Below are 57,671 nucleotides of genomic sequence, written 5' to 3'. Positions count from 1 at the left end.
GCTCTTCCGCAATTGCAAAGAGGATTCCCCCTTTCGCTGTTCCATCGAGTTTGGTAAATGTCATGCCGGTAATCGGTACAGTCTCATTAAATTGGCGTGCTTGATTAAGCGCATTTTGACCCGTAGAGGCATCAACCACTAACATTACCTCGTGAGGAGCGCTATCATCATGTCGTTTAATCACTCGATTAATTTTGGCAAGCTCCTGCATTAAGCCTGAGTCCGTATGGAGTCTGCCGGCAGTATCGGCAATTAAGATATCAATTTTCCGCGCTTTTGCTGATTCCATCGCATCAAAGATAACAGAAGCCGGATCAGCGCCCTCTTTTTGTGAGATGACAGGGATCTTATTTCTTTCACCCCAAACTTGTAATTGTTCTACAGCAGCAGCTCTAAAGGTATCGCCGGCTGCTAACATTACAGAGCGACCTTCTGCTTGGAATTTTTTCGCTAATTTACCAATAGTTGTCGTCTTACCCACGCCATTTACACCAATCATCAAGATCACATAAGGTGTATGCTCTTTATCGATCACTAATGGTTTTGATACGGGCTCTAAAATCTCCTTCATCTCTACCTTTAATGCCGCAAAGAGTTCATCCACATTAGAGAGTGATTTACGGGAAACAGAGTCGCGGATTGAGGTGAGAAGTTGCTCAGTAACATTGATGCCCACATCGGCCATTAAAAGGCGCGTTTCTAGCTCTTCTAAGATCTCTTCATTAATCTCTTTTTTACCAAGGAAAAGATCTGCAATTCCTTCAGTAATATTATTACGCGTCTTACTTAAGCGACTTGTTAGGCGGGCAAAGAATCCTTTCTTCTGTTTTGGCTTCTCTTGAGTGACCTCGACATATTCTTCAGCTTGCTCATTAATCTGTCCATTAGCAATCTGCTTATCGGCTTCTTCGTCGATAGAAGTTGATTGTGAGTCGCTGATTGTCGGTTGCTTAACTTCAATCTTTTCAACTTCAGTTTCTTCAATTTCAGTAACTACTTCAGTCGCTTCCTCTTTGGAGTCCTCAATAGGGGAGGGATCAAGCGGCATCTCACTCTCTGTAACATGCTCTTCTGAGACTTTCTCATCTTGAAGATGACTCTGTTCATTAGATGCTTCAAGAATTGCCTCTTTGGCATCAGAGGCAATCTCTTCTAAAAACTGATGTTGTGCCGGTAATTCTTCTGCAGAATCGGATTGACTCTGAGGTTTAACATTCTCTTTAATCTCATCTGCAATATCGTGAGCAATCTCCTCAACAATATGCTCTACAATGGAAAGAGGGGAACTCTCTTTTTGAGAGGGGATCTCTTTATCATCTTCAGCAGGGGATTTAACTGCTTGAACGGAAGATTTTTCCTCAAGCGGAGTCTCTTGAGAGACAGCCTTATCCTCTTTTTTGCCACCAAATAATCTACTAAACCAACCTTTTTTCTTTTCAGCCATAATCTCTACTTCTTATTCTTTATTCTGTTTTAGAATTTATAAATAGGGGGTTAAATTTTAAGGGTTATTCTATCAGTTAATCACTGAGTTTGCTCTTTTCTCTACTTGTGGTATTATTCTAGATCTTAATTAGGCTCTGTTAGCAAATTGCGGTATAGAGATAGGTTTGACTAATTATTAGCTAATCAAGAAATAAGGCTTGTCAAACTCTAAAATATATTGCATTATATGCATCTTGCTTCAGGCGTATAGCTCAGTTGGTTAGAGCGCCACCTTGACATGGTGGAGGTCGTTGGTTCGAATCCAATTACGCCTACCAAATTTATAAGGGCCTTTAGCTCAGTTGGTTAGAGCTCTCGACTCATAATCGAGCGGTCGCTGGTTCGAGCCCAGCAAGGCCCACCAACTAAAGAGTAAGGCAGTAATTATAAGTTATAAAGCCCAACAAATTACATCTGTTGGGCTTTTTTGTGAGTAACAGTCAAAAGATGCATGCATATTGCACGAGTAAAATCTTGATGATTCATCATTTTGAAAAAATAATTATTAGAGAAGTTATCATTAATTAGTCATTAGGGAATACCTTTACCATGCATTTTATTAATGGTTTTGGTGGGGCAGAATAATAGAGTTATCGTTATCAATAATAATGGTTGTCAGTTAGTTGACTATTGAATTATGAATCGAGTGCTTTAAGTCGTTATCAACTATTAAAATAAATGTGGCACTTCTATTGCGGATATTTAAATATGAAAAAAATTTTTTTCAATCAAAAAATTAAAGACCTTTTTAGAAAGGTAGGCCTGTTGCTTGGGTTATTGCTTTTAGTTTCTACTCCTGCATTTTCGGCTTGTAAAATTACCAGTCTTCGTACAAATATGTTTGGGCAATCATCTCACTTGCCAAATTCTATGGATAATGTTATCAGTTTTGATCAAAATGCACTTCCTATTAGTTTTACTCTTGAGGCAACGGCTTATTGCAGTAAAGTCGCAACTATCACTTTTTTCCCTATGGATAGCGCTACGGGGTATAATGCTACTTTTACGCAATTGACGGAAACTATTCTCCGGGATTTAAAGCCCTCACGTGTTGAAGGAACGATCACAACAACAATCACCCCGCTTCGTGAAAATAAAACGGTTCAGTCAGTTTCAAATTTCTTTACAAGGCATACAAGCCATGCAGGTAGTACAACTTTTTATGGTGATCAGAGTTTTCGTATTCAAGCTCATATACCTGCATTAATGCTCTATTCGGCTATTTCAGGTAATGGAAAAGAGTATGAAACGGGGGGGATTATTTTTTCTTTGAGTGATGAAGATAGCATAGCTAATTCGATAAGATTAACCGTCACTCTTCTGTTACAGTCTATGCGAGAGAACGTTTGTTTACGGGGCGCTTTTAAAGCTACTGTTGATAGACCTGCGGTAAATTTTGGTAGCATTAGTAAAAGTGAGGTGGAGGCCGGTAAGATTTATCGAGAACCATTTGCTATTAATGTTGTAAAAACGAATAACAATTGTAAAGCGCCTATAATGCCTAGAGTTGTATTTAATTCAGGCACTCTCTATAGCGATACGATGGTGGATTTACAAAATGGATTAGTTTTAAAACTGAAAGATGAAAAGAATCGAGAAGTTAAATTTGGGCAAGCAAGTGGAGACGGCACTATATCAGGTTATAATAGTCAGCCTCTAAACATGAAGTTTAATGCAGAAATTCAACAATCTCCAAGTAAAGGTCCTATAAAGTCTGGTGATTTTTCTAGCGTTATTATTTATACGATGGAATATTATTAACTAAGAGTTTTGTGTGGTAGGTCTTGATTTTGAACGCCCCAAAGGTTATGAAAGCTTTTGGGGTGTTTTTTATGGACGAGATATGCATGCAACTCAATTATTTTTTAGTATCTTTAATGGTTAAATTTCAATGGCTAAATTTAAGTGGATAACAACCTACCGATAATCATTATATGTTCCTATCCCAAAGTCATAATATTTTTCAATAAGTTGAAATATCATTGCTCCCTCTTTAAGAGGAATTGTATGAGGTTTGAGTAGGGCGCCATATTGATCGAGCGTTTGTAGGTATTCATCGAGCATCTCTTTCGATTCTTGATCTGCGAGAAATAGTAGTAGCGAGTGTTCTGCTTTCTGGTATTTGGCTACATCTTTCATTTCGCTAGGATAATCAATAAGGGAGATTTGGTAGGGTATTTTAATCTCTTGTTCTTCTGAAAACTCCTCTATTGTAATCGTGTGATCTAAATAGCTTGCTCGATGCTCTTGATTGAGGTTTTGAAATTGCTCGTTAAGAAGAGTTGTAATCATTTCTGTTAGCTGTTCGGTTGAGCGACTGCTCTCAGTGAATCTCTCAGTTAATTTATCAGCCATCATTTTACTGCGAATAAGATAAGAGAGAAGCGGCTGAAAAGAGGTGTTTTGCATAATATCCTTGTTGGTTGATAAAAAGGAGTGCTTTCCTCGACACTCCCTTGAGTGAGTAGTGTTATGAAGTTATCGATTTTTCTAGAGGTTGTTTATAAGCAAAAGCTTGCTGAAGCGTATTAATCTCGCGCTGAATACTATCAAAGCCCTCAATTTTTGGAATTGGCTTAATCTCTTCTACTTCTGAGTATTGAGCAGCATTTGCTAGCGTCTCAAAGAGAAAGAGGAGCGAGGCTAAATCTTGCTCCTTAAGTATTGGGCGTGATGATCTCTCTGTGGCGCGCTCAAGAAGAAAGGCTAACTTTTCCATCGAGTAGATAATAGGCCAGTAGTACTCGAGTAATTCTCTCTTTTTGGGAATCTCTCCGATAGCAGCATTATAGAGTGCCATAAGATTATTTAAGTTAGTTTTCATCTTTATTAGTCGAGCTTGAATCTGCTTTTCGGTACTCGCTTTCTCTCGAGAGAAGAGTAGAAGAATCATCTGAGATTGATTGCGTAATGTGCGCATTAAAATTCGTGGGATACGTACTGAAGCAGATCGTTTACCCATTAGAAGAACACCGATAATACCGATTGCACTTCCGATAACGACATCGATCATTCTTGCGCTAGAGAAGTGGAAGAATGAAAATTCTCCGCCGGTGATTGTTTCGGCTAAGAGAAGGGCATTGGGGGTAATAAAGATTACTGCCAAACCGTAGTTACGGATAATGAAAAGCTCGATTGTCGCTGTAAAGAAGAGGATAAAGAGTGCGATGGGATAGCCAGAAGGTTTAAAGTAGAGAATTGAGCTGGCAATGATAATTCCGATAAAAGTACCAATTGAGCGTTGAATGGCGCGATGTAGTGTTGCGATCATCGATTCGCCAGACATTACAGCAACACAGGAGAGTGGTATCCAGTAAGAGCGAGTAAAGTCGAAGCTATAGGCGATAAGAGCAGCCATTGTAGTGATAACACTAAAACGGATAGCCGTTAAAAAGACAAGCGAGTTACGATCGAAGGCATTCACTAGGAGATCTTTAACAGATGTTTTGCTCTCTAATGTAACGGGTTCCAATTCTGCAAGAGGTGCATGTAAGGCTTGCTCCATTTTTTTGAGCTGTTGCGTAATAATCGCCATTGATGGAGAGAGTGCTGGCAATTTCGGGGTATCGATATCTGCGGTAGTACTACTATTATTCTTTTTAGAGTGATTATGGAGAAGGATATCCCTATTTTTTCTATTGAGAAATTGATGATCAATATCAGATTCGATTTTTTGTAAGGAACGTTGCAGATAGAGCGCTAGTTCGGGGTCAATAGCTGTATTATCATCGGAGCAATTATTGAGGATTGTTAAAAAGTACTCATTTCCTTCAATGGCAAGATGCAGGAGGCGACGATATGTTTCGGAGGGTTGCCAAGGGAGTTCACCGGCAATTAAGGTGTCAAAGCTCTCTTTAAATACGCCCATCGTCTTATATTTTTCTTCTTGAAATTGAGTAGCCCCAATACTTTCGCTAAGCATTATTAATTGTTGATATGCTCTACGAATAGCTCTAATTTCGGGGCGATGAGGATTGAGAAGAAAACCGCTCATAGCGATAATCCAAGAGAGAAGCGCTCCTAAAGAGACCAGTCCTGCACGTGTTAAATCGCCGGCAAAATCTGTTTCTGACATATCCGCCGTCAGGGCAAAGATGAGGACAAAAAAGATGGCAGAAGGACCAATAAAGCGCAATGCATTGAAGATAAAGAGGCTAACGCCGGCTATAAGACCCATGACGATAGCCACGGCAAGAGGGTAGGGTGATAGCAGAGATCCTAGAAAAGAGCAGGTAACAATGGTAAGGGCAACAAAGAGGAGACGCTTTGAGAGCTGTGCATAAGGAATAGGAAAAGCATAAAGATAGGTAAACCCACCTAGCCCGGCAATCAGTCCATATTGCAATTGATCTAACCAGATTCCAATTAAGATCGGAAGAGTCATCGCAACTCCTGCCCCAATAGCTCGCTCCCATGGCCAGGGGCGATTGTTTACGGCGATAGCTTCTTTAAGAAAGTTTGTTACTTTTTTTATCATATGCTCTTAAAATTTTTAAAGTTTTTTAAAGTTAAAGCGATCAAGGAAGGTCGATATGTTTGTTGATAGATCTTTTTAGATGCTTTTAGAGGACTCATTATACTTTAAAGAGGGGAGTTGAGCGGTAAAGTATTGTGGTTTTAAGGTAGATCACATCTACTATGGGGAATAAAGTAGGGCAGTTTTTCTCGATTTAGGCTACAATATTGCACAAATTTTTTTGATCTCTCTTTCCTATTACTCTCCGATATTAATATATTTTCTCATCCATTTTTTGATGGGGTATATTGATCAATTATGTGATCAATGATGATGACTGAATGGTTTAATCTGAATGGACTAATCACCTGTTTTGATCAATGAGATTGGCGAATATTAGATCGATGATTCCAAGTTGATAAGACCGGTGTTGGATGATGGCTGATAGCTAATCAGTTTTTAGATATTGTGATATTGCCATTGTCAGGGGATGGAATTTTAGTGAGAGGGGATTATTTAATCTATTCACCGCTGGTGCTCTGTTAGAAACAAAAGGTATTTATGAAACTGCTTCACGAAAGAATTATCCAAGATGGTTTGGCATTTGATGATGGAACCTTGAAGGTTGATAGCTTTATTAACCATCAAATGGATCCAATCTTGATGAAATCAATTGCGGTAGAGTTTGTTCGCCGTTTTGCAACGCTTCCGATTAATAAGATTATTACGATTGAGGCAAGCGGTATTGCACCAGCGATTATGTTAGGCTATCTACTTGAGCTTCCTGTTGTATTTGTGAAGAAGAAAACTCCAAAAACAATGGAGAAGATGTATCTCTCGACAGTCTACTCTTTTACCAAGGATCGCACCTACAATGTTTGTGTGAGCGAAGAGTATCTCTCTAAAGAGGATAATGTTCTCTTCATCGATGACTTCTTGGCAAATGGTAATGCGGCATTGGGCGTTAAATCATTAATTGATCAAGCTGGAGCAACGCTTTCTGGTATGGGCTTTATTATTGAGAAGAGCTTCCAAGAAGGACGTGCAAGGTTAGAAAAAGAGGGGATTAATGTTCAATCTCTCGCGCGTGTTGCTTCTCTTGCCGGTGGACAGGTTTCATTTATTGAAGAGTAGTTTCTATGCGTCATTTGAAGCGTCATTTGAAACATCATTTGAAGCGTAATTTGGAAGCACGAATCGTAGGAGTATTTAGAGAAGGATTCTAATAAAAAGAGAATCTCGACAAGGACAGATGGATATTTTATTAATTACATTAAATGCGCGTTATTCTCATGCATCACTGGGTCTTCGTTACTTAAAGGCGAATCTTTATGAGTTAGAAGAGCGGGCAGAGATCCTTGAATTTACGATTCAGCAGAATAGGGAAGCGATGTTAGAAGAGATCTATCATCGCCAACCTAAAATAGTCTCTTTTGGAATTTATATTTGGAATTTTAGGGAGACGACGCTTCTTATTCGAGATCTTCGCGCCTTAATGCCGGAGTTGATTATTACGATCGGCGGACCTGAAGTCTCCTATGAGTATGAAGAAATCGAGATCTTTCCTCTTATCGATTACCTTATTACCGGTTGGGGGGATGTCAGTTTTTATCAGTTAGCAAAATCTCTGCTGATTGAAGGAAAACCTTGGGAAAGTAAGGTGGTTAAGGGGATTGAGCCGCCTCTCTCGGAGATCAAACTACCCTATTACCTCTATACAGAAGAGGATATTAAACATCGAACGGTCTATATAGAGGCTTCTCGAGGATGTCCCTTTAAGTGTGAATTTTGTCTCTCAAGTCTTGATAAGACGGCGTGGCGTTTTCCTCTAGAGCCCTTTTTAGCGGCGATGGATGATCTTTACCATCGAGGATTACGACAATATAAGTTTGTTGATCGAACTTTTAACTTAAAGAAAGATTTCACGCTTGCAATTTTAGATTTTTTTCTACAAAAAATTGCCGAGAATCCAGATGAGCCGCTCTTTCTTCACTTTGAGTTAGTTCCTGATTATCTCTCAGATGAGCTGAAGGAGAAGATTTTAGAGTTCCCAGATGGCTCATTGCAGTTTGAGATCGGAATTCAGACGCTCAATAGTACAACACAACATCTTATCTCTCGACGCACAAATCTACCGGTGGCAAAAGAGAATATCTCTTGGCTTTCTAAAAATACAGATGTACATCTTCACGTGGATCTGATTGTCGGTCTGCCAGATGAGGATCTAGAGAGCTTTGCAGTAGGTTTTAATGAGCTTTGGTCGTGGGAGCCCCAAGAGATCCAGGTGGGGATTTTAAAGCGTCTCAAAGGTGTGCCTATTATTCGCCATACCAATGAGTTTCAATATCGATTTAGTCAAGAGCCCCCTTATTCAATCTTACAAAATCGTGAATTACCATTTCCAGAGGTGATGGAGATGGAGCGATTTGCGAAGTTTTGGGATCTTATCGCAAACTCAGGCCGTTATCGTGAAACGTTACCGCTTATTCTTGCTGATAAGCCTTTTGAGGAGTTTAGGGCGTTAGCTCGCGCACTCTATCAAAGCTTCGGTCGAGCATATGCTATTGCTTTAGATCGACTCTTTAAAGCGATCTATCTCTATCTAGTGGATGAGAGAGGATATAGCGTTGAGAGGGTTCGAGAAGTGATGCGGCAGGACTTTTTACGCACAGGAATTAAAGGATGGCCGAAGTATCTCGGTGAAAGACCTGATGAGTTACTCTTTGAAAGAGATCGAAAAGCAGGTAAAGATGAGCGACTCCATGAAGCATTGCCTCAACGACAACGGCAACATAGAGTCTAAAGTATGTGCCTAAAGAGAGTTTAAAGAGTCCTAGCGACTGTGATCACTAATCAGGCATGAGTTGCGGCGCAACACTATAAAGTGGAGAGAGATTGCGGCTTTGGAAGGGAAGTAGTTGCCATGCAGATTGAGTGGCAAGTTCTTTAAGTTTCTGATACTTTTCTGTGTCCGCTTCACCACCCATTGGCGCTTTAATATAGAGGCATGACCCGGTTCCGGTAATATAAGGGTCAAGATCGAGAGCTGTTAGTTGCTCAACGATTTGCTCCATTTTGGGATAATGGTGATATATTGCCGGCAAGCAATCATTAATTGCGCGAGATTGATCGAAGTAATACTCACTCATAAGTGTTGAATCTCTAGGGAGAAAAGGGCTTTCAAAGATCACTTTTGTACTGATGTGTATGCCGGGATTGATCATTAAAAAATGCTCTTCAGGTAGTGAGAGCGGAGTTAGTTTTTCACCTATTCCCTCTCCCCATGCGCTTTTTCCATAGATAAAGATAGGCACATCTGCCCCTAACTGACTCCCAATCTCAATCAATTTTGCCATTGAGAGGTTAAGCTCCCAGAGTCTGTTTAAGACAATGAGTGTTGTTGCAGCATTGGAGCTTCCTCCGCCGATGCCGGCACCCATCGGGAGATTCTTGATCAGATCAACAACGACTCCTTTTTGACAGTGAGTTGCTTTCTTGAGTGCCATAATTGCGCGATAGATTAGATCTTCCTCTTTGGGAAAGCTCGAGTGTGAATAGAGAAAGGTGATCTCAGGCTGCTCGGTTATTTGATAGCCGATCTCATCATGGAGGTCGGTAAATTGAAAGATAGTCTGTAAATAGTGGTAACCATTAGCTTCGCGACGAATAACGCGAAGCATCCGGTTAATTTTGGCCGGAGAAGGGTAGTAGTGCATTATCGAATAATCCAGTTATCAATAAGAAAACGTAAGCGAATATCATCACCTCGAGTGATCGTCATTTTTAAAGGAAGCTCTAAACCGCTCTTAGTGGTCCACTCTTGGTAGCTAATGCTCCAGCCATCTTCATTAAAACGCTCCACTTTTCCATTTTTATCATAAGTAACGGAGGTTGTAGGATGGTAAGGCTTTCCTTTAATCCAGTTTTGCGTTCCGGAAACGGGCCATTCAATTCCTGTTAAGTTATAAAATAGCTGATCAGGTCCACGATCTTTAAAGGTTTGTTCATCGATTGTGATCGTTGATTCGTGATCGTTGATCTGAATATCAGCCCGACCTTGAGCAAATGGCCCCTGAATAATGATATTGATAGCATCATTTTTGGCTTTTTCAATGGCAAAGCTAACCTGGCCGCTCTGTGTCGGATGCTTGATTGCGGTTCTGCCAAAAACTTTATAGTAGTCAGATTCCTCTAATGACTCATAATTAGGGGTTGTACAGGCGGTGACTGCTAAAGTGAAAAAAATAAAAGGGATAATTTTTGATCTTTTCATGGTTTTTTAAAAAAAGTTTGATAGAATTGTTTCCGTCGTTACACAGCGCAGAAAGAAATCTCTTAAATAGAGAATGACATTCTACACTTTGAAGCGACTTATAAACAGAAGTTAAGTTGGTCGAAAATGAGACATAAATAAAACTAGACTTCAAAATATAAATGTTTATAATAGTTGTTCTTCTGATGGGCTATAGCCAAGCGGTAAGGCAGCGGGTTTTGATCCCGCCATCCCCAGGTTCGAATCCTGGTAGCCCAGCCATATTATGAAAGGTATTGCACTGTAATTGAGTTGATTATGTCAAGAGGTAAATTACAAATAGTTGCAATACCTTTTTTCTATTTTAATTTTCGAAAATTTTCTTTATTGATAGAGGATTCTTTGTAATGAGTAGCAAAGACCAGATGATGGTGTTTACCGGCAACGCCAATCCAGAGTTAGCTAAAAAGGTAGTTGAACATTTAGGGCTTGAATTAGGAGATGCGACAGTAGGGCGCTTCTCAGATGGGGAAGTGATGATCTCTATCAATGAAAATGTTCGTGGTAAAGATGTCTTTTTTATTCAGCCAACTTGTTATCCAACTAATGATAACTTAATGGAACTTCTGGTAGCATGTGATGCGCTTCGTAGAGCGTCAGCAGGTAGAATTACAGCAGTCATTCCTTACTATGGCTACTCAAGACAGGATCGTCGTCCTCGTTCAGCTCGTGTACCTATCTCTGCAAAAGTTGTTGCAAATATGATTACAAGTGTAGGTTGTGATCGTGTATTGACTATCGATCTCCATGCTGATCAAATTCAAGGGTTCTTCGAAATTCCTGTGGATAATATCTATGCATCATCAGTTATCCAAAATGATATCATTGCTCAGGGTGCTGAAGATATCACTGTCGTCTCTCCTGATGTCGGTGGCGTACTTCGTGCTCGTTCTGTTGCAAAACAGATTCCAGGTGCAGATTTAGTGATTATTGATAAACGTCGTCCAGCGCCGAATGTTGCTGAAGTAATGAACATTATTGGTGAGGTTGAGGGTCGTAACTGTATCATTGTTGATGATATTGTTGATACAGCGGGTACATTAGCGTCAGCTGCGAAAGTTTTAAAATCTCGTGGTGCGAAGACTGTTAGAGCATATTGTACGCATCCGATCTTCTCTGGAAAAGCAATTGAAAATATTGAGGGTTCAGGGCTTGACGAAATGATTGTAACTGATACAATACCCCTCCGTGAAGAAGCAAGAAGATGTAATAAGATTCGAGTTCTCTCAATTGCTGATGTGATTGCTAATACAATCAGTCGCATTCATGAAGAAGAATCAGTGAGTACACTCTTCTCAATGGAATAAAAGTTATTGGGCTATAGCCAAGCGGTAAGGCAGCGGGTTTTGATCCCGCCATTCCCAGGTTCGAATCCTGGTAGCCCAGCCATATAAAAAGATGAAAAGGTATTACTCGTTAGAGTGATACCTTTTTTCTTGTCTGATCTTCTAGCGATAAGGAGATTCTTCAGCAATCTATCGGGGCATTCTATATAATGGAGAATCGAAATTAGAGATCAAATCAATTGAGATCAGTTTAACTGAGATCAGATGAATTAACTTGAGGAGAAGTTTATGTCACGTAAAGTTTTTTGTGTCAAATTGCAAAAAGAAGCAGAAGGTATGCCAAGACAGATGTATCCTGGGGAGCTAGGAAAGCAAATTTTTGAAAATGTCTCTAATGAAGCATGGCAACAATGGTTAAGAGCGCAAACAATTTTAATCAATGAGTATCGTATTAACCCACTTGATCCTAAATCGAGAGAGTTTTTAGAAAAACAGATGCATGATTTCTTTTTTGGTGATGGTGCGGATATGCCGGATGCATTTAAGCCTCAATAGTTGCTTAATAATGAATGTAGAGATGGTGGTGAGGAGAATAACTGGAAATTACAAATTACCTTACCATTAAGAGGATGTGCGCTTTAGAGCCACATCCTTTTTTTGTGATGACCTATTGTTTTAAATGGCTTTCTAAAGCGTGATACTATCGTTTTATGTTATCTCTTTGCTGCTTCTCTTCTCCGCTTCTTCTCTTTTACTCACTTGCTCTTGAGCTCTATTCATCAAGAGAGTTACTGAATAGTGATTGATTGAAAATCATTCATTTAAAATAAAGCTTGAACTCTTTTTTAAAAGAGGGTAAGGTTTTTCTTATGAAAACTAAAAATATCACACTTCTACCACTACGACTTATTCTGCTGTAACCGCAATGGTTGCAGCCTAAATCTGCTTATTTTAAAGATTTTAGAAGTCCGTAGTTCTCTTTGGTGTGATTATGAATCCCTTAGTTTCTTTCTCAGATAAAAATACCTTAATCAATATCACAACACGAAATGATCATTTCGTCCGTTGGCATGTCTTAACCTATAGTTTACAACTACTCTTTAGCTCTTTTGATTGGGAAGAGTAGAATCTTGTCGGTCATCTATCTCTCTTGTGATTGATGATTGAGGTACTCACTTTCGGCAATTGCTACCTTTCCTTTTTGTTACCGCCCCCTTTTTTTGATTCATCGATTTATTGATAATAAGCGCATATTGAGTGCGCAGAAATAGCATACTAATAAAAGTAGAGGAGAATTTAATTATGGTCCCTAATCCTGAACAGAAATATCAACGCTTTGAAGTTCCTAACTATACAAACCGTACTTGGCCTAATAAAGAGATTACTAAAGTGCCACGTTGGTTAAGTTCAGATTTACGTGATGGTAACCAATCACTGATTGAACCAATGAGTGTTGAGAAGAAGATTCGGATGTTTGATCTTTTGATTGAGTGTGGCTTTAAAGAGATTGAGGTAGGATTCCCATCAGCTTCCGATACAGAATTTAGTTTTGTACGTAAATTGATTGAGGAGAATCGTATCCCAGATGATGTGACGATTCAGGTATTAACACAATCGCGCCAAGATCTTATCACAAAGACATTTGAAGCATTAAAAGGGGTTAAGAAAGCAATTATTCATTACTATAATGCTGTCTCTCCCACTTTTAGACGTGTTGTCTTTAAGATGGAGAAGCCGGAGATTAAAGCATTAGCCGTAAAAGGTGGTGAGATGATTTTAGCTGAATCATTAAAGTATCCTGAAACGGAATGGCATTTTGAATACTCTCCTGAAATCTTCTCCGATGCAGAATTGCCATTTTCACTCGAGGTTTGTGAAGCTGTCTGTGAGGTCTTTAAGCCAACACCAGAGAATAAGTTAATTTTAAACTTACCGGCAACTGTTGAGATGTCAACACCTAATGTCTATGCGGATCAGATTGAGTGGTTCTGTGATCATATTAGTTGTCGTGATTCTGTTGTCATCAGTGCTCACGTCCATAATGACCGCGGTTGTGCTGTTGCGGCGACAGAGCTTGCTTTAATGGCCGGCGCTGATCGTGTAGAGGGGTGTCTTTTTGGGCATGGTGAGCGAACAGGGAATGTGGATTTAGTCACAGTTGCGCTCAACATGTATTCTCAAGGACTCCATCCTGGTTTAGATTTTAGTAAGATCAACACGGTTGTTAGAGAGGTGGAGTATTGTACTGATTTACCAGTCCATCCTCGACATCCTTATGCCGGTGAGCTTGTCTTTACCGCTTTCTCAGGATCACATCAAGATGCGATTAGAAAAGGATTATCTGATATGAAAGAGAATCCTGAGCAACATTGGAGAGTGCCTTACTTGCCGATTGATCCATTTGATTTAGGCCGCTCTTATGAGGCTGTGATCCGAGTGAATAGTCAATCAGGTAAAGGGGGAGTTACTTATCTTCTTGAAGAAGATCATGGTATTGAGCTTCCTAGACGATTACAGATCGAATTTAGTAAAGTTGCACAAGAGGTTGCTGATGGTGAAGGGGTAGAGCTTACTTCAAATCATCTTTATGAGATCTTTGAAAGAGAGTACTTCAATATTAATCCTCTATTAGAGATCAAGACACCAATCGATATTGAAGAGGATGCGGAAGGTAATACTTCTATGATGTTAACCTTGAAGACTCCGACGGGAGAGAAAGTATTAAAAGCAACGGGGAATGGACCTATAGCGGCTTTAGTGAATGGGGTCAATGAGCTTTTTTCCTGGGATGTAGATGTCGTAGATTATAGCGAACACGCCAGAAGTAAAGGTTCATCAGCACATGCTGTCTCCTATGTGGAGATGCAGATCGGTAACCGTACGCTCTTTGGTGCAGCAACACATGCTAATACATCACGATCTTCATTGAAGGCTGTTATCTCGGCATTAAATAGAGCATTAGCAAAAGATTATCTTTCCTTTTAAGTAGATTCTTTAGAGGGGCTTTTAGGGATCTTTTAAGGGTGGTATCAATAATATTAATACTATTAATTTTATATGGAATCTTGATCAGCAGCGGTGATCAGTAGCAGCAATCAGCTACGGAGACTATTAATAGAGTATATGTGGTACCATCCTTTTTTATTGTCTTCTATCACTCCTCTTCTTTATCAGCCTCATCATTCTTATTAGACTTGTCAGTTTTGCCAGTTTTTTATGAAATTGATTCTATCTTGTATCATTATCCTGGTGGGGCCTATTCTCTTTGGTAACTGATTGAATTATATTTTAGTTGTTTGGAGAGAGTGGTGATATGGGGAGGCGAGAGGGAGGGAGCGTGAAAGAAATAGCTCAAACTCCATTTTGTTGAAAGATATTTTATTCGGCACATAATGGGAGAAAATGGTAGAATTACCGGAACTAATTGAATCCTTTTTAAACTTTTTCAAGCTGATATAAGCCCCTCATACAGATCTAAAGCGTAGGTCTAATGAGTAAGACTGAAGGGTAAAATTAAAGAGCTTGGGAGCAGTTTTTTTACTATTGAACATTAAAAGAAGAGAAGTATGACATATTTATTTACCTCTGAATCAGTATCGGAAGGCCATCCAGATAAGGTGGCAGATCAGATCTCTGATGCTGTCCTTGATGCTCTTATTAAGGAAGACAAGGGTGCGCGAGTCGCGTGTGAGACGCTTGTTAAAACAGGTGTTGCGATCGTCGCTGGTGAAGTAACTACAAATGCTTGGGTAGATCTTGAAGATCTCGTCAGACGTGTAATTACAGATATTGGTTATGATTCTTCAAAAGTAGGCTTTGATGGTAAAACTTGTGGTGTCTTAAATATCATCGGTAAACAGAGTAGCGAGATCGCTCAAGGTGTAGACCGTAAATTGCCAGAAGAGCAAGGAGCGGGGGATCAAGGCTTGATGTTTGGTTATGCATCGAATGAGACCGATGTCTTAATGCCGGCACCTATTACATTTGCGCACCGATTAATGGAGTGTCAGTCAGAAGCACGTAAAAGTCGTCAGCTTTCATGGCTTCGTCCTGATGCTAAGAGTCAGGTGACTTTTGCCTACAATAATGATGGTTCCATTTCTCACGTTGATGCTGTTGTTCTTTCAACGCAACATGATGAGGAAGTCAAAGCGAAAGATTTGGAAGAAGCTGTGATGGAGCTGATCATTAAAAAGACACTTCCTGCAGAGTGGTTAACAAAAGAGACAAAATATCATATCAACCCGACAGGTAGCTTCACAATTGGTGGGCCAGTGGGAGATTGTGGCTTAACAGGACGTAAGATTATTGTTGATACATATGGTGGTATGGCGCGCCATGGTGGGGGTGCTTTCTCTGGAAAAGATCCTTCTAAAGTGGATCGATCAGCTGCATATGCAGGACGTTATGTTGCAAAGAATATTGTAGCTGCCGGATTAGCCGATAAGTGTGAGATTCAGGTCTCTTATGCTATTGGTGTTGCAGAGCCAACCTCTATTTCGATCACTACGTTTGGAACGAATAAGGTTCCTGAAGCAGAGATTGAAGCATTAGTACGTAAACATTTTGATCTTCGCCCTTATGGCATTATTACGATGTTAGATCTCTTGCATCCTATCTATCTTCCAACTGCTAGTTATGGTCACTTTGGTCGCCATCCTTATGAGATCGAATATGAAGCTGCAGATGGAACTACAACTACGGCAACAGCTTTCAGTTGGGAGAAGACAGATAAGGCTGATATCCTCAGAGAAGAAGCGGGTCTTAAAGAGTCTTAATTGGCAAAGATAAATGGTTATTCTCTCTCCATCTTGATGCAATTATTCTTGACATTGCAGTGGAAAAAGCTAGAATATTCCGTTGTCTTAGTATGAATTTGATACTCGTAGTGCTAACAGTAACCGCTACGAGTATTGTCACTTATATAAATAAAGGGATTTAGGTATGAAACGTACATTTCAACCAAGCTTAATCAAAAGAAAACGTAACCACGGTTTCCGTGCGCGTATGGCTACAAAAAATGGTCGTAAAGTGATCAATCGTCGCCGTGCTCGTGGACGTGCTCGTTTATCAGCATAATTAAATAGAATCAATTTCTAAAGATTCAAGGCGCTTGTTATCGTTGAATAATAGGCGCCTTTTTGTTTTGCAATGTGCTCTATTGCGTTAGTATCTATTGAGATCAGATATATCGATATGAATAATTTTCAATTTGGAAGAGAGAAGAGGTTATTAACCGCACAAGATTATAGTGCGGTGTTTAAAGATAACCGTAGTTTTAAAGATCGCTCTTTCCTTATATTAGTTAAACTAGTAAAGCGATCTGACTCAAAAGAGCAGGGGAATACTTTAGATTTGAGAGTGCCGAGATTAGGTCTGGCGATTTCAAAAAAGAACTTTAAAAGAGCAGTAGATCGAAATCTTGTAAAGCGAGTGGTTCGAGAGTCATTTCGAAGACATCAAGCACTTTTAAAGGGGCTTGATATTGTTGTGATGAGTCGAGCAACGACAGATGTGCATAATTCATTAGCATTACACGCTTCACTTGAAAAACATTGGGAACAGATCAATAAAATATGCGTACAATCTTGATATGGCTTATTAAGTTTTATAAATATTTTTTGAGCCCACTAGTGGGGAATCAATGTCGCTTTGAGCCGACTTGTTCAACTTATGCTTTAGAAGCAATTACGCGATATGGTGCAATCAAAGGAAGTTGGTTGACAATTAAACGGCTTGTTCGTTGTCAGCCACTTTGTAAAGGTGGGGAAGATCCTGTACCTTAGGAGCTTCTCAATTTGTTTTAACATTTATTAAAGAAATTATTTATGCAGAATAATCAGCAGCGTCTTTTTCTCTTATTGATTTTAGCTGTCATCATCTATTTTCTCTACACGAAGTGGGTGGATTACAACGATCCTAAGCCACTTACGCCGGTAGAGCAGGTTGTGCCAGGCGCAACTGGAAGTCTAAATAGTGATGGACAGGTCCCGATGATTGGTTCCTCAGATCAAGGAGTACAAACTGCGGTTGCTCTTGATGAGTATATTACTGTTGTTACAGATGTGTACTCGGTCAATATTGCAAAGCAGGGTGGTGATATTATTGAGGTAGGGCTTCTTAAATATCCTGAAAGCTTAGAGGAGAAGGATAAACCCTTTAAGGTGATGGATAATAGTAGCGAGCGTTACCAAGTCACTCGTTCTGGATTATCGAGCCAGACTCATGAAGGGACGCCCAATCATACGAACGCTATCTTTAGCAGTCAAAAAGATCATTATGAGTTACAACCTGGTGATGAGAGCATCATTGTTCCTCTAACCTATGTTGATCCTGAGAGCGGATTAACTGTTAATAAGATTTATGAGTTTAAGCGTGGGCTCTACACTATTGGTTATACTCAAGAGTTGCAGAACAATTCTGACCAAGTTTGGGTCGGTGGAGAGTATCGTGAGATTGCCACTAAGAAACCGCAGACCCCTAAAGGGAGTGCTATTGGCGCATCAAGTTTCGATGGTAGCGTCTTCTCTCTTCCTAACAATGATTATAAGTATGAGAAATTAGCTTATAGCAAAATGACAACTACTGAGCGAGGCTTCAATGCTGAAGGGCATGAGGTTGTGCAGCATCGTCCTAAAGAGTTTAGAGGTGAAGGTGGTTGGGTTGCAATGATTGAGCAATACTTTGTCGCTGCTTCTGTTCCTGGTAAAGATAAAGAAGCCACAAAGCAGACTCAAAATGTCATTCAGACGTTGCAGTATGGTAACTTTAAAGATGAATCACAAAATACTTATGTGATTCGGATGATGGACCAAGCTCCTGTTACTGTAAAGCCAGGTGAAGCTCATAGTTTTGAAGGTCGTTATTTTATCGGTCCTAAACTTAAAGAGCAGCTAGAAGAGACAGCAGAATATCTTGATTTAACACTCGACTTTGGTTGGTTTAGTCCTATCTCTGAATTGATGTTATGGATCTTGAAGTTCTATCATTCATTCTTAGGCAATTGGGGTTGGTCGATCATTCTTTTAACAGTTACTGTTAAGATTGCGCTCTTCTATTTTGCGAATAAGGGTTATACCTCAATGGCAAGAATGCGTAAGGTTGGACCGAAGCTTGCTCTGATTCGTGAAGAGTATGCGGATAACCGTCAGAAGCAATCTGAAGAGATGATGAAGCTCTATCGTAAAGAGAAGATTAATCCTTTAGGAGGTTGCTGGCCAATTATTATCCAGATCCCTGTCTTTATTGCGCTCTTCTGGATGTTGATGGAGAGTGTTGAGTTACGTCAAGCACCATGGATCTTATGGATTAAAGACTTATCGAAGATGGATCCTTACTTTATCCTGCCGATTATTATGGGAATCACGATGTTCTTCCAACAACGTTTAAACCCAGCGCCAACAGATCCAATGCAGGCGAAGATTATGAAGTGGATTCCAGTGGTCTTTACCTTTATGTTTATGTGGTTTGCAGCAGGTATTGTTCTCTACTGGATTACAAACAACCTCTTAACAATCCTTCAACAGACTATTATTATGAAGCGTGTTGAGCGGGACTCTAAGAAGCATAGTTAATGGTGTGGTCAACTCACCGGTAAGTTAGTCTTAAGAGGTAATTATTGATGATAACTTACGTTAGCTATCGACAGTAACAACTTACAATCCCCTTTATGGGGATTGTTTTTTTATGAGGAACTATAAGAGTGTTAAAAGATCAAACAATTGCAGCTATTGCAACAAGTACCGCGATAGGTGGTATTGGTATTGTGAGAATCTCGGGAAGTGAAGCATTAGAGATTGCTCAAAAGATGACAACACTGAAAGATCTCAAGCCAAGGCATGCCTATTTCTCCCCTTTTCTAGATCGTGATGGGACAACGATTGATGAAGGGGTGGTTCTCTACTATAAAGGCCCCAACTCCTTTACAGGAGAAGATGTTATTGAGCTTCAGGGGCATGGTGGCGTGATTGTGCTTAATCGTGTCTTAAATCGAGTATTGGAGCTAGGTGCAACGATGGCGCGAAGAGGAGAGTTTTCTGAACGAGCCTTTTTGAATGGAAAACTCGATCTGGTACAAGCTGAAGCGATTCATGATCTTATTGTGAGCCAGAGTGAGGCGCAAGCAAAAGCGGCGATGAGCTCTTTAACGGGGAATTTCTCAAAAAGAGTGAATAAGCTATTGGAAGCACTTATCATGATGCGTGTTTATATTGAGGCAGCGATCGATTTTAGTGAAGAAGATATCGACTTTATTTCAGATGGAAATGTAGTTAAAGGACTTACTGAGTTAAATAGTCAGGTCTCTGAACTTCTAAAATCAGCCGGCAATGGTAAAGTTTTAACGGATGGTATTCGAGTTGTTATTGCGGGAAGACCTAATGCCGGAAAATCGAGTCTTCTAAATGCTTTATCGGGGGAAGAGACCGCAATTGTCACTGATATTGAGGGAACCACACGAGATGTATTGCGTGAACAGATTATTTTAGATGGTATGCCTCTCTATGTTATCGATACAGCAGGGTTGCGCGAAACGACCGATCAGATCGAAGCGGAGGGTATTAAGCGTGCAAAACAGGAAGCGGCAACTGCAGATTTAGTGCTCTGGATGCATGATGATCGCACTCCTTTTGAGGGTATTGATGCCGATATAGCAGCACTCAATATTCCTACAATTATTATTCATAATAAGGCGGATCTATCGGGGAGAACAATTGGTGCACATGAGAAATATATTGCAATTAGTGCTAAAGATGGTCAAGGGTTAGAGGCACTGAAGAATGCGATCTTAAAGCAGGTCGGCTTTGAGGCTCAGGAGGGGCTCTTTAGCGCAAGAGAGCGACATCTTCAAGCGCTTCGTTCTGTTCTAGAGCATTTCGCAACGGCATTATCATTGATTGAAGATGAAGTTGCGATTGAACTTGTAGCGGAGGAGTTGCGACTGGCTCAGATTGCTTTAGGAGAGATTACAGGGGAGTTTAGTTCTGATGCCCTTTTAGGGGAGATCTTTTCTAACTTCTGTATCGGTAAGTAGTATCGGTAATTAGTATTAGAAAGAGATAATAGGAAAGAAGTATTAGGAAGAAGTAGTTAAGTGCTAACTTAGTGATCATCTATCAAGGATGAGGAGTTTAATCGTATGGAGAGCTTTCTAACGGAAGAAAATCTATTAAAACTGGCGACAATCAAGATGCCTTTTGGTCGTTATGCCGGAAGGATCTTGATAGATCTCCCTGAGGAGTATCTTTTATGGTTTAATCGTGCTGATAAGGGCTTTCCAAAAGGTGAGTTAGGGCAGTTGATGCAATTGGCTTTAATGTTAAAGATCGACGGGACAGATGGATTAGTCAGGCGATTAAAGGTCTAAAGTTTGAAAGCTCCTTTGAGGAAGGTTCTCCCATTCTCCGTTCCCATCTCTTTTTCTTTGTGCGATATATTCTTCAGAGATGGTGAAAGTATCTTTTAGGTCCTTTGGGGTATATTGGTGGGTATATTTGTAAGATATCTTAAAATACTTCAAAAAATCAAAACTCTTAAAAGATCAAAAATTCTTAAAGAGGTCATCTTAAAATAGTAAAAGCCATCACTCTTAATGGGGCTCACTTCAAAAGTTGTGTCGAACTTTTGGGGTGGAGTTCATTAAGAGGATGGCTTTTTATTGTTTTTTTGTTCTCTAGTTCTCTAGTTTTATTTAGAATCCTTGTGGATTCTTTAAAGAGATCTAAGTTTTAGAGCTAAGCTCTATCTATTTTACAAGATCACCTACAGACTTTTTAGTCTCTTCAACGGTCTTGTTCATAGCATCTTCAGCTGCTTTTTTCATCTCTTCTGCAATTTCAGCAGCTGCTTCTTCAGCGGCCTTTTTAGCTTCTTCGATCTTATCCATATTGTCGCCAGCTTTTTTCGCAGCATCTGCAGCGGCTTTCTCTGTTGTTTCAACGGACTTTTCTACCGCTTTTGCTGCAGCTTCTTCTGCTTTTTCAGCTTGTTCTGCGACTTTATCAGTTGCTTCGCGCTTTAACTCAGCTGCTTTATCAACTGCTTTTTCACTCTCTTTCGCAGCTTTTTCTGCAACTTCTTCAGCTTTTTTTGCTGCTTTCTCTTCAGCTTCAGCTAACTTCTCTTTTGCTTCATCAACTTTCTCTTCAGCACTATTTGTTGCTGTTTTTTTAGCTTCTTCAGCAGCCTTTTTCTCAGCTGCAGCTTTCTCAATAGCCGCTTTTTCTACTTTTTTAGCCTCTTCTTCAGCCGCTTTTCTTGTCTCTTCAGCCTGCTCTATGGTCTTTTTCTCAGTCTCTTTTGCAGCCTTTTCAGTTGCTTCTTTCTCTTTTTTAGCTTGTTCAACAACTTCTTTCTCTGCTTTTTTCACCTCTTTCTCCGCTTTTTTAGCAATCTCTTCAGTCTGTTTGACTGCAGCCGCTTTGGGATCTTTTGCTTCATCTGAGCATGCAACAAGACCTGCAAAAGCGATTGAGCTGATTAAGAGTAATTTTGTAATATTTTTCATATAGTCAAATATCCTTATTGTAGAGTGAATATATTATTTAAAAAACAAGTAAATAATAAGTGATTATTTGTGATTAAGTAATATCGAAATGAATGCCGAAATGAATATTGAAATGATATTCAATACTTAAATAGTTTATCTCTCCGATTATACGGTATTTACCTTATAAAAAAAACTATAGAGAGCAATGATTAGCTAATTTTTCTAAATTTGTTTAATTTTATTTGATTTCATTTGATTTTATTTAAATTTTCACCATCTTAATTCGTTATTTTAGCGTAGAAGTCGCAGTAAAAAGCAATAAAATCACAAAAAAGAGCTATTTGTTCATCAAATAGCTCTAGGTTAGAGCCTCTATTGAAAGAGGGTAAGGCAACTTTAGAGAGAGATTACCAATGATTGCTAAAATGATTGCTAAAGATCATTTTCTTCCATTGTTAAGATATCATCGACCTTTTCTAGAAAAGGTTGATCTTGTAGCGAGATGATCTTGAGGATATTGAATAGACTCTCAACGATCTGTGTGGAGTAGTTCAAATCATTTAAGATAGAACTGGTGGTAAATCCATCAATTGAGCCGCTCTTGAGTGCTGAGTAGACATCTGAGCGAAATTGACTCTCAAATTTACGTGAGTACTCTATCAATTCCGCAAGGGGAATCTCTTGTAGTTGTGGGTAGAGAAGAGATGCTTGATTCTTTAATTCTTCCTTCATCTCTGCGCTAGAGAGATGAGAAGTGGATTCATCTTCATTGTAGACATGTAGTGAGTAGACCGTCCGTAAATTACTGACAATATACTCTCTCAAACGGATATAGAAGTTTTGGGCCACATTTGGATCTCGTGAGAGGTAATATTTGAGATTTTTTTGCAGATGATGACTATTTTTAACGGCAGAGACCAACTTAAAGGCGATAATTTGGCAAGTTGAAAGAACGCTCTGATACTTCTCCTCATTCTTGTTATATTCAATCTTACTGATAAAGGTAAGGAGCTCACTATAGAGATTTTTAATATGCTTTCGATAGAGTAGATCTGCATCAACAGGATCAAAATCATCATATTGGGTAATAGATTCTGGAGTTACCTCTTTAGCCGATAGCACCTCTCTTTTTAAAAAGAGGATATGGCAGATCACCTCTAGGCTTACTTTAGAGAGATAGGTGAGCTCTTGGAGCACAGCTTGGGTGGCTGTTTGTGTTGAGGAGAGCGCTGTATCGAGAAGATATTTAGGCGGAGTATATTGAACCTCTACCTCTGTCTCACTATAGTCGCCACTAAAATCGACAATCTGTTTTGGCTCGGGAATGTTAGGAATCATTTTTTCTAAAAAGAGCGCTAATCTCCCTTTCAGCGGCCAAAAAAGCAGAAGACCTACAATATTAAAGAGGGTATAGAAAGCTGCAATTTGGATAAGGGGATCTAATGCTAATTTTATTGCGAAGAGATCGAGTAGTGTAATGATCGGTTTGAGTAGGATTAGAATGACAATTGCTGTTCCTGTATTGTAGATAACATGCGATCCGGCAACTCTCATGCCGGCACGATCTCCGCCTAAAAAGCCTAAAATACCTGTAGCTAAGGCACTTCCTACGATTGCTCCAACCGTTAAAGCATAGCCTTGAGGTGCATCTATCTGGGCAAGAGCAAGCATTGTCAAGATCAACATTATTGTTGCATGGCTTGATTGAAGCACTATGGTTAATGCGGTTCCTACAAAGACAAGAATTAAGATCCCCATCCATCCTTCTAGTTGATAGCTTAAGATATCAAAATCTTCTGTAAAACTAGAGAAGCCACTCTTAATGAGATCAATCGCCAATAGAATAAATGCGACACCAATTAAGACACGTCCGGCAGCTTTAGCTGTTTTCCCGGCAAAGGAGGCGAGGATTCCCATCACAACCATCGGATAAGCAAAAGGACCTAAGCTTACATTTTGTCCTGCAAGCGCTAAAAGCCAGATACCACCACTTGAACCAATGTTGGCCCCAATAATAATACCAATACCGGCAGTTAAAGTGATAAGACCGGTACTGATAAAGGCAATAATAAGCAAGGCAACAACAGTGGTAGATTGTAAAATTAAGGTTGAGCTTATTCCAAAGAGAAGGCTTTTAAAGGGCGTTTCCGTTCTCTTCGCTAAAATTCGTTCTAATCTACCACCGGCAAGTTTTTCTAGTCCATCTTGCATGCTCTGCATTCCAAAGAGGAAGAAGGCAAGACCAGCACACAACTCAAGCCAATCACCATTGAGGTAGAATGAGTAGAGAAGAAGGAGAGTAATGACAATGATGCCGATATTTTTAAGTAGTTTTTTGACCACATTGCCTCGCTTAAATTATTAAATTATCTAGATCAATTAAATTAGATAGCGTAAATTTATATAGTTACGGATAATTGATCGCATCTAATAGCTACATCTACTTGCTGCAGACATTAGATGCAGAAAGAATTGAGTGAAAGAGGTTATTATAGGTAGTGTTGACCTATTGCTCAAATTATTAGAGCGCTTTGAGCAAGTATCGGGTCGGTATGCTCAAAAGAGAGAGTGGGAAGAGAGTGACACTGAGTCATAACGTTTAATCATAACTTAGAGTAAAGATAGGTAGAGTAAAGATAGGAGCATTAAAGCAAAAAATGGAGTGGTTAGATGATGCAGTTGCGATCGAGCGATTTCGTGACTCATTAATATTTGAGAAGGGTGCGAGTGATCAAACAGATGATTCTTACATTAGAGATCTTGGTAAATTGAGTCGTTATCTACAAGAGCGTGAGCTCAATTTGGTCTCAATTACTGCAGAAGATCTTAATAATTTTTTTCAAGATCTGATTGAGGCAGATGCAAATCCGCGAAGTCTTGCACGTTATCTCTCTTGCTATAAGCATTTTTATACCTTTTTACAGCTTGAGAAGGTCAATGAGGGGAATCCTGCAGAGAAAATTAAGCTGCCTAAGTTTCATAAACCGCTTCCGGTATCTATTTCGCAAGAGGAGGTTGTTGCGCTTCTCAACGCACCGGATCGATCAACGCCAATAGGTTTAAGAGATTATGCAATGTTGGAGATTCTCTATTCATGTGGTTTCCGTGTGACAGAATTAATCTCTTTGCAATATAGTCAAATTAATTTTGAAGTGGGGTATGTGCGTGTTGTTGGGAAAGGGGATAAAGAGCGTTTAGTTCCTATTGGTGAGGTCGCTTTAGAGGCTGTAAAAAGCTATATCGATCGATCAAGACCGCTGCTTCTTAAGGATCGCGCGAGTAATACCCTCTTTGTGAGTAATCGGGGGACGGCAATGTCTCGGCAGGCTTTCTGGTATGTCATAAAGAAATATGTCCAAGAAGTCGGTATTCAAGGAGAGGTTTCGCCCCACACCTTACGCCATGCATTTGCAACTCACTTAGTTAACAATGGTGCAGATCTGCGGGTAGTGCAACTCTTATTAGGTCATAGTAGTCTCTCTACCACACAAATTTATACTCATGTTGCTAAAGAGCGACTAAAACAGTTACATGCTTTAAATCACCCAAGAGGGTAGTGACAGGTGCGTTTACTGGAAAAGAGCGCTGATAAAAAGTGTTTGATCTTTACGATATTCTATTTACATTGTAAGTGAATACGATACACTCTCTACATTATTGTGAAAAAGTGTCCTGTAAAAGTGAACGAGCAGGTAAGCGAGAAATTGAGCAGACACTGATCATAAAAGAAGACAATTATTAAAATATCCACAGAGGCAATTCATGAAAAAATTACTCCTGGTTTCGGCCACTCTATTAGGCTTATCGGCAGTTGCAAATGCAGATGCAAACTTGAAGCACTTTAATAACTTAATTCAAGGGGTCACTGTTGAAGAGGTCCAACCATCAGTAATTGATGGTTTGTATGAGGTCTTTGTAAAAGAGAGCCCTTATCCTATCTTTCTCTCTAAGGATGGAAAGTATATGTTAGAGGGAAATGCGATTGATCTCGTCAAAGGGGTCAATATGAGTGAAAACTATGCCAATCGACAAAATAAAGAGAAGATTGCTAAATTAGATCCTGCTGATATGGTGGTCTATCAATCACCGAAAGAGGAGCATGTTGTTACTGTATTTACAACAACAGATTGTCCATTTTGTCGTATGCTTCATTCACAGATTGATGATTATTTAGCAGAAGGAATCACGGTCCGCTATGTAGGATTCCCTTACCGTGGCCTCAATTCAGAAGGGTATCAAGAGATGGTGTCTGTTTGGTGTGCTGATGATCGCAATAAAGCACTAGATGAGGCTATTGCTTTTGCTGATAATCGAGGTGGAGCAAAACCTAAGCCCGCGAGTTGCAAAAATCCTATAGCGGAGCAGTATCAGCTTGCTTTAGAGATGGGGGTGCAGGGAACGCCGGCAATTATTTTAGAAGATGGTGCTATTTTACCAGGATATCTTCCTCCTAAAGAGTTACGTAAACGTATCGATGCAAGGGAATTATAGGTTTATAGCACTTGTTGGGTTTTTATCTCTTGAATAGATAAAAGAAAGGTCATCTTAAAAGATAAGATGACCTTTTGTTCTCTTCTAATTTAAATTTTTAGCTTATTAATGATCGATCAAAGACCGAATTACCGAATTAAAGATCGACTAATTTGATTAATTTGTTAACTTATTTGAAGTTGAAGAAGATTTTAGGTGCTTCGTGATTACGTCTAAAGAGAATAATCATTGCGCCTATTTTCTGGATGAGAGTTGCATTGAGTGCAGTAACGATCTCTTCTGTGATAGACTCTCTCTCTTCACGATCACGACCTGCGAGTTTAATCTTAATAAGCTCGTGATGTGCAAGCGCTTTGTCAGCCTCTTTGATGAAGCTTTCTGTAACGCCTTTATCACCTAAAATAAGCACCGGATCAAGATGATGGGCTTTACCTTTAAGAAATTTGATATGTTCAATTGTGAGTTTAATTTGTGTCATGAGTAATGAAAATAGTTCTCGAAATAAAGAGATTAGCGTATCACATCAAGCGCAGCTTCGTCATCTTTTTAAAAATTTGAAGGTGTTAGCGGTGAGCCTACTACTTGCCGGTATTATTTTGTTAGTTGCAATTCAATTTATGAATTTCACTCCAGCAGTAGAACTAGGATTGTTATTCTTCTTTGGTCTTTGTGGCGCGCTCTATCTTGTAGGGCGAGGGCGATCTTTTCTCCTTCAGTATCATGCTATAGAGGCGAAGATTGAAGCAGAAAATGAGGATAAAAAGAAGAAGGCTAAGAGATCGACACAAATAGGAGAGACACCAGATCAAGATTCATAGTGCATATACCTAATAGGATATCTTAAGGATGCATAGAGATGGAGAGCTCAGTAGTTAATTAGCTAATCAACTATTAATCAATTAAATAGTAGCATTGAATATGGATTGTTCTCTTTGAGTAGTGCTATTAGATGATGAAAAAATGGTAAAAACAGCACTATAACAATAGTAATGTAACAGCTTAAAAATAAAAGCAAAAAGCAAAAAGCAAAAAGCAAAAATTAAAAGTAATAAAAGAGTAAAAATTATGGCAAAAAAGAGAAGCGCAAGTAGTACAAGATGGCTTAAAGAGCATATGGACGATGAGTATGTATTGCGATCAAAGCGAGAAGGGTGGCGTTCTCGGGCAATCTATAAACTTCAAGAGATTGATGAGAAAGATCGTCTGTTTCGATCAGGAATGACTGTGGTAGATCTCGGTGCAGCCCCAGGTAGTTGGTCTCAATATGCGATGCATCGCGTAGGGGATCATGGTGTTGTCATTGGTCTAGATCTGCTACCTATAGATCCACTTGCTGGCGTTCACTTTATTCAGGGGGATTTCCGGGAAGATGAGGTGCTCGATGAGTTGCTGGAAGTATTAGATGGACGTTTAGTGGATGTTGTTCTTTCTGATATGGCGCCTAATATGAGTGGTATTAAAGGGGTTGATCAACCTAAAACGATGTATCTGCTCGAATTAGCATTAGATTTTGTAAAGGGTAATCTTAAGCCGGGAGGCGATTTTCTTTTGAAGATCTTCCAAGGGGAGGGGTTTCAGGAGTATTACAAGGATTTACAGAAGAACTTTACAAAAGTGGTGACAAGAAAACCGAAGGCTTCTCGTGCGAGAAGTGCTGAGATCTATCTTTTAGCAAAAGGTTTTAAGGGAAGAGATGAGGATTGAAAGTATTGATTTCATCCCCATCATCTTGGGATAAGGGCGGGGATGTGTAAATCAATCTCGCTATTAATCGTAAATGATATTTCAAAAAGCATTTAGAGGTCGCTTGAAATGAGAAAAAAAGGCCTCAGATTATGAGGAATTACTCTCAAAGCGTGATAGACTTCTATATTGCTTTTTGGTAAAAATGAGTAGGCAAATCTAAGTGCAATCATCGAATCTGACGTAGTAAAGTAGAATTGTTTACATATTATCAATTGATTTCAACTATAAAATCGAGGTTAGTCTTTTGAAGTACAAGGGAAGAGATATAGCTTTATGGCTTGGAATAGGTATTTTTGTATTTATGCTATTTCAAGGCTTTGGCGGCAGTGGGGGGCGAGAAATCCCCTATTCAGAATTTTTAAAGCAGGTAGAAAATGGACAAGTGCGAGAAGTTAGCATGAGCGGTCCTGCGAGCGCGAATATTGAAGGGGTAACCTCAGATAACGTTCGATTTTCAACCTACAATCCTGAAACAAATAATGGCCCTCTGATTCAGAGTTTAATTGATCATGGTGTTCGCTTTACAGGTAAATCATTAAGAACTCAAGGATTGTTTCTCTCAATCTTCTTGAATCTGTTACCGATACTCCTACTCTTAGGATTCTTCCTCTTTATGATGCGCCAATCGGGTGGTGGCGGTAAAGGTGGACCGATGAGTTTTGGTAAGTCGAAAGCGAAGATGTTAACGCAAGATCAGATTAAGACGACCTTTGCGGATGTAGCGGGTGCTGATGAGGCGAAACAGGAAGTGGGTGAAATTGTTGATTTCTTAAGAAACCCAGGACGATTCCAAAAATTGGGCGGAAAGATTCCCCGTGGTATTTTGATGGTGGGCTCTCCAGGTACAGGTAAAACATTATTGGCAAAAGCGATTGCCGGTGAGGCAAAAGTACCATTCTTTACCATCTCCGGTTCTGACTTTATGGAGATGTTTGTAGGGGTTGGAGCTTCGCGTGTTCGAGATATGTTTGAGCAGGCAAAAAAACATGCACCCTGCATTATCTTTATTGATGAGATCGATGCGGTTGGTCGTCATCGTGGATCAGGAATGGGCGGTGGACATGATGAGCGTGAGCAGACCTTGAATCAGCTTCTTGTTGAGATGGATGGATTTGCAGATAACCAAGGGGTTATCATTATTGCCGCAACAAACCGACCTGATGTTTTAGACCCAGCGTTATTACGTCCGGGTCGTTTCGATCGACAAGTTGTTGTCCCGCTTCCTGATGTGAAGGGTCGTATAGCGATTCTTAAAGTACATCTTCGTAATGTTCCTGCAAGTAGTGATGTGGATATTGAGCAGATTGCACGCGGTACGCCAGGCTTCTCAGGAGCAGATCTTGCTAACTTAGTCAATGAGGCGGCACTCTTTGCTGCGCGTAAAAATCAGGATCAAGTTACACTTTATGATCTTGAAGAAGCAAAAGATAAGATCATGATGGGAGCAGCAAGAAGCTCGATGCAGATGACTGATGATGATAAAAAGCTCACTGCCTATCATGAAGCAGGGCATGCTATTATTGGTTATCGTTTAAAGTCAGATCCTGTCTATAAAGTAACGATTATTCCAAGAGGTCGAGCTTTAGGGGTCACAATGACACTTCCCGAGCGTGATCATGTAAGTGTTCCGAGAATGTGGTTAGAAAATAAATTAGCAATGGTCTTTGGTGGTCGCATAGCAGAAGAGTTGATCTTTGGTTATGATGCCGTAACAACCGGGGCAGCAAGTGATATTCAACATGCTACAAATCTTGCGAAAAAGATGGTAACAGAGTGGGGCTTATCTGAAAAAATGGGCTTTATCTCTTACTCTGAAGGAAATGAATCCTACTTAGGAGGACATTCAGGTCATGCATCCGGCGTTTCTGATGAGACAGCGCGTCAAATTGATCTTGAGGTCAGAGCGATTATTGATCGAAACTATGCTCGAGCAGTAGAAGTCTTAGAGACTGATATTGATAAACTTCATAAGATGGCGGAAGTGTTGTTAGAGATTGAGACAATCGATGCTGATCAAGTTGAAGATATCATGGAAGGACGCCCTGTTCGTGGTTTAGATAAGAAGCATGATGAGGATCCGGCTTCCTTAGATATCAGTGGACCACCTAAAGTAGACATTGTCTCCTAATAGTCACTCTGACTTTAAGTTTAAAGGAGATTTGAAGAGAGCTATCCTCGAAAGAGGGTAGCTCTTTTTTGGGTTGATACTTTTGGTAACTGCTCTATTTTCATTAGATCGCTTTTCCTTTAGAATAGGCATCTATTTATTAGATCTGAATTTAGGGTCTAAAATTTGGGATCTAATCTTGAACATGTTATGGGGTAGTGGAAAGCGATGAGTCAGCAGTTTAAAAATATTGGGATTATTACAGAGTTAGTATCAAAAGAGCCTCCGGTAGTACAACAACATTCAGAAGCTAAACAAGCTGAAAAACTCTCATTTTCTCAATTGCAAAAACGTCTGCGTCATCAGGTAGGAAGAGCTGTGATGGATTATAAGATGATTGAGGAAGGGGATCGTATCATGGTTTGTCTCTCGGGTGGGAAGGATTCTTACACGCTGTTAGATCTTCTTATGATTCTGCAGAGACATGCGCCGATCTCATTTGAGATTTTAGCGGTTAATCTTGATCAAAAACAACCCGGTTTTCCTGAAGAGATACTTCCTCAATATCTAGAGAGTATTGGTGTGCCATATCATATTCTTGAACAAGATACCTATTCAATTGTGACAGAGAAAATTGCACCCGGTAAGACGATGTGTAGCCTCTGTTCTCGGTTACGTCGAGGTTCTCTCTACTCATTTGCTAAAGAGCATGGCTATAATAAGATTGCTTTAGGACATCATCGTGACGATATTGTTGAGACTCTCTTTATGAATATGTTTTTTGGGGGAACAATGAAAGCGATGCCACCAAAGTTGCGGAGTGATGATGCTGATAATATTGTTATTCGCCCTCTCAGTTACTGTAGTGAAGCAGATATTGCCGCTTATGCTCAATTACGTGAGTTTCCAATTATTCCTTGTAATCTATGTGGCTCTCAAGAGGGGCTACAGCGACAAGAGGTGAAGAAGCTATTGCAGCAATGGGAGCGAGAGTCACCCGGAAGAATCGATAATATTTTTAGAGCAACAAAGAATATTCGTCTTTCCCAGCTATGTGACAGCGACCTCTTCGATTTTGAAGCATTTTCAACAAATAGTGAATATGTGAAATCTTAAAAATTTCTGTCTCGAATTACACCCCAAGGTTTTTTTATTGAACCTTGGGGTTTTTTGATCAGTTTATTATTGAGATATTAGATGACGAGATAGTAGAAGAGTGGGACTGTTAAAAATGAGATGGGGATACCGATAGCGGTCATAATGGAGGCGAGTTCTCCATCGAGTCCGCGCTCAAGCGCAATAATAACAGCAATCACCATCGGTGCCATGCCCGCTTGCATCAAGACAATCTGATTGATGTAGATATTAGAGGATGCATAGATAAAGAGAAGGGTGGCAAGAATAAAGAGTGGTAGGATAATGAGTTTAATAGTAAGACCGATCGTTAGATAACCGATGAGTTTTCTATTACGAGGTATCGTTAAGTTTGCTCCAACAGAGATCATGGTCAGCGGGGTAATGAGGCTACTGAGAGACTCTAAAGTGAAAGTTATAAAGGCTGGGTAGGCAAAGGGTTTGAGGAGGAAGGCAAAGATCAGAGCAATAATTGGAGGATATTTAATTAAAGCATGTAAGTTTTTACGAATAGAGATCTTTTCACCACTATAGAAGTCAGCGATAAAAGCACCGAGTGTAAAGAGAAGAATAAAGTTTGATTGATCAACCCACAATGCGATTCCAAGATACTCTTCTGTTCCCATCATTGCCTGTATCAAGGGGACACCGACAAATGAGGTATTTGCAGTTCCTGCAAGTAAAATGAGTGTCCCGGTAGTGATGCGAGACATCGGAATAAATATTTTGATGATATAGATGAGGATGATTGTTACTAAGAAAAGCACCCAGGGCGAGAGAAGAGGGAAGAGGGCATCTAAAGAGAAGGTTTGTGAATGAACTTTATCGAGTATTAACGCCGGCAGTGCAACTGTGATCGCAACACGATTGAGAGAGTAGATAAATTCGCTTTTGCAGCTGATTGTACGTGTGACAAGTTTACCTATTACAAGGCATGTCAATATTAAGATAATTCCATTCATAAAGGCTGATCCATCCAATATACCCTCTTTTGCACTAAGGTGTTTTAGAGCAAGAAGAGAAAGAGAGTGAGTATTTTTAATCCGGTAGGGGCGAGCGCAATGAGGAGATTGATGAAGGAGCTGATGACTCAGCTAATGAGAAAATCATCTCCTTTTTTGCTCTCTACCACTTTAATATAGATCACTCTATTATCCTATCTCAAAGTCTGAGTTTGCTTGAGCAGAGGGGCATGATTCGAAATTAAGGGGAGTAATCACTCCCTCTTTTAATAGATTGATATAGGCAGGCGCCCCTTTTTGGAGAAAACCGTAATTTCTAGAGCTTTTCTGCTCTTTCTGCTCTTTCTGATAAATGAGAGTTGCCGGGATCGATGTCCCCAAAGCGAGTGCTTCTTCTAGAGGGATATCGAGAAGATCGATTGCATTGAGAATAGAGCAAGCCATATCGATATGGGCACCGGCAAGCGTTCCTTGATTATTTGTTAAGCGCCCTTGATCGACATAAATTTGCTGATCATCTAAGTAAAATGATTTTTGATCACTGCCGATAGAACTCATGGCATCACTGACAATAAAGAGTTTTCCTTTAGGCTTACTTTGATAAGCCAGCTTCACCATTAAAGGATCAACATGAAAAGTATCATTGATAATAGAAACGTAACTCTCTTTCGATTGAATGGCATAACCTGTCGTTGCCGGATTGCGGGAGCTCATTTGTGGCATCGCATTATAGAGATGGGTAAATCCTTTAACGCCGGCCGCTATAGCTCTATGAAGGAGATCAGGAGGGCATTCGGTATGTCCGGCAAAGATAATTGCACCTGATTGAGTAAGCTTTTCAATAATGAGGAGCGGCACCATTTCAGGGGCTAGGGTTATGAGGCGAGGGATTTCTGTATAAGAGGCGATCAGATCGATCATCTCATCACTCAGAAGTCGGATATTATCTGCTTTATGGATCCCTTTACGTTCAGGATTGATCATCGGTCCCTCAATATGGATCCCAAGTAACCCTGGAAGCTTTTTCTCCATCCCCTCTGAAACGGCCTCCAATCCTCTTTTGATCACCTCATCTGTAGCAGTAATGAGCGTGGGAAGAAGTGCCGCTGTTCCTCTTGCTCGATGTGCTTTTAAAATTTGGGATATGCCGAGAAGGTTAGGGGCATCATTAAAGAGTATTCCTCCACCACCATTAACCTGTAGATCGATAAATCCTGGGAGTAATGTACCGCGATACTCTTTTATAGAGTAGGAGGAGGGAATATTTTGGAGAGGAATGATCGCTTCAATAAGATCATTTTTTAATAAGATGGCTGACTCTTTGAGTAGTTGCATGCCATCAAAGATTGTGGGAGCAACAAGAGCGATATTTTGATTCATGATTTATTATGACACTGGACTGATATTAGGCTGATATTGTGCCGGTATTATGTATTAAACAGAAGGTATTTTCTTTAGGAAATAGAGACTGAAAGTATCCTAGTCCTGTTGAGCGTCAGTGACAATCCTATTTTTTTAATGAAGAAGAGAAGCAACTATTTAAATTTTTTATCATTTTATTGCATCTCCTACTATATCTCTTGCTTGTATCTCTTTTTCACTTTATAAGCTCTTAATTTTACAAAATAAGATCTTAGAAGGAGGTGAAAGAGAGATCAAAGAGTGTCTTAAGAGAGGTAACGCATCTCGCTAGAATGACACTCTTTGAGGCAGTAGCTTATAGCGTCTCAGTCACTTTTTTAAGATTAGGGGGTAGATCAGGATCTAGGCCACGATGTTTAGAGAGCTTCTCGATCACCCGGTAGTATGCGGTAATCTGAACTAATGGTTGAAGAAGAGGGTGAACCTCTGGAACGGCTAAGGTATATTCATCTCCCGCTTTTGATGCAACAGAGAAGACTTGTGCTCCATAACCTTCTAACTTTTTATTAATCTCTAAGCAGGATGCTCGAGATTGATCCGAGCCAATAAAGCTAATGACGGGATATTGTGGGGTAATTAATGATACTGATCCGTGGAAAATTTCTGATGCTGAGATTCCTTCAGCATGAATTTGGCAGGTCTCCTTCAATTTTAGTGCAGCCTCTACCGCAGCACTGAGACCTACGCCACGACCGATAATGAAGAGATCTTTTGCATGAGAGAGATGATCAATCAATGTTGGCCACTCACTATTAACAGCCTCTTCCAAGGCTAATGGGAGGTTAAGAAGGGCATCTGCTAAAGCACCATCTTCGCTCCATGCAGCAAAAATAGCGGCATAGATTGAGAGGCTTCCGACAAAGCTTTTAGTTGCGGCAACACTCTTTTCTTCCCCGGCTTTAATACCAAAGAGAAAATCACACTCTTTAGCAAGTGGGGATTCTTCATCATTGATAATACCGATGACCTTAGTCCCTTGTGCGCGCATCATCTTTGCAAAAGTGATAAGGTCTGGACTTTTACCAGATTGAGATGTGACAATCAAAATGGCATTATCAGTTTTGAGTGCGCGTTGATAGACAGTAGCTAAGGAGGGCGCAGCAACAGAGACGGGAACCCCTAATCCTGTTTCAAAGAGATACTTCCCATAAATAGATGCATTGTAGGAGCTCCCTCGACCTAATGTAATAATCTGATTAGGTTGCTTTTTCTTGAGATACTCCGCAAGTGCGATCAATGTAGAAGCATTTGCTTCATTTTGATGCTCGATAACATTGGGGATATCTAAAATCTCTTTAGCCATGTAGGTCGACATTGTTTATTCCTTATTTTGCTAAATATTAATGAGATAGAGGTTGAGATAGGACTCTCAGTCTATCATTTTTTGATCATTATACCGTTTTGATTAACGTTGTTATTGGTTTATATCAGTAGTTTTATGAGTACTTCCATCATATTTTTCTCTTTTTAGCGGTTAACTACTTCTTTTGCTTTCTGCAAAGCGGCTAATTGCGAGCTACCGACAAAATCTTTTGCAAATTGATAGGCGATACGACCACTGCGGGAGCCTCGGCTCTGAGTAAATTGCAACGCTTTTCGTTCAACATCCTCATTATAAGGGAGATCGGGGGCTAATTGATAGAGCCAACTTTTCACTATCGCGAGATACTCTCTCTGTGAAGGTGGATAGAAAGAGACCCATAATCCAAATCTTTCTGAGAGTGAGATCTTCTCTTCGATCGCCTCTTGTGGGTGAATCTCCTGCGCTTCATATTGATTAAGATTATCTTGCATCGATTCAGGTAATAGATGGCGTCGATTAGAGGTGGCGTAGAGAAGAATGTTTTTTGCCGGGCTCGAGAGGGAGCCATCTAACATCGCTTTTAGCGGTTTATAAGCGGGATCGCCAGACTCAAAGGAGAGATCATCGCAGAAGATAATGAAAGGGTAGGGGAGTTCTTTTAATAGTGAAAGAAGTTCAGGAAGATCCTCAAGATCTTGACTATCAATTTCAACCATCTTTAATCCATCTCTGTGATAAGAGGCTAAGGTTGCTTTGATTAGGGAGGATTTTCCAGTTCCGCGCGCGCCAGTTAAGAGTAGGTTATTTGCCGGTAATTGCGCTAAAAACTGTTCGGTATTTTGACGGATAGTTGTAATCTGTTTCTCAATTCCAACAAGTTGCTCAAAAGAGATGGTTGCCGGGTTTTTAATGGGGAGAAGCTGTCCAAAAGGTGAGTAGCTCTTTTTTGCCCAGCGAAATGCAACATTTTCTGCAAAGTTGATGGCTGTATGATCAGGTGGAAAGAGTGGTTCTAAACGATCAATACTCTTACTAATTTTCTCTAAAAGAGTTCTAATTTTTTCCATAAATCTCCCTCCAGATTGGTATTCTCTTGATCTTTTTTGAAATTATTATCGTTATGTTTGGTCAGTTATGACTGATAGTCATGATGGGCTGTGGGGTTTAATTTTCCCCATAAGAAAAGACGATTTTATTTTTCATAAAATCGTCTCTTATCTGCTATTTTATAGGTTTATTTCTCTTTATACTGCCCATATGCCATGATCTTATCATAACGTTGTGCAAGTAATTCCTCTACAGAGAGTTGAGATAATTGATCTAATGCTTCAAGAATCTCTTTTTTGATATTATCGCTCATCTCTTTATAGTTGCGATGCGCTCCACCTTGAGGCTCTTCAATAATTTCATCGATCAGTTTTGCTTCTCGATTCTTCTCTGCTGTTACACCCATCGCTTCAGCCGCTTCCTTATTTTTCTCTGCACTTTTCCAGAGAATAGAAGCACAGCCTTCAGGGGAAATAACAGAGTAGATAGAGTATTGAAGCATCATCACTTTGTCACCTACAGCGATCGCTAATGCGCCGCCAGAACCACCTTCACCTGTTACGGTGCAGATGATAGGAACGCGTAATTTGCTCATCTCTAATAAGTTACGAGCAATTGCCTCACTCTGTCCACGCTCTTCAGCTCCAATACCAGGATATGCTCCAGGTGTATCGATAAAGGTGATGATGGGAACATTAAAGCGCTCAGCAAGCTTCATGAGACGAAGTGCTTTACGGTACCCCTCAGGGCGAGGCATACCGAAGTTGCGTCTGATCTTCTCCTTGGTATCGCGCCCCTTTTGATGACCAATCACCATGACTGTTCGGCCCTCAATTCTCGCTAAACCGCCAACGATTGCTGCATCATCTGCATAAGCGCGGTCACCATGGAGTTCTTGGAAATCCTCACAAATAAGATTGATGTAATCTAGGGTATAAGGACGTAAAGGATGTCGTGCGAGCTGTGTGATCTCCCACGAAGTAAGCTTAGAGAAGATCTGCTCTAACTTCGCATTCTTCTTCTTTTCTAAGGCTTCAATTTTATCCGATACATCAATATCTGCGTCTTGAGCCCAATTTTGGAGCTCATTTATTTTAGTTTGAAGCTCATAAATAGGGGCTTCAAAATCGAGGTAATTCGTATTCAACACAATACTCCTAAGAAATTCGATATGCCCTATAAAATAGCATATATTAGGGCAATAGTAAGCTAAACTATTATACGCGAGCAGGAATCTTTTCGCGATGCTCTTTTAATTTCGATGAGATTTGGAAGGCGAGTTCTAGGCTCTGTTGTGCATTTAATCGAGGGTCACAGTGTGTATGGTAGCGATCTTCGAGATCTTTAGAGGTGATATTTTGCCCACCCCCTAAACATTCTGTGACATCGGTACCTGTCATTTCAAAGTGGACGCCACCGGCATAAGTTCCTTCGGCATTATGGGCATCGAAGAAATTGACAACTTCAGCAAGAATTTGATCAAAGGGACGTGTTTTATAGCGATTTTCAGTAATGGTATTACCATGCATTGGGTCACAGCTCCAAACAACATTTCTCCCTTCTCGTTTTACAACGCGGAGAAGTCTGGGGAGGTGCTCTAAAATATTATCGGCGCCCATACGAGTGATTAAGGTTAAGCGTCCTGGTTCATTTTGCGGGTTAAGGGCATCAATAAGACGAATAAGTTCTTCATCGCTCATTTTTTGACTCACTTTGACCCCAATTGGGTTTGCAATGCCACGGGCATATTCGATATGCGCGCCATCGAGTTGACGAGTTCTCTCCCCAATCCAGACCATATGTGCAGAGGTGTTATACCAATCTCCGGTAGTAGAGTCTGTTCGCGTCATTGCCTCTTCATAACCTAGGAGAAGCATCTCATGAGATGTGAAGTATTCTGTCTCACGAATAATGGCATTATTAGGGTCGACACCACAAGCTTGCATAAACTTCAATGCATCTTGGATACGTGTTGCCAGATCGATATAACGCTCTGCTTGAGGTGATTTATCAACAAAGCTCATTGTCCAGCGTTGAACGCGGTGAAGGTCGGCATAGCCCCCCTTTGCAAAGGCACGGAGCAGGTTGAGAGTTAATCCTGATTGCGCATATGCTCTCCATAATCTCTCTGGATCGGGTTCTCTCGCCTCAGTAGTAAATTCAATACCATTGACAATGTCACCTCGATAGCTAGGAAGGGTCACACCATCAATTGTCTCGGTATCTGATGAGCGAGGTTTTGCAAATTGTCCGGCAATTCGACCTACTTTGATCACAGGGCTACTTGCGGCAAATGTTAAGGTGACTGCCATCTGTAGAAGGACGCGGAAGGTATCACGAATATTATCAGAACTAAAATCTGCAAAGCTCTCGGCACAATCTCCCCCTTGGAGAAGAAACGCCTTTCCATCAACAGCTTGTGCTAGATGGGACTTAAGAGAGCGAGCTTCGCCGGCAAATACAAGAGGAGGCGATTTACGTAAACGATCCTCAACCGCTTTAAGGGCTGCTTTATCTTTGTAGTTAGGCATCTGTGCCGCAGGGAAGTTTCTCCAGCTAGAGGGTGTCCAAATCTGAGTCATAATAATCCTATAATCCTCTCTTGAATTGTCTTGATGACTTAATGGGTAAAAAATAATAATACACTAAAATTAAAACAGTAGACTTAAACGCTATGAATACTGCTCTACAGTGGTACTGCATCATGCGGTTAATAGTGAAAGTAATAAAAAATGCCTTAAGAGTTATCCGCTTAAGGCATTTTGAACATTCTATCTATAAACTATTGTAGATGATCTATTTCTCTATTGGGGATTAAACTCTAAAAGCTCTATCGATGAGTGGATGATTTTAGAGCGATTCCCATTAAGATCTATTCTATTTAGTTTTTTGATTGATCAACAAGGCTATTTTCTGTGATCCATGGCATCATAGAACGAAGTTTAGCACCTGTCTTTTCAATAGGATGTTCTGCATTTAAGCGGCGAAGTGCAGTCATTGATGGATAGTTAGTCATCCCTTCTTGAATAAACATCTTCGCATATTCTCCAGATTGAATGCGATAGAGTGCATAACGCATCGCTTCTTTTGTCTCTTCTGTAATAATTTCAGGGCCTGTCACATACTCACCATACTCGGCATTATTAGAGATGGAGTAGTTCATATTTGCGATTCCACCTTCATACATAAGGTCTACAATTAACTTTAACTCATGTAGACACTCAAAATATGCCATCTCTGGAGCATAACCAGCTTCTGTTAATACCTCAAAGCCCGCTTTGACAAGCTCTACTGCACCACCGCAGAGAACTGCTTGTTCACCGAAGAGATCTGTTTCCGTCTCTTCTTCGAAGGTTGTTTCGATTACGCCAGCTTTGCCGCCACCATTTGCAGATGCATAAGAGAGTGCTAAATCGCGCGCTTTACCAGATGAGTCTTGATAGACAGCGATCAATGTAGGAACGCCGCCACCTTTAACATATTCAGAGCGAACAGTGTGACCTGGGCCTTTTGGAGCAACCATCACAACATCGAGATCTTTGCGAGGAACAATCTGGTTGTAGTGGATATTAAATCCATGAGCAAATGCAAGTGTTGCACCCTCTTTAAGATTAGGTTCAATAGCATCACGATAGACAGCAGGTTGATTCTCATCAGGAAGGAGAACCATCACGAAATCAGCCTCTTTAGTTGCTTCCGCGATCTCTTTTACGTTGTGACCGGCATTGACAGCCTTGTCCCATGAAGCGCCACCTTTACGAAGGCCGACAATAACATTGACACCTGAATCTTTAAGGTTTTGCGCATGAGCGTGACCTTGTGATCCATACCCAATGATTGCAACAGTTGTCCCTTTGATTAATGAGATATCGGCATCTTTGTCGTAAAAAACATTCATCTTTAAATATCCTTTCTTTGTTTATGATCTCTCTTCACTATGCTATAAGTTAGCACGCTCTTAAATGGCGATTCCTTTAGGATTAGCTTAAGTGAAAATAGAGAGATTATTTTTTATCTAATTTATTAATTTATCTAATTTATTTTAATATTGATCTTAGATATTACTCTTAGATCTATTCTTAATTTCTCAAATATTGAGCTATTTTGTTACTTTTAGATTTGTGGTTACTCAATTTTAGAGCGTTACTTTAGATCGTTAAACCTTTTGCGCCTCTGACTAATCCGAGTGCACCAGATCTTACAATTTCGATGATTCCTAACTCCTGTACCGCCACAATAAAGGCATCAAGCTTCTCTTGTGTACCTGTCATCTCTATTGTGTAGGAGAGAGGGGTAACATCAATCACGCGGCCTCTAAACATCTCATTGATACGAAAAAGCTCAGAGCGATTTTGCCCTTCAGCTTGTACTTTAATGAGCATCATTTCACGCTCAACATAAGCACTATCGCAAAGATTTGTAAGTTTGACAACATCAATTAATTTGTTGAGTTGCTTGATAATCTGCTCAACAACATGATGATCGGCAATAGTGACAAGTGTTAAGCGAGAGAGTGACGGATCATCTGTCGCAGCAACACAGAGGCTGTCAATATTGTAACCACGGGCGGAAAATAGATTCACTACCTTCGATAGTGCGCCGGCTTCGTTCTCCATTAAGATCGAAATAATATGACGCGAAGTTTCTGTATTAAAAAGTGTCATTTTTCTCTCCTATACCTGACTTAAGCCTTCTTTGAGCGTATTTTCCATCTTATCACGACCCGCTAAGATCATTTCGTGATGACCTTTTCCGGCAGGAATCATTGGGTAAACGTTCTCGCTGGGATCGGTGATAAAGTCGAGGAAGATGGTCTTATCTTTCTGTTTGAAAGCTTCACGTAGTGCCGGTTCAACATCACTTGGTTTGTGAATTTGAACGCCACTGTGACCATATGCCTCAGCAAGTTTTACAAAATCAGGGAGAGAGTCGAAATAGCTCATGCAGTAACGCTTCTGGAAGAAGAATTCTTGCCATTGGCGTACCATCCCCAAATAACCATTGTTGAGGTTAATAATTTTAACAGGAGAGCAATATTGCAACATGGTAGAGAGCTCTTGGAGCATCATCTGAATACTACCATCTCCGGTAATACAGGCGACTTCTCTATCAGGACGGGCAATTTTTGCTCCCATTGCGGCAGGAAGGCCAAAGCCCATCGTGCCGAGACCACCTGAATTGAGCCACTGTCTTGGCTCATCAAAGGGGTAATATTGTGCTGCCCACATCTGATGTTGGCCCACATCTGAGGTGATAATCGCTTTACCTTCCGTGACCTCAAAGAGTTTTTCAATCACAAACTGTGGTTTGATAACCACGTCAGATTGTTCATACTTTAAGGATTCCATTGCACGCCATTCACCAATCTGCTCCCACCATTTAGTCAGAGCATCCTGATCTAATTTACCTTTTTTGCTCTTATGGATTGCATTAAGCTCTTTAAGAACAGGTTGAAGTTGACCCACAATGGGAAGATCAACAGGGACATTTTTAGCAATTGATGATGGATCAACATCGACATGAATGATCTTCGCGTATGGGCAGAAGCTCTCTAATGTTCCGGTAATCCGGTCATCAAAGCGCGCACCTAAGGCAACTAAAACATCACAGTGATGCATCGCCATATTTGCTTCATAAGTTCCATGCATTCCTAACATGCCAAGAAACTGCTTATCAGTTCCCTCGTAAGCACCTAGTCCCATTAAGGTACTTGTGATAGGAAGATTGAGCGCTTTAACAAATTCACGAAGTTCTTTAGAAGCTTCACCAATAATGACGCCCCCGCCGGTATAGACCATTGGGCGTTTAGCTTTCATAATAAGATCATATGCGCGAGCGATCTGTTTTGAGTGCCCCTTAACGGTAGGGTTATAGGAGCGCATTGTAATTTTTTCAGGGTAGACAAACTCTGCTTCATGGACCGTAATATCTTTTGGAAGGTCTATCACAACAGGGCCAGGGCGACCTGTTGTAGCAATATAGAATGCTTTTTTAATTGTGCTTGCGAGATCTTTGACATCTTTGACTAAGAAGTTATGTTTGACACAAGGAAGGGTAATTCCAACAGTATCTACTTCTTGGAACGCATCATTCCCAATTAAGCTTGTAGCTACTTGTCCAGAAAAGACAATCATGGGAATTGAATCCATATAAGCAGTTGCAATACCAGTGACAGCATTGGTCAGCCCAGGACCGGAAGTGACCAGAACGACACCTGGCTTTCCTGTTGTACGCGCATAAGCGTCGGCAGCATGGGTCGCAGCCTGCTCATGGCGCACAAGGACATGTTCAATTTTGTCTTGTTTATAAATCTCATCATAAAGTGGCAGAACTGCACCTCCAGGATAACCAAAGATACACTCTACCTTCTCCTTCATTAAGGAGTGAATGACGATTTCTGCACCGCTTAATTTCACAGGATCTCCTCTCTTTTCAATATTTGTTATTCATTTTTTTAGGGTATCGGTTAGATTCCAGAGACTCTTTAATCTCTATCATCAATCTAATCTGATCTAATCTTCATAAAGAACTTCCACTAACTTTCAGTGCTAGTACCACCCATTATGAGTATTGTTCATTATCTGGGAACTTATTCTTATCTCTCCATCAGATATCACGATACAATAGTGTCGATGATTATTCGGCACCTTTTTACTCCCGCTACCGTCAAGTGTAGTAGGAATATTTATAATGATAGAGTGATTGAGATTTATATTTGTTATTCAGAAAATGATTCAGAAATGGGTGGTCATTTATTCTTTTTTCTTGCCGATAAATTTAAAGAAACTCCCTCAATTATTGGGGGATTTTAGAAACTTATTCGACACGGATAAATTTAGAATCCTCAATACCTTTAATTAACATAGCATTATTAATGATATTTTCTACATTTTCTTGCACTGTTTTTTTTAAAAACAGGATAACTTGTTGATATTGATCATAAACTTTAATTTTTTCTGCTCTAATTTCCGCGTCTAAAAGCACTTTTTTAAGCGCTTCAGTAATAGTGTTGCTCACTAGATTGTCACTATATTTAAAAGAGAGATAGTAATGGGAAGAGAAGGCTTTTGCTGGAAGTGTTGGCAGCGCCTGAAGATTCTCTTCTAAAAAGCCTAATGCCGGCGCACTATGGTTGCGGCTCTTGTTTTGAATTATTTCAATAAGATCGGCAATGACCGCAGATGCTGTTGCTTCACTACCTGCACCGCGACCGGAGTAGAATTGTTCGCCAACTGCATTGCCTGCAACATAAACGCCATTAAGGACACCATCGACCCGAGCGAGCTGGTGATCTTTAGAGAGCAGGGTAGGATGAACACGAAGCTCAACTCCCTGCTTGCTCTTTCGGGCAATGCCGAGATGTTTAATGGTATAACCCTCTTCTTGTGTAATAGCAATATCTTCGGCGGTAATGGTATCAATCCCTTCGATATAGAGATCTTCAAAATTGAGGGGCATTCCAAAGGCTGTCGCTGCAAGAATAGTTAACTTGTGAGCCGCATCGATTCCCTTAATATCAAATGTAGGATCTGCCTCGGCATAACCATGTGCTTGTGCTTCTTTGAGGCATTGGTCGAAGTCGACCCCTTTATGACTCATCTCCGTTAAAATATAGTTAGAGGTACCATTAATGATTCCCATCACGGTATCGATCTCATTTGCAGATAACCCCTCTCTTAAAAGTTTTAAGATGGGAATGCTCCCGGCAACAGATGCCTCAAAACGGAGAAATACCCCATTTTCTTTTGCAAGTTGAAGCAGTTCATTGCCGTGGAGAGCGATAAGCTCCTTATTGGCTGTAATCACAGATTTTCCATGACTTAGTGCGCTTTTAATATAGGTTAATGCAGGTTCAATGCCACCAATGAGCTCAATTACAATATCAATTTCAGGATGATCGGTAATATCGGTAATAGAGGTTGTCAGGTTGAGATCGTAAGGGTTATCTCTCTCGAGTGAGCGCACAAATACTTTTTCTATAATAGGGGTGCGGGTAATTCGACGAGCAATCTCTTCTCTATTTTTTGTTAAAACAGCGGCAACGCCTGAGGCAACAGTGCCAAGACCAATTAATCCTACTTTAAGAGGCTCCATGATAGATCAAATTTCTCCAATGATTAATGAGTGATGAACAATGAGAGTTCAAAAATAGTTTCTGAGTGAGTCTGCTTTTAGGCGCTTATCTATTTTTGACTACATCATTAAGGATTGAAAATTAGGGAGGATAAAACCCCTAATTGTGACTTAAAATTAGTCGTATAATTGAGAGTGTACCTGATTTTTTTAAAAGTGGAAAACAGTTGAGATTCTTGACTATAAAATAAGCAAAGATCTCTCTTGTTCCTTTTGTGAAAATTTTGTTAAGCCCCTATTTGAGCCATTTTATTAAGAACACTCCATATCATTTGTTAAACGATGATATGGAGGTTCACTTAATGTAGATTGATGATCTATTTTGTTGATTTTTGATAAATCTCTATAGCCTTTAATGCCCCTTGAAAGATTTCATAAGGCGTTGCATCACCATCCATATATGCACCTCCCGTAATAATTTGATATTGCGCATCATAATGTGCCTCAGTTGTTGCGGTTTCAATATGTTTTATATTCCACTTTTCAAGAGCGGGAAGAAAAGCGCCGGCATTTTGAGCTTGTCCAAAGGTGATAGATGCATCTTTGATATTGAGCTCTTTGAGTGCAATTGCAATAGCCATTGGGGCAGCACAGATCGCAATAATTGGTTTTTTCATCTCGATAGCACCTTTAAGTTTCTCCCCGATATCGGCAGAAAGGGTAGCGTCTTCTCCCTTATCAAGAAAATTAGTGAAGTTTTTAATCACGCCGAAACCACCAGCGAGTGCTACACCATCGATTTTATTGAGGTCTAGTTTGGAGATGGGGGAGATTTTCCCTCTTGCGATACGGGCAGCCTCTTGCATAATATTGCGCTCATCTCCTTCAATCTCTCCATTGAGGTGATTGATGGTATCGGTTTGCAAGCGATCTGGCGCATAGAATGAGACCGCTATTCCTGCTTTAGAGAGTGCGATATTAAGTGCGGTCGCCTCTGTAATTTCTGCACCATCTAGGTGACCACATCCTGAAAGAATTAAAGCAAAATGTTTCTGATTCATACTTTTGTAACTCCTTTTAGTTTGATGGTAATAATTAACACTTCCCCGATTTTTACGTTAAAATAGGCGAAGAATCAATCTTCTTTCATCATACCAGATAAATATTGATCTCGATGAGAGAGGATAGATAAGGGATAGAAGAGATATTATAAGAAGCATTATAAAAAATAGAGACAGGTAGAGAGATCGTCGACCGCTGAGCGGTAGATCGGTAGAGTGATCAATTGAGATTACTCAGTTACAAGTTGGCAAATCGGCAACATGGTCGCTGAGTATGATTGTTGAATATTATCAGTGACATTATCAGTAATGAGTGCTGATCTTTGATATCGTTGCTTAGTACCGCTCTCTATTTGAGTATATACAGAGATATAAATTATAAGGAGCCTCTCGGAATGAAGAAACTGTTCAACCTGCTGTTACTCTTTGTGTGTATAACGCACATTCCTACATATGCTCAAACAGGAGCTGATGAAGAGGGGTCGATTGTTGATAACTCAGGAGTGGTAGAAGAGGGTAGGGATGAACCGGTCGATCTTATTGAAGAGATTGATGCTGCAACATTCTATAGAGATCAAGCAATATCTGAGGTTTATGATTTTTTAGCCGCAGAAATTGCTTCTAAGCGTGAAGATTGGGAGAGTGCAAAAGAGCATTATGATGCGCTATTAGAACGAAATAGTGACCCAAAAGTTTTAGAGCGAAGAATTCGCCTCGATCTAGAAGCCGGCAGTATTGCTGATGCACTTCCACTTATTCAGAAATTGGTGATTCAAAATCCATATAACTTGGCAAATTATAATTTATTAGCACAAGCTTACCTTTTAACCGGGGATCTTGAGTATGCGGCAAGAACTTATAATAACCTGGTAGTGATGATCTATCTTACCAATGAGGGAGTTGTTGAACCTTCTCCTTACTTTGCGATTTTAAAGAAGCTTCATGAATTTGAAATTCCATTAGAAGAGCAGCTAACGCTCTTTAAAAAGATGGCGGCTTTAGAAGAGCATGATACTTTTCCTTTAGTGCTTTTAGCGGGTTTTTTAATCGATAATTTACGCTTTGATGAAGCAGAAGGTTATCTAGAGAGAGCATTACAGCTTGATCCTTCTAATCCTAAAATTTATGCACTCTACACCTATATCTATTGGAATGAGGGTGAACCTGAAAAATCGATTGAGTTATTAGAAGAAGCTTATAACAAGTATCAAGATCCAGAGATAGGGCTAGAGTTAGCGAATACATTAATTGCTAATTTTGAGTATGAAGAGGCTTACCAGCGCCTTATTCCTCTAATGATTTTAACAAATGAGGACCCTGCTGTTTTTGAGAAGTTTATCGGCATGGCTTATGTCATGGGTAATTATGACAATATCAAAGAGATGTTGCAGTTGAGACTGGATCAGCCTGAAATTTTAACTCGAGCAATTTTAAATCTCTTCTATTTCTCTGAAATTTTAGGGAATAGTGAAAACCTTTTAAAAGTGCTCCCTGAAATTGAGAATCCGACGCCAGAATATGCCGAAGCTCTCTATACCATTAAGGCTAAAATTGCATTAGCAGAGGGAGATTATGCACAATTCAATCACTATTTTGATCAAATTGCACAATTAGAGATCTTCGATGCACCATCACTTCTTTTGAAGCGTCTATTAATGCTCCAAGAGTTAGAGGAGTATGATCTACTTGATCAGGTATTAGTAGAGGAGGCGGCCCTACTTCCTGCGGTTGAGAGTTCCTATCTTGCTTTTCTTCGCTCGATGAGTGCTCTATATCATCAAGACTATAATGAGATGGCGGAGATTCTACAAGAAGAGATCCGTAATAATCCGCAAGATCCTATCGCCTATAATGCTTTAGGATTCTCTCTGATCGAAATCGACCCTAAAAATGCAAAGGTTGCATTACCTTTTATCTCTAAGGCAAATTTAATGGCGCCGGGGCGTGACTTTATTCAAGATAGTCTAGCCTGGGCCTACTATATGTTAGGGGATCTAGATCGTGCTTATAAATATATTGTACAAGCGTATCATCAGAATAAAGATCCTGAAATTATCGCTCACTATATCGTGATTTTAGATGCTATTGGCGAGCGTCAAAAAGCGGAAGATCTCTATCACCGTTTTAATCTATTCTTTGGAAATTCAGATGCAAAAGAGGTGCTCATCGAAAACGTTGAGTGGATTAACGAATGAGAGTAGCAAATATGCTGAAAGCAAAAAAAGGTAAACGGATCCTGTTTGCCTTTTTATTTTTTATGGTGGCAACGTTGAGTAATCTGCTGTTTGGCGCAACAGTTGTCGGTACGGGAAAGATGGAAAATCGCGGTGGAGAGATGTTAATTATCTTTCCATTAAGTCAACAGATTAAATTTAATAGTTTCCGTCTACAAAATCCTGATCGGTTAGTGATCGATATTCCTAATGCCGAGTTACAGCATAAGGCTAGCTCTCTTCCGATTAGCTCAGCTTATGTCGCAGGGGTGCGTTTAGGAACCCAGCAGGGAACCGACCTTCGTATTGTTGTTGATCTCAAGCAAGGGACAGTACCGGCGAGTGCGGCGGTCTTAAGAGGGCGCTTAGGTTATGAGTTGGTTATTGCGGTGGGTGCATCTGTAGGGAGTGTGAAAGAGGATCTCGCTTCATCAGGGCAGACAGTTGTGACTCAGCCTCAGGAGATACAAGTTGCAAAACGTGTTCCTAAGAAAAATATCTTAATTATTCTTGATCCCGGCCATGGCGGAAAAGATCCTGGTGCGGTTGGTAAAGCGGGAACAAGGGAGAAGGATGTTGTATTACAAATTGCAAAAGTATTGCAACAGAAGATCAATCGTGAACCCAATATGAGGGCGATCTTAACACGAAATGATGATACCTTTATTCCTTTGAGAGAGCGTGTATTGATTGCAAGACGGAATAAGGCAGATATGTTTATCTCCTTACATGCCGATGCGGGCTCTGCAAAAGCAGATGGCGCTTCTGTCTATATTCTCTCCACTAGTGGCGCATCGAGTGAAGCGGCAAGATTACTTGCAAGAGCTGAGAACCAATCTGACCTTATTGGTGGCGTCAAGATCTCTGATAAGGATGATGCTATCGCCTCTATGTTGCTCGATCTATCACAAGAGGCAACGATTGAATCCTCTAATGCGTTGGGAAATCATCTTTTAAAAAATTTGAGTCGTCACGCTAATCTTCATAAAAAACAGGTTGAACGAGCAGGATTTGCTGTATTAAAAGCGCCCGATATCCCATCTGTATTGATTGAGACAGGATTTATCTCTAATCCGAAAGAGGAGCAGAACCTTCGCAATAAAAAACATCAAGATCGTTTAGCGAATGATATTTTGGCAGGAATAAAGGCCTACTATAAGGAGCGTCCGGCAACGGAGCTTATCTATAGTACTGTGGTTCAGCGCTCAGATAATAGCCGTGCGCAAGTATTGACTCAAAATCAAGCAAAAGTTGTCGCTCCTCCTAAGCAGTCGATTACGATCCCTCCTATTCGTCTTGAGTCAAAATCGGTGGAGCCTGCAATTCAGCCAGTAGCGCCGCCCATTGAAGTTACGATGATTGAGCCACCGCCGGTGACGATTGGGGTTCAATTTCCTGAACCTTCTGGGCCACCTATTGAGTTGATTTCAAAAGAGCGACCACCGAAAGAGTATAGAGTGCAACGAGGCGATACTATTGCGGAAATTGCTCGGACGCATCAGGTCAGTGAGTCGGCATTAAAGCAACGTAATGGGCTTCCTGATAATCAGCTTCGAGTGCCCGCTGGAACGATCTTAATTATTCCATAATTATTGATTCCATAATCATTGATTTCATAACCATTGATTCAGTAATCGTTGTTTTTGATATTGTTTGAGATCTTTTTAGAGATTCTAATTTTATTTGAAACTGAAACTGAAACTGAAACTGAAACTGAAACTGAAACTGATGTTGATGTAGCTCTAGTTTCAATTTGAAGATCTAACGTGATCTAAGAATGGTTTTTAATTGCTATTGAGAGAAGAGATGCTTCTAGGAACTCCTAGATAGCATCTTTTTTATGATTGCATTTTATGGTTATGCGTAATTAGGTAGCAAAGAGATATAATATTTTTATCGCAAATTATTATACTTTTTAATAGATTATCTCGTTAAAAAACGGTATGTTGATGAGTGAGACTACTTTTTGTAGGGCTCGTTCTTAATATTCGTTAAGGAGATTAGTGTATGAAAATGTTATCTGATATCAATGGTGATTTGCGTCCGCAGAGCTCTTATCAACTCTTAATTGATGGGGAATGGCTCGATGGAGCGCAAGGTAAAACCTTAGAGAGCCACAATCCCGCAACAGGTGAGAAGTTGACAGAGATCGCTGTCGCAGAAAAAGAAGATGTTGATCGTGCTGTAAAAGCGGCATGGGCTGCATTTGATACGTGGAGTCAAACTTCGCCACAAGAACGAGCGAAATATCTCTTAAAGATTGCTGATCGCTTAGAGGCAGAGTTAGAGCGTTTTGCAACATTGGAAACGCTCGATAATGGTAAGCCAATTCGTGAGACGATGAATGTTGATGTTCCGCTAGCGATCGATCATTTCCGTTATTTCGCCGGCGTTATTCGTGCAGAGAGTGATGAAGCGAACCTAATTAATAAAGATAGTTTAAGTATTGTACTCAGTGAGCCTATTGGCGTTGTTGGACAGATTATTCCTTGGAACTTTCCACTTTTGATGGGGGCTTGGAAGATTGCCCCGGCACTTGCTGCAGGTAACTGTATTGTCATTAAGCCATCGAGCGATACTTCTATTACACTCCTTGAGCTTGGTCGTATCCTCAATGAGGTATTACCCAAAGGGGTTGTTAGCGTTCTGACAGGCGGTGGTTCAACTACAGGGAACTATATCTTAGAGCATGAAGGTTTTAGTAAGTTTGCCTTTACCGGTTCCACAAGTGTTGGATATAACGTCGCGAAAGCAGCTGCCGACAAGCTAATTCCAGCAACTTTAGAGCTAGGTGGAAAGTCAGCAAATATCATCTTTGAAGATGCGCAGATTGATAAAGCAATCGATGGCGCGCTGATGGGAATTCTCTTTAATCAAGGTCAGGTCTGTTGTGCGGGTTCTCGTCTCTTTATTCAGCGATCGATCTATGATCAATTTTTAGAGAAGTTGAAAGAGAAGTTTGAGAGTGTTCGTGTGGGAGATCCCCTCGACCCCAATACACAGATGGGTGCGCAAATTAATGAGAAGCAACTTAAGCAGATTTTGGGCTATGTTGATATTGCGAAAGAGGAGGGTGCGCGTGTTTTAACCGGTGGTCAGCGTGCCTCAGATCGAGGTGCATTTCTTTGTCCGACGGCGATTGTGGATGTAAAGCCCAATATGCGCATTGAGAAAGAGGAAGTTTTTGGTCCTGTTGTTGCTATTTTGCCTTTTGATAGTGAAGAAGAGGTGATCGAGCTTGCTAATGACTCGGAATATGGTTTAGGTGGCGCCGTCTGGACGCGTGATATCAATAGGGCGTTCCGTGTTGCAAAAGCTGTCCGTACGGGACGGATGTGGGTCAATACTTACAATGAATTGCCGGCACACTCTCCTTTTGGTGGTTATAAAAAATCGGGAATTGGTCGAGAGACCCATAAGATGATTCTCGATGCTTATACCCAGAAGAAGAATATTTACATTAGCTTTAACGAAAAACTTACCGGCTTCTACTAGCTTTATGCTTGATCTGAATGGAAGTAGGGTATAAGGCACTCATTAGCCGACGATGACTATCATGGATTACTGAGTGCTTATATTACTGACTGAAAGGGCTTTATCTTTTAAGGTAGAGCTCTTTTTTGTGGAATAAGGGTAGCGGTATGGTGGCAAGGGCAGTGGAATAAGAAGACTTTTTAAGCAGAAAGTAGCTAATTTTTGCACAAAGCTATTTAAATTCTTTAATGGTGCTATGAAAAGTATAAATATACTGTAAAATAGCAATCATTATCATTCGAGTGCATATTTCATTTGTAAGAGTTCGTTTGAAAGAATTCATTTGTAAAAGGACAAATTGTTTTATATATGAGAATACAGTATTGGGTTCTCATTCTCATTGTATTATCAGCGATCTCCCTCTTTGTAGGGGTGATAAATATATCGGTGAATGACCTATTTAATTTAACAGATGCTCAGAAGCAGACAATATTGATTAGTCGTATTCCGAGGCTTATTACCATTTTAATTGCCGGGGCAAGCCTCTCAATCAGCGGTCTTATTATGCAAAAATTGAGCCAGAATGCTTTTGTCTCTCCGACAACTGCCGGCACAATGGAGTCTGCACGTTTAGGGATTTTGGTAGCGATTTTGCTCTTTGCCGGAGCCTCTCCTCTTGTAAAGATGGGGTTAGCCTTTCTCTTTGCCCTTTTAGGAACATTTCTCTTTATGAAGATTCTTAATCGAATTCGTTATAAAGATGTTGTCTTTGTTCCGTTAGTGGGGTTGATGTTTGGTGGCATTATCGGTTCAATTTCAACCTTTATTGCATATAAGCATGATCTGATTCAAAATTTAGCCTCGTGGTTGATCGGTGATTTCTCTATGGTGATGTCAGGCCGTTATGAATTGATCTACATCTCCATTCCATTGATGATTATCGCTTATCTCTATGCCCATCAATTCTCAATTGCCGGTTTAGGCGAGGATTTTTCTAAAAATTTAGGTCTAAAGTATCAGCAGGTGGTCAATATCGGTCTTGCGATTGTAGCGATGACGACCGCATCTGTTATTTTGACAGTTGGGATGATTCCTTTTTTAGGTTTGATTGTTCCCAATATTATCTCACTCTATAAAGGGGATAATATCCGCACAACCCTCCCTTATACTGCGCTTTTAGGGGCAATTATTGTTCTTGCATGTGATATTTTAGGGCGCATTATTATCTATCCTTATGAGATTCCTATTAGCGTCACAATTGGTATCTTAGGAAGTTTACTCTTTATCTGGTTGCTCTTTAAAAAGGTGGGGCAAGCATGAATATCAGAGTAATCGATACAAGAATGAAGTTAGTGCTTCTCTTGATTCTTGCTGCTGCAAGCTCGGCGCTCTTTCTCTTTTATCAATTAGGGGCTAATTGGGACTATGTTTTGCCAAGGCGAGGATATAAGCTTTTAGCAATGGTCATTGCCGGAAGTGCTATAGCATTCTCTACGGTGATCTTTCAAACAGTCACGCATAATCGAATCTTAACGCCAAGTATTATGGGGCTTGATTCTCTCTACCTTCTGGTGCAGACAATATTGGTCTACTTCTTGGGCGGCAAAAATTTTGCAATGATTAGCAATGAGTGGCTTTTTCTCCTTTCGGTCTTGGTCCTAGTCACTTTTTCAATGTTGTTGTTTAAGATGTTACTTGGAAAAGATGGGCGCTCAGTCTTCTTTCTGCTCTTGATTGGAATTGTTTTAGGCGCACTCTTTCAGAGTTTATCCACCTTTATGCAGGTCTTGATCGATCCTAATGAGTTCTTCTTAGTTCAAGATAAAATGTTTGCTAGCTTCAATAATGTGCAGGTGAAGTTAATCTGGTGGGCATTAGGAATTATTGGGGTCACGATGATTCTCTATTTGCCGATGATTAAATATCTTGATGTCCTCTCGTTAGGGCGCGATCAATCGGTTAATTTAGGGATCTCTTACCGCAAGGTTGTGATGTTGACGCTGATTGTGGTCTCTGTTTTGACAGCAGTATCAACAGCCTTAATAGGGCCGATCACTTTTTTAGGCTTATTGGTGGCAAATCTGGGCTATGAGATCTTTAAAACTTATCGTCACTCAGTTTTACTGATGGGGACGATATTAGTGAGTATTATTGCCTTAGCATTTGGGCAGATGTTGGTGGAGCGAGTCTTCTCATTCTCAACGACCTTGAGTGTTATTATTAACTTTATTGGTGGACTCTATTTTATCTATCTACTTTTAAGGGGGAGCAAATAAATGGTTGTAGTCGAAGGAGTTTCAAAATTATTTGGGCAACGAAAAGTTGTTGATAATGTTTCCATTACGATCCCTAAAAATAAGGTCACATCCTTAATTGGGCCTAATGGGGCAGGTAAGAGTACACTCTTAGGGATGATGAGTCGTTTGATTGATCCTGATGCTGGTTCTATTAAGATCGATGATCGTCTGATTCGTGATTGGAAGAGTGATGAGTTGGCGAAAAAGATTTCGATTCTTAAGCAGGCCAATCATCTCAATCTTCGAATTACGGTTCGTGAGTTGGTTGCTTTTGGACGTTTTCCTCATAGTAAAGGACGTTTGACGGCGGAAGATGACGCATTGATTGATGAAGCAATTGCCTATATGGGATTGACAGATCTTGAGAATAAATATGTCTCTGAGTTAAGTGGTGGGCAGCGTCAATGTGCTTTTATTGCGATGGTAATTGCACAAAATACCGATATTATCTTTCTAGATGAACCGCTCAATAATCTAGATATGAAGCATTCTGTAGAGATTATGCAGGTTCTGCGTAAGTTAGTTGCTGAGAAGAATAAGACTATTGTGATCGTGATTCATGATATCAATTTTGCCTCTTGTTATTCAGACTATATTATCTCCCTTAAAGGGGGGGCATTAGTGCATGAAGGTGCAACAGAGAAGATTATCGATACCAATATTCTCCGTGATATTTATGATATGGAGATCCCAATTCAGACAATCAATGATCAACGGATCTGTGTCTACTTCTCTTAAGTCGCTTAAATCGCTTAAGTTGGGGGCAATCTAAGCCTAATGCTTAGAGATGAGATTTAAAGTATAAAGTTTAGAAGATAGATTGATAGGGTATGCATAAAGATAGAGGGAGCATTTTCTCTTTTTTTAAAGTATGATGATGTGAATGATTCTCAATTATATAATTGAATGGCTCTTATTGAGGAATCTTTACTAGATGGTAGTAGCTCTGTGTTGTGATGGTCCAATTCCATAAGATTCGCATCTTCTTGAGAAGGGGTAATATTGGGCTTATCTCAATTGTGATCATTTAGTTGATCGAGCTTTAAGTTATCGGCCTATCTTTAGTTCAATTTCTAGTTTAATTTCTAGTTCAATTTTTAGTTTAATTTATCGAAATAATGAAAAGCATAAAAGCTTAAGGAGTAAAAATGAAGTCCAAATCGTTTAAGAAAGTGGTTCTTGTATCGGCATTAGCTTTAGTCTTGGCAGCATGTGGTGAAGAGAAGGCCGCTACGCCGGCAAAAACAGCTGAAAGTCCTGCAAAAGAGCAGAGCAGCAGTGCTGTAGCTGAAACTAAGCGTATTACTGTTAAACATGATTCAGGAGAAACAGTTGTTCCTTTTGCGCCAGAAAAAGTAGTTGCTTTCGATTTTGGGGCATTAGATACCTTAGAGTCTTTAGATATCGATATTATTGGACTTCCTAAAGCAAATCTCCCAACCTATCTTAATGATTATAGTGCTGATAAATATCAAAACTTTGGGACACTCAAAGAGCCAAACTTTGAAGCGATTCATGCAGCGAAGCCAGATCTAATTATTATTGCAGTCCGTCAAGCGCCTCTTTATGAGCAATTCTCAGAGATTGCTCCAACGATCAATCTCTCAGTCGATGATAATGATATTATGGGGTCTACTGAGCGAAATATTCGTGTTTTAGGGGAAATCTATGGTCGCGAAGCGGATGTTGAGAAAGAGATAGCGCTTCTTAATGAAAAGATTACAAAGGTTCGTGAAAAGACTGATCAGATGGATGAGACAGGTCTCATTCTTCTTGTGAATGATGGCAAGATTAGTGCTTATGGGCCAGGATCACGTTTTGGTATTATTCACGATGTTTTAGGTATTAAGCCGGCAGATAGTACTATCAAGCAGTCGCGTCATGGCCAAACAGCATCTTTTGAATATGTGATGGATCTCAATCCTGATTACCTCTTTATTGTTGATCGCAGTGCTGTTATTGCAGGTAATGGCAATAGTGGTGCTAAAGAAGTTGTAGAGAATGATTTAGTAAAAAATACAAATGCCTATAAAAATGGAAAGATTGTCTATCTCGATCCTAATGTTTGGTATCTCTCAGGCGGCGGTTTTAAATCAACCAACCAGATGATTGATGATATTGCCGAAGCAATTGATCAGTAAGTAATTCACGAGTTTAAATTTAATTTTGAATTTAGTTTTGAATTGAATTTGAATTGAATTTTAATATCAATTTCCTTTATTCAGATTTGCCACTACTTCGGTAGTGGCTTTTTTTATCTTCAGCTTTTATCATCAGTTTTTATTTTTATCTACTGAATTAAGGTAAGGGGGAATGGGGAAAGCCCGGAAGCCCTTAATAAAAAATCCTATGGAACTACTAACAACTTATTCTGTTAGGCTCCATAGGACTTTTTAATATCGATTTTAGTATCTAGTATCTAGTATCTAGTATCTAGTATCTAGTATCTAGTATCTAAATATTTAGTTAACGACGGTTTTTGCTTGCTGCAATACGAAGGCGAAGAGCATTGAGCTTGATAAAGCCACCTGCATCTTTCTGATCGTATGCACCACCATCATCTTCAAATGTTGCAATATTCTCATCAAAGAGAGAGTCATCAGATTTACGGCCAACGATGATAACATTCCCTTTATAGAGTTTGACGCGCACGACACCATTTACAAACTTTTGTGATTCATCGATCATTGTTTGTAAAAGTTCACGCTCAGGACTCCACCAGTAACCATTATAGATTAGGCTTGCATAACGTGGCATCAACTCATCTTTAAGATGAGCAACTTCACGGTCAAGTGTAATTGACTCAATCGCACGATGTGCCTTCAACATAACGGTCCCAGCAGGTGTCTCATAACAACCGCGAGCTTTCATACCGACATAGCGGTTTTCTACGATATCAACACGACCGATTCCATTTTCACCAGCGAGTTTGTTAAGCTTCTCCATAACGGTTGCAGGAGAAGTTTCAACACCATCAATAGCAACAATATCACCATGGCGATAGGTTAACTCTACATAGGTAGGCTTATCAGGTGCTTCTTCAGGAGAGACTGTCCAGCGCCACATATCTGCTTCTGGCTCTGTCCATGGATCTTCTAACATCAAACCTTCGTAAGAGATATGGAGTAAGTTAGCATCCATTGAGTAAGGGGATTTTTTACCACCACGATCGATCTCAATATTGTTTTTCTCAGCGTAGTCGAGAAGCTTTTCGCGAGACATAAGATCCCACTCACGCCATGGAGCGATTACTTTCACGCCTGGTTTAAGCGCGTATGCACCTAATTCAAAGCGAACTTGGTCATTACCTTTACCGGTTGCTCCGTGAGAAATTGCATCTGCGTTTGTTTCATTAGCAATTTCAACGAGGCGTTTTGCAATTAATGGACGCGCGATAGAGGTTCCTAAAAGATACTCCCCTTCATAGATCGCATTTGCGCGGAACATTGGAAAAATAAAGTCGCGAGCAAATTCTTCGCGGAGGTCATCGATATAGATCTCTTTAACGCCAAGCGCCTTCGCTTTATCGCGTGCCGGCTCAACTTCTTCGCCTTGACCAATATCTGCCGTAAATGTTACGACTTCGCAATTATATTCATCTTGTAACCATTTGAGGATTACAGAAGTGTCCAATCCGCCTGAATATGCGAGAACCACTTTATTGATTTTTTCCATTATAGTCTCCTGTCGACTTTTGGGGTTTTTGACTATTTTCTTAATTCAAAGAGATCTTCCACTTCTGGAATACTCTCTTTGTCTGTGATAAATAAGATGAGATGATCATTCTGCTCAATAGAGATGGAGGGCTCAATTTTCATCACTTTCCCTCTTCGGATAAGTCCCGCGACAACGACATTTTCGGGCCAACGTATCCCTTCCAAAGATTTACCGACGATTTTTGAGGTTTCAGCATTACCGTGGGCAATAATCTCCATTGCTTCTGATTCGCCTGATCTAAGAGAGTATACCTGAACAATATCTCCTTTTCTAATATAGGTTAACAAGGTACTTAAAGTTACCTGTTGTGGCGAGAAGGCGAGATCAATATTTGACTCCTCTTCAATCATCTCAAGATAAGAAGAGCGATTGATCAGCGCCATTGAAAACTTCGCACCTAGACGCTTAGCTAACATAGCGGCCATAATATTGGTTTGATCATCATTTGTGAGCGCGCAGAAGAGATCCGTTTTATCGATATTTTCTTCAAATAGCAGTGTCTCATCGGTACAATCCCCATGAAGAATGAGGCTACGACTCAGCTTAGAAGCAAGGGCGTTAGCACGTTCTGCATTCTCTTCGATCAGTTTTACATGGGT

General features: G+C 40.1%; 48 protein-coding genes and 4 tRNA genes (2 of these 52 running past the window's edge). 31 read left to right on the top strand and 21 right to left on the bottom strand.

Features of this window, described 5'->3' with window-relative positions:
* Positions 1 to 1,444, bottom strand: the 5' portion of a protein-coding gene (gene ftsY / locus B9T19_RS08860) for a signal recognition particle-docking protein FtsY (protein ID WP_094568263.1). It extends 125 nt beyond the left edge of the window; only the first 1,444 of its 1,569 coding nucleotides appear in the window; its start codon is at positions 1,442 to 1,444; its stop codon lies beyond the left edge, outside the window.
* 242 nt (positions 1,445 to 1,686) lie between these two features.
* Here ftsY and B9T19_RS08855 point away from each other — a divergent pair.
* The 3 genes from B9T19_RS08855 (at position 1,687) to B9T19_RS08845 (ending at position 3,246) form a co-directional block, all read left to right on the top strand.
* A tRNA-Val gene (locus B9T19_RS08855) sits at positions 1,687 to 1,763 on the top strand.
* Positions 1,764 to 1,772: 9 nt separating this feature from the next.
* A tRNA-Ile gene (locus B9T19_RS08850) sits at positions 1,773 to 1,849 on the top strand.
* 344 nt (positions 1,850 to 2,193) lie between these two features.
* Positions 2,194 to 3,246, top strand: coding sequence for a fimbrial protein (locus B9T19_RS08845; RefSeq protein ID WP_094568262.1), 1,053 nt, complete (start codon positions 2,194 to 2,196; stop codon positions 3,244 to 3,246).
* 156 nt (positions 3,247 to 3,402) lie between these two features.
* Here the strand turns inward: B9T19_RS08845 and B9T19_RS08840 are convergent, their stop codons facing one another.
* On the bottom strand, positions 3,403 to 3,894 hold the full coding sequence (locus tag B9T19_RS08840) for a hypothetical protein (RefSeq protein ID WP_094568261.1): 492 nt from the start codon (positions 3,892 to 3,894) through the stop codon (positions 3,403 to 3,405).
* Between the two features lie 61 nt (positions 3,895 to 3,955).
* Positions 3,956 to 5,962 (bottom strand): FUSC family protein, encoded by a 2,007-nt coding sequence (locus B9T19_RS08835; RefSeq protein ID WP_094568260.1) that lies wholly within the window; start codon positions 5,960 to 5,962, stop codon positions 3,956 to 3,958.
* A 540-nt stretch (positions 5,963 to 6,502) separates the two neighbouring features.
* Between B9T19_RS08835 and xpt the strand changes: the two genes are divergently transcribed.
* Together xpt and B9T19_RS08825 are read left to right on the top strand one after the other, a co-directional pair.
* A complete protein-coding gene (gene xpt / locus B9T19_RS08830; protein WP_094568259.1) occupies positions 6,503 to 7,075 on the top strand; it encodes a xanthine phosphoribosyltransferase in 573 nt (190 codons plus the stop codon).
* Positions 7,076 to 7,193: 118 nt separating this feature from the next.
* Positions 7,194 to 8,744 carry a radical SAM protein gene (locus B9T19_RS08825; protein WP_094568258.1) on the top strand — a complete coding sequence of 517 codons (1,551 nt, stop codon included), beginning with the start codon at positions 7,194 to 7,196 and terminating at the stop codon, positions 8,742 to 8,744.
* Positions 8,745 to 8,790: 46 nt separating this feature from the next.
* Here the strand turns inward: B9T19_RS08825 and ispE are convergent, their stop codons facing one another.
* Both ispE and lolB read right to left on the bottom strand, forming a co-directional pair.
* Entirely contained in the window at positions 8,791 to 9,657 is an 867-nt protein-coding gene (ispE, locus tag B9T19_RS08820; RefSeq protein ID WP_094568257.1) for a 4-(cytidine 5'-diphospho)-2-C-methyl-D-erythritol kinase, read from the bottom strand.
* A complete protein-coding gene (gene lolB / locus B9T19_RS08815; protein ID WP_094568256.1) occupies positions 9,657 to 10,214 on the bottom strand; it encodes a lipoprotein insertase outer membrane protein LolB in 558 nt (185 codons plus the stop codon). The genes ispE and lolB overlap by 1 nt, the downstream gene beginning before the upstream one ends.
* Positions 10,215 to 10,400: 186 nt before the next feature.
* On the opposite strand from lolB, the gene B9T19_RS08810 reads away from it, so the two are divergent.
* The 13 genes from B9T19_RS08810 to B9T19_RS08755 all read left to right on the top strand — a co-directional run bounded on the left by B9T19_RS08810 (position 10,401) and on the right by B9T19_RS08755 (position 20,903).
* A tRNA-Gln gene (locus tag B9T19_RS08810) sits at positions 10,401 to 10,475 on the top strand.
* Positions 10,476 to 10,600: 125 nt separating this feature from the next.
* On the top strand, positions 10,601 to 11,560 hold the full coding sequence (locus tag B9T19_RS08805) for a ribose-phosphate pyrophosphokinase (protein ID WP_094568255.1): 960 nt from the start codon (positions 10,601 to 10,603) through the stop codon (positions 11,558 to 11,560).
* A 7-nt stretch (positions 11,561 to 11,567) separates the two neighbouring features.
* Positions 11,568 to 11,642 (top strand) — tRNA-Gln (locus tag B9T19_RS08800).
* A 185-nt stretch (positions 11,643 to 11,827) separates the two neighbouring features.
* A complete protein-coding gene (locus B9T19_RS08795; RefSeq protein WP_094568254.1) occupies positions 11,828 to 12,094 on the top strand; it encodes an oxidative damage protection protein in 267 nt (88 codons plus the stop codon).
* A 436-nt stretch (positions 12,095 to 12,530) separates the two neighbouring features.
* On the top strand, positions 12,531 to 12,665 hold the full coding sequence (locus B9T19_RS10805) for a hypothetical protein (protein WP_255406361.1): 135 nt from the start codon (positions 12,531 to 12,533) through the stop codon (positions 12,663 to 12,665).
* A 176-nt stretch (positions 12,666 to 12,841) separates the two neighbouring features.
* The gene (gene leuA / locus B9T19_RS08790; RefSeq protein WP_094568253.1) at positions 12,842 to 14,524 is read left to right on the top strand and encodes a 2-isopropylmalate synthase; all 1,683 of its coding nucleotides are present in this window, start codon (positions 12,842 to 12,844) and stop codon (positions 14,522 to 14,524) included.
* 581 nt (positions 14,525 to 15,105) lie between these two features.
* Positions 15,106 to 16,317: a methionine adenosyltransferase gene (gene metK / locus B9T19_RS08785; RefSeq protein WP_094568252.1), complete on the top strand. Its 1,212-nt coding sequence runs from the start codon at positions 15,106 to 15,108 to the stop codon at positions 16,315 to 16,317.
* Between the two features lie 166 nt (positions 16,318 to 16,483).
* Positions 16,484 to 16,618 carry a 50S ribosomal protein L34 gene (gene rpmH / locus B9T19_RS08780; RefSeq protein WP_026878661.1) on the top strand — a complete coding sequence of 45 codons (135 nt, stop codon included), beginning with the start codon at positions 16,484 to 16,486 and terminating at the stop codon, positions 16,616 to 16,618.
* A 117-nt stretch (positions 16,619 to 16,735) separates the two neighbouring features.
* Positions 16,736 to 17,131 carry a ribonuclease P protein component gene (rnpA, locus tag B9T19_RS08775; protein WP_094568294.1) on the top strand — a complete coding sequence of 132 codons (396 nt, stop codon included), beginning with the start codon at positions 16,736 to 16,738 and terminating at the stop codon, positions 17,129 to 17,131.
* Positions 17,116 to 17,325, top strand: a complete 210-nt coding sequence (gene yidD, locus B9T19_RS08770; RefSeq protein ID WP_094568251.1) for a membrane protein insertion efficiency factor YidD — start codon at positions 17,116 to 17,118, stop codon at positions 17,323 to 17,325. Before rnpA ends, yidD begins: the two co-directional genes overlap by 16 nt.
* A gap of 42 nt (positions 17,326 to 17,367) precedes the next feature.
* Entirely contained in the window at positions 17,368 to 19,113 is a 1,746-nt protein-coding gene (gene yidC, locus B9T19_RS08765; protein WP_094568250.1) for a membrane protein insertase YidC, read from the top strand.
* 128 nt (positions 19,114 to 19,241) lie between these two features.
* Positions 19,242 to 20,570 carry a tRNA uridine-5-carboxymethylaminomethyl(34) synthesis GTPase MnmE gene (gene mnmE / locus B9T19_RS08760; protein WP_094568249.1) on the top strand — a complete coding sequence of 443 codons (1,329 nt, stop codon included), beginning with the start codon at positions 19,242 to 19,244 and terminating at the stop codon, positions 20,568 to 20,570.
* Positions 20,571 to 20,675: 105 nt separating this feature from the next.
* Positions 20,676 to 20,903, top strand: coding sequence for a DUF3820 family protein (locus B9T19_RS08755; RefSeq protein WP_094568248.1), 228 nt, complete (start codon positions 20,676 to 20,678; stop codon positions 20,901 to 20,903).
* Between the two features lie 378 nt (positions 20,904 to 21,281).
* Here the strand turns inward: B9T19_RS08755 and B9T19_RS10630 are convergent, their stop codons facing one another.
* Positions 21,282 to 22,043, bottom strand: coding sequence for a hypothetical protein (locus tag B9T19_RS10630; protein ID WP_094568247.1), 762 nt, complete (start codon positions 22,041 to 22,043; stop codon positions 21,282 to 21,284).
* Between the two features lie 414 nt (positions 22,044 to 22,457).
* Positions 22,458 to 24,368, bottom strand: a complete 1,911-nt coding sequence (locus B9T19_RS08745; protein WP_094568246.1) for a Na/Pi cotransporter family protein — start codon at positions 24,366 to 24,368, stop codon at positions 22,458 to 22,460.
* 314 nt (positions 24,369 to 24,682) lie between these two features.
* Here B9T19_RS08745 and xerD point away from each other — a divergent pair, with 314 nt between their 5' ends.
* A complete protein-coding gene (xerD, locus tag B9T19_RS08740; RefSeq protein ID WP_094568245.1) occupies positions 24,683 to 25,582 on the top strand; it encodes a site-specific tyrosine recombinase XerD in 900 nt (299 codons plus the stop codon).
* A gap of 205 nt (positions 25,583 to 25,787) precedes the next feature.
* A complete protein-coding gene (locus B9T19_RS08735; protein WP_094568244.1) occupies positions 25,788 to 26,516 on the top strand; it encodes a thioredoxin fold domain-containing protein in 729 nt (242 codons plus the stop codon).
* Between the two features lie 169 nt (positions 26,517 to 26,685).
* On the opposite strand, the gene yhbY is transcribed toward B9T19_RS08735, so the two are convergent.
* On the bottom strand, positions 26,686 to 26,994 hold the full coding sequence (yhbY, locus tag B9T19_RS08730) for a ribosome assembly RNA-binding protein YhbY (protein ID WP_094568243.1): 309 nt from the start codon (positions 26,992 to 26,994) through the stop codon (positions 26,686 to 26,688).
* Here yhbY and B9T19_RS08725 point away from each other — a divergent pair.
* From B9T19_RS08725 to ttcA, 4 genes are all read left to right on the top strand, one after another.
* Positions 26,993 to 27,334: a hypothetical protein gene (locus tag B9T19_RS08725; protein WP_094568242.1), complete on the top strand. Its 342-nt coding sequence runs from the start codon at positions 26,993 to 26,995 to the stop codon at positions 27,332 to 27,334. The two genes, yhbY and B9T19_RS08725, sit on opposite strands and share 2 nt — an antisense overlap.
* A gap of 247 nt (positions 27,335 to 27,581) precedes the next feature.
* Positions 27,582 to 28,220: a 23S rRNA (uridine(2552)-2'-O)-methyltransferase RlmE gene (rlmE, locus tag B9T19_RS08720; RefSeq protein ID WP_094568241.1), complete on the top strand. Its 639-nt coding sequence runs from the start codon at positions 27,582 to 27,584 to the stop codon at positions 28,218 to 28,220.
* 286 nt (positions 28,221 to 28,506) lie between these two features.
* A complete protein-coding gene (ftsH, locus tag B9T19_RS08715; RefSeq protein WP_255406360.1) occupies positions 28,507 to 30,390 on the top strand; it encodes an ATP-dependent zinc metalloprotease FtsH in 1,884 nt (627 codons plus the stop codon).
* A 207-nt stretch (positions 30,391 to 30,597) separates the two neighbouring features.
* Positions 30,598 to 31,485 (top strand): tRNA 2-thiocytidine(32) synthetase TtcA, encoded by an 888-nt coding sequence (gene ttcA / locus B9T19_RS08710; protein WP_094568239.1) that lies wholly within the window; start codon positions 30,598 to 30,600, stop codon positions 31,483 to 31,485.
* Positions 31,486 to 31,562: 77 nt separating this feature from the next.
* On the opposite strand, the gene B9T19_RS08705 is transcribed toward ttcA, so the two are convergent.
* The 11 genes from B9T19_RS08705 to elbB all read right to left on the bottom strand — a co-directional run bounded on the left by B9T19_RS08705 (position 31,563) and on the right by elbB (position 45,371).
* Complete coding sequence (locus B9T19_RS08705) at positions 31,563 to 32,465, bottom strand: AEC family transporter (RefSeq protein ID WP_143436873.1); 903 nt, start codon at positions 32,463 to 32,465, stop codon at positions 31,563 to 31,565.
* 189 nt (positions 32,466 to 32,654) lie between these two features.
* Positions 32,655 to 33,845 (bottom strand): N-acetylglucosamine-6-phosphate deacetylase, encoded by a 1,191-nt coding sequence (gene nagA / locus B9T19_RS08700; RefSeq protein ID WP_094568237.1) that lies wholly within the window; start codon positions 33,843 to 33,845, stop codon positions 32,655 to 32,657.
* A gap of 337 nt (positions 33,846 to 34,182) precedes the next feature.
* A complete protein-coding gene (locus tag B9T19_RS08695) occupies positions 34,183 to 35,202 on the bottom strand; it encodes an SIS domain-containing protein (protein WP_094568236.1) in 1,020 nt (339 codons plus the stop codon).
* A gap of 152 nt (positions 35,203 to 35,354) precedes the next feature.
* Positions 35,355 to 36,257, bottom strand: coding sequence for an ATP-binding protein (locus tag B9T19_RS08690; protein ID WP_094568235.1), 903 nt, complete (start codon positions 36,255 to 36,257; stop codon positions 35,355 to 35,357).
* 167 nt (positions 36,258 to 36,424) lie between these two features.
* On the bottom strand, positions 36,425 to 37,384 hold the full coding sequence (gene accA, locus B9T19_RS08685) for an acetyl-CoA carboxylase carboxyl transferase subunit alpha (protein WP_094568293.1): 960 nt from the start codon (positions 37,382 to 37,384) through the stop codon (positions 36,425 to 36,427).
* A gap of 70 nt (positions 37,385 to 37,454) precedes the next feature.
* Positions 37,455 to 38,819 carry a class II 3-deoxy-7-phosphoheptulonate synthase gene (locus tag B9T19_RS08680; protein ID WP_094568234.1) on the bottom strand — a complete coding sequence of 455 codons (1,365 nt, stop codon included), beginning with the start codon at positions 38,817 to 38,819 and terminating at the stop codon, positions 37,455 to 37,457.
* A 299-nt stretch (positions 38,820 to 39,118) separates the two neighbouring features.
* Complete coding sequence (ilvC, locus tag B9T19_RS08675) at positions 39,119 to 40,135, bottom strand: ketol-acid reductoisomerase (protein WP_094568233.1); 1,017 nt, start codon at positions 40,133 to 40,135, stop codon at positions 39,119 to 39,121.
* Between the two features lie 250 nt (positions 40,136 to 40,385).
* Positions 40,386 to 40,901: an acetolactate synthase small subunit gene (ilvN, locus tag B9T19_RS08670; RefSeq protein WP_094568232.1), complete on the bottom strand. Its 516-nt coding sequence runs from the start codon at positions 40,899 to 40,901 to the stop codon at positions 40,386 to 40,388.
* A gap of 9 nt (positions 40,902 to 40,910) precedes the next feature.
* On the bottom strand, positions 40,911 to 42,653 hold the full coding sequence (ilvB, locus tag B9T19_RS08665) for a biosynthetic-type acetolactate synthase large subunit (protein ID WP_094568231.1): 1,743 nt from the start codon (positions 42,651 to 42,653) through the stop codon (positions 40,911 to 40,913).
* A gap of 400 nt (positions 42,654 to 43,053) precedes the next feature.
* A complete protein-coding gene (locus tag B9T19_RS08660; RefSeq protein WP_094568230.1) occupies positions 43,054 to 44,331 on the bottom strand; it encodes a homoserine dehydrogenase in 1,278 nt (425 codons plus the stop codon).
* Between the two features lie 356 nt (positions 44,332 to 44,687).
* The gene (gene elbB / locus B9T19_RS08655) at positions 44,688 to 45,371 is read right to left on the bottom strand and encodes an isoprenoid biosynthesis glyoxalase ElbB (protein ID WP_094568229.1); all 684 of its coding nucleotides are present in this window, start codon (positions 45,369 to 45,371) and stop codon (positions 44,688 to 44,690) included.
* Between the two features lie 395 nt (positions 45,372 to 45,766).
* Between elbB and B9T19_RS08650 the strand changes: the two genes are divergently transcribed.
* From B9T19_RS08650 to B9T19_RS08620, 7 genes are all read left to right on the top strand, one after another.
* Positions 45,767 to 47,566, top strand: coding sequence for a tetratricopeptide repeat protein (locus B9T19_RS08650; RefSeq protein ID WP_094568228.1), 1,800 nt, complete (start codon positions 45,767 to 45,769; stop codon positions 47,564 to 47,566).
* A complete protein-coding gene (locus tag B9T19_RS08645; RefSeq protein WP_233146833.1) occupies positions 47,563 to 49,173 on the top strand; it encodes an N-acetylmuramoyl-L-alanine amidase in 1,611 nt (536 codons plus the stop codon). Before B9T19_RS08650 ends, B9T19_RS08645 begins: the two co-directional genes overlap by 4 nt.
* A 418-nt stretch (positions 49,174 to 49,591) precedes the next feature.
* On the top strand, positions 49,592 to 51,079 hold the full coding sequence (locus B9T19_RS08640) for an aldehyde dehydrogenase family protein (protein WP_198959073.1): 1,488 nt from the start codon (positions 49,592 to 49,594) through the stop codon (positions 51,077 to 51,079).
* A gap of 348 nt (positions 51,080 to 51,427) precedes the next feature.
* Positions 51,428 to 52,378, top strand: coding sequence for an ABC transporter permease (locus B9T19_RS08635; RefSeq protein WP_094568227.1), 951 nt, complete (start codon positions 51,428 to 51,430; stop codon positions 52,376 to 52,378).
* Positions 52,375 to 53,334 carry an iron chelate uptake ABC transporter family permease subunit gene (locus B9T19_RS08630; RefSeq protein ID WP_304441103.1) on the top strand — a complete coding sequence of 320 codons (960 nt, stop codon included), beginning with the start codon at positions 52,375 to 52,377 and terminating at the stop codon, positions 53,332 to 53,334. The genes B9T19_RS08635 and B9T19_RS08630 overlap by 4 nt, the downstream gene beginning before the upstream one ends.
* Positions 53,335 to 54,093, top strand: coding sequence for an ABC transporter ATP-binding protein (locus B9T19_RS08625; protein WP_094568226.1), 759 nt, complete (start codon positions 53,335 to 53,337; stop codon positions 54,091 to 54,093).
* 410 nt (positions 54,094 to 54,503) lie between these two features.
* A complete protein-coding gene (locus tag B9T19_RS08620; RefSeq protein ID WP_094568225.1) occupies positions 54,504 to 55,496 on the top strand; it encodes a siderophore ABC transporter substrate-binding protein in 993 nt (330 codons plus the stop codon).
* A 325-nt stretch (positions 55,497 to 55,821) separates the two neighbouring features.
* On the opposite strand, the gene B9T19_RS08615 is transcribed toward B9T19_RS08620, so the two are convergent.
* Both B9T19_RS08615 and trkA read right to left on the bottom strand, forming a co-directional pair.
* Positions 55,822 to 57,030, bottom strand: a complete 1,209-nt coding sequence (locus B9T19_RS08615) for an argininosuccinate synthase (RefSeq protein WP_094568224.1) — start codon at positions 57,028 to 57,030, stop codon at positions 55,822 to 55,824.
* A 32-nt stretch (positions 57,031 to 57,062) separates the two neighbouring features.
* Positions 57,063 to 57,671, bottom strand: the end of a protein-coding gene (gene trkA, locus B9T19_RS08610; RefSeq protein ID WP_094568223.1) for a Trk system potassium transporter TrkA. The gene runs 771 nt beyond the window's last position; only the last 609 of its 1,380 coding nucleotides appear in the window; its start codon lies off the right edge, out of view; its stop codon occupies positions 57,063 to 57,065.

The organism is Ignatzschineria sp. F8392 (assembly GCF_002252045.1).
In the GTDB taxonomy this organism is placed as follows: domain Bacteria; phylum Pseudomonadota; class Gammaproteobacteria; order Cardiobacteriales; family Wohlfahrtiimonadaceae; genus Ignatzschineria.
Note: the sequence above shows the minus strand (reverse complement) of the source record. Positions and strands in the feature narration are given on the sequence as shown.

Bases quoted from the DNA above. Each gene is read 5' to 3' on its own strand.
- yhbY (WP_094568243.1), bottom strand. From the start codon at position 26,994: ATGACACAAATTAAACTCACAATTGAACATATCAAATTTCTTAAAGGT.
- B9T19_RS08625 (WP_094568226.1), top strand. From the start codon at position 53,335: ATGGTTGTAGTCGAAGGAGTTTCAAAATTATTTGGGCAACGAAAAGTT.
- B9T19_RS08755 (WP_094568248.1), top strand. From the start codon at position 20,676: ATGGAGAGCTTTCTAACGGAAGAAAATCTATTAAAACTGGCGACAATC.
- B9T19_RS08835 (WP_094568260.1), bottom strand. From the start codon at position 5,962: ATGATAAAAAAAGTAACAAACTTTCTTAAAGAAGCTATCGCCGTAAAC.
- B9T19_RS08725 (WP_094568242.1), top strand. From the start codon at position 26,993: ATGAGTAATGAAAATAGTTCTCGAAATAAAGAGATTAGCGTATCACAT.
- B9T19_RS10805 (WP_255406361.1), top strand. From the start codon at position 12,531: ATGAATCCCTTAGTTTCTTTCTCAGATAAAAATACCTTAATCAATATC.
- lolB (WP_094568256.1), bottom strand. From the start codon at position 10,214: ATGAAAAGATCAAAAATTATCCCTTTTATTTTTTTCACTTTAGCAGTC.
- leuA (WP_094568253.1), top strand. From the start codon at position 12,842: ATGGTCCCTAATCCTGAACAGAAATATCAACGCTTTGAAGTTCCTAAC.
- B9T19_RS08620 (WP_094568225.1), top strand. From the start codon at position 54,504: ATGAAGTCCAAATCGTTTAAGAAAGTGGTTCTTGTATCGGCATTAGCT.
- B9T19_RS08840 (WP_094568261.1), bottom strand. From the start codon at position 3,894: ATGCAAAACACCTCTTTTCAGCCGCTTCTCTCTTATCTTATTCGCAGT.
- B9T19_RS08640 (WP_198959073.1), top strand. From the start codon at position 49,592: ATGAAAATGTTATCTGATATCAATGGTGATTTGCGTCCGCAGAGCTCT.
- B9T19_RS08615 (WP_094568224.1), bottom strand. From the start codon at position 57,030: ATGGAAAAAATCAATAAAGTGGTTCTCGCATATTCAGGCGGATTGGAC.
- B9T19_RS08680 (WP_094568234.1), bottom strand. From the start codon at position 38,819: ATGACTCAGATTTGGACACCCTCTAGCTGGAGAAACTTCCCTGCGGCA.
- metK (WP_094568252.1), top strand. From the start codon at position 15,106: ATGACATATTTATTTACCTCTGAATCAGTATCGGAAGGCCATCCAGAT.
- B9T19_RS08805 (WP_094568255.1), top strand. From the start codon at position 10,601: ATGAGTAGCAAAGACCAGATGATGGTGTTTACCGGCAACGCCAATCCA.
- B9T19_RS08705 (WP_143436873.1), bottom strand. From the start codon at position 32,465: ATGAATGGAATTATCTTAATATTGACATGCCTTGTAATAGGTAAACTT.
- B9T19_RS08630 (WP_304441103.1), top strand. From the start codon at position 52,375: ATGAATATCAGAGTAATCGATACAAGAATGAAGTTAGTGCTTCTCTTG.
- yidD (WP_094568251.1), top strand. From the start codon at position 17,116: ATGCGTACAATCTTGATATGGCTTATTAAGTTTTATAAATATTTTTTG.
- xpt (WP_094568259.1), top strand. From the start codon at position 6,503: ATGAAACTGCTTCACGAAAGAATTATCCAAGATGGTTTGGCATTTGAT.
- B9T19_RS08690 (WP_094568235.1), bottom strand. From the start codon at position 36,257: ATGGAAAAAATTAGAACTCTTTTAGAGAAAATTAGTAAGAGTATTGAT.
- yidC (WP_094568250.1), top strand. From the start codon at position 17,368: ATGCAGAATAATCAGCAGCGTCTTTTTCTCTTATTGATTTTAGCTGTC.
- B9T19_RS08795 (WP_094568254.1), top strand. From the start codon at position 11,828: ATGTCACGTAAAGTTTTTTGTGTCAAATTGCAAAAAGAAGCAGAAGGT.
- rlmE (WP_094568241.1), top strand. From the start codon at position 27,582: ATGGCAAAAAAGAGAAGCGCAAGTAGTACAAGATGGCTTAAAGAGCAT.
- ilvN (WP_094568232.1), bottom strand. From the start codon at position 40,901: ATGACACTTTTTAATACAGAAACTTCGCGTCATATTATTTCGATCTTA.
- rpmH (WP_026878661.1), top strand. From the start codon at position 16,484: ATGAAACGTACATTTCAACCAAGCTTAATCAAAAGAAAACGTAACCAC.
- ispE (WP_094568257.1), bottom strand. From the start codon at position 9,657: ATGCACTACTACCCTTCTCCGGCCAAAATTAACCGGATGCTTCGCGTT.
- B9T19_RS08660 (WP_094568230.1), bottom strand. From the start codon at position 44,331: ATGGAGCCTCTTAAAGTAGGATTAATTGGTCTTGGCACTGTTGCCTCA.
- B9T19_RS10630 (WP_094568247.1), bottom strand. From the start codon at position 22,043: ATGAAAAATATTACAAAATTACTCTTAATCAGCTCAATCGCTTTTGCA.
- B9T19_RS08635 (WP_094568227.1), top strand. From the start codon at position 51,428: ATGAGAATACAGTATTGGGTTCTCATTCTCATTGTATTATCAGCGATC.
- B9T19_RS08650 (WP_094568228.1), top strand. From the start codon at position 45,767: ATGAAGAAACTGTTCAACCTGCTGTTACTCTTTGTGTGTATAACGCAC.
- nagA (WP_094568237.1), bottom strand. From the start codon at position 33,845: ATGAATCAAAATATCGCTCTTGTTGCTCCCACAATCTTTGATGGCATG.
- B9T19_RS08735 (WP_094568244.1), top strand. From the start codon at position 25,788: ATGAAAAAATTACTCCTGGTTTCGGCCACTCTATTAGGCTTATCGGCA.
- B9T19_RS08645 (WP_233146833.1), top strand. From the start codon at position 47,563: ATGAGAGTAGCAAATATGCTGAAAGCAAAAAAAGGTAAACGGATCCTG.
- ilvC (WP_094568233.1), bottom strand. From the start codon at position 40,135: ATGAATGTTTTTTACGACAAAGATGCCGATATCTCATTAATCAAAGGG.
- ttcA (WP_094568239.1), top strand. From the start codon at position 30,598: ATGAGTCAGCAGTTTAAAAATATTGGGATTATTACAGAGTTAGTATCA.
- elbB (WP_094568229.1), bottom strand. From the start codon at position 45,371: ATGAATCAGAAACATTTTGCTTTAATTCTTTCAGGATGTGGTCACCTA.
- B9T19_RS08845 (WP_094568262.1), top strand. From the start codon at position 2,194: ATGAAAAAAATTTTTTTCAATCAAAAAATTAAAGACCTTTTTAGAAAG.
- xerD (WP_094568245.1), top strand. From the start codon at position 24,683: ATGGAGTGGTTAGATGATGCAGTTGCGATCGAGCGATTTCGTGACTCA.
- B9T19_RS08825 (WP_094568258.1), top strand. From the start codon at position 7,194: ATGGATATTTTATTAATTACATTAAATGCGCGTTATTCTCATGCATCA.
- B9T19_RS08695 (WP_094568236.1), bottom strand. From the start codon at position 35,202: ATGTCGACCTACATGGCTAAAGAGATTTTAGATATCCCCAATGTTATC.
- rnpA (WP_094568294.1), top strand. From the start codon at position 16,736: ATGAATAATTTTCAATTTGGAAGAGAGAAGAGGTTATTAACCGCACAA.